We start from the raw sequence: 56,969 nt of genomic DNA on the forward strand, positions 1-56,969 counted from the left end.
CCCCGGACGCTCTGCAGCACCACCGCGTAGCCGCGCGCCGCGTACTGCACCGCGTAGGGGACGCCGGCCGGCGCGCCCCGCCCGTACGGGGAGCGCAGCAGCACGGTCGGGTGCGGCCCGGCGGAGCCCGGCAGGTAGACGTCGGCGCGCAGGACGGCGCCGTCCCGCATCGGGACGCCGACGCCGCGCAGCACCCGCACGGGCCCGGTCTCCGCCGGCAGCCGCCACCGCCGGCCGAGCGCGGTCCCGGCCAGCCGCGCCGCGCGGGGCAGCGGCTGCGCCGGGTCGGTCAGCGGCTGCGCCGGGTCGGGCAGCCGCAGCCCAGCCGGCGGGGTGGGGTCGATCGTGGCCACGGGCGCGTCCTGCTCTGTCCGGGGTGCGGCGGTTCCGGAACCTAGCCCGGGTCACCGACGCCGGCCCTCACCCCGCGGGGAGTAACGACCGCCGCTCCCCGGCAGGTCGGCGCGGCGTCCGCGGAGGTGGGCCGGTCCGGTCCCGTCCTCCCCGGACGAGCCGGCCTCCCCCGGTCATGCGCTGGCGACCGAGCCGGTGCCGGTGGGGACCAGCTCGACCCAGGTGGTCCCGGGTGCCAGCGTCACCGGGGCCCCGTCCGCGCCGGTCAGCGTCACCCGGTCGCCGATCCCCCGCTTGGACCACGTGGCCTCGACGGTGTGCCCGCCGGAGGCGACCAGCGCCTCGCCGGTGCCGGTCAGGATGGTCTCCGGGACGGGGTTGCCGGCCGGGTCGCGGGCGTCGGTCGCGACGACGTCCACCCGCAGGACGACGACGTTGGTGGCGCCGATCCGCCGGCCGTCCGCCTCGAGGGCCGGGGCGCTGCCCTCGCTGCGCAGCCAGCGCCCCTCCGCGTCGCTCCAGGCCCACCCGGGGGAGCTGACCCCGGAGAGCGTGAGCTCCAGCGTGGTGGCCGGCTGCCCCGCGGCGACGGCGGTCGGCTGCTCGCCGGCCGCGGGGTGGTCGAACTGGGCGCCGGGCGGGGTCCGGTGCGCGGCGTCGGCCTGGTCGACGAGGGTCTGCGGCGCCGCGTGGACGTTGTGCGGCGCCGCGCGGGTCGCCGTCCGGGAGAAGCCAGCGGCGCCGGAGTCCTGCCTGATCACCTGCAGGCCCGCGGCCTCCGCGGCGGCGACGTAGGGCGGCACGCCGCCCGAGAAGGCGAGCAGCCCACCCAGGGGCGCGGCGATCGCGGGGTCCATCGGCCGGATCGAGCGCACCGGGCCGATCTCGGGCGGGAGGGTGGAGTGGTAGACGGCGACGAACCGGGTGATCCCGCCCTCGACGACCTGCTCCCACACCACGTCCGCGGCGTTCAGCCCGGTCTGCGGGCGGGCGGCGGCGGAGTTCTCGATCTTCACCGCGAGCGCCGGGCGGTCGGCGACCGCGTCGACCGGGACGCCGGTCAGCGGCCAGGCCGGCGGGGACGGCGGAGTCGTCCGGGCGATGATCTCGCCGAGGACGGGCACGTCGCGCAGGTACTCCTCCGCCTGGTGCCAGGTGACCACGCCGGCGGTGACCAGGGCCACGAGCAGGACCGCGCGGAGACCGCGCCGGGGCCGCGACCTGCGGCGGCCCTTCGCAGTCCGCTTCCTGGCCGGGGCGGGCCGCTTGACCGGGGTGGCCCTCGCGGGCCGGGTGCCCTGCGGGGACCGGGTGCCCGTGGCGGTCGGCGCCCTCTTCGCGGCCGGGGTGCTTCTTCTCGGGGGACCGGACCGAGGCCGGGGCGCGGCGGAGCTGGGCACGTCGGGACCCCCGGATCGGCGAGGCGTTGCCCCCTCTGTATCGGCACGGCCTCGCGGGCTCGGCACCACGTTGCACGATGCTGCCGGACGCGTTCCGGGGCTTCGGCCGGGTATGGCGCCGACCGGGCTCAGAACTCCGGGACGCACCCCCCTCTCTCTCGAGCGTCCCCGATCCCTTGAGGTACCTAGGTGAGGTAGGTACCTTGTGGACGTGGAGACGATCGGCCTCCGGGAGCTGAACCAGAACCCGTCCCGCGCGGTGGCACGGGTACGGGCCGGCGTGACCGTCCTCGTCACCGACCGCGGCCGTCCGATCCTGCGCATGGTGCCCGAGGTCGAGCGGCCGGGCCTGCTCCACGACCTCGTGGCCGCCGGCGAGGCCACCGCACCGGTGGACCAGGGCATGCCGGAGCTCATCCCCGACCTCGCTCCCGAGCTCGACAGCCTGGCCGAGCTCGTGGTGGACGATCGGCGCCGCGAGCGCGGCCGTTGATCTACTTCGACACCAGCGCACTGGTGAAGTTCGTCAGGCGCGAGGCGGAGTCGGAGGCCCTGCGGGCCTGGCGCGGCCGGCTCGCCCCCGGCACCGAGCTGGCGACGAGCGAGCTGGCCGATCTGGAGATCACCCGCGCCCTGCTGCGCGCCGGCGTGGACCACCAGCGCGTGCCGTACGTGGCCGGGCAGGCGCTGCGCGGCCTCTACGTCCTGGACCTCAGCCGGGCGGTCCTCGTGCGGGCGAAAGGCTACCGGCTCCGGCGGCTCGGTTCGCTGGACGCCGTGCACCTGGCCACGGCCGAGCCCTTCGCCTCCGGGATGACCGACTTCGTGACCTACGACGACGAGCTGGCCGCCGCGGCGACCGAGGTGGGCCTCCCCGTGACGTCGCCGTCCTGACCGGACGGCCCCCATCGCCTTGGGCGCCGAGGTCCGGCAGCGGACGCTGCGCCCCGCCGGGTGAGGTGGACCGGGACGGGGCGCCCGGCACCGTTGTCCGACGGCCACGGGACGAGGACGCTCGCTCCTGCGGCGACTCCGCCGGGGCGTCGCCGCCGGCACGAGAGGAGCCGGGAGATGTACGCCCGTTCCACCACCCTGATGACCAATCCCGGATCGATGGACGAGGCCATCGCCTACATGAGCGACGAGGTCTGGCCGGCGATGCGCGACATGGACGGCTGCGTCGGCCTGTCGATGATGTGCGACCGCGAGACCGGCCGGTACATCGTCACCTCCGCCTGGGAGGACCGGCAGGCCATGCGGGCCAGCGACCGGAACGTCCGTCCCATGCGCGAGCAGATGGTCGACCGCTTCGGCGTCGGCGCCGGCGAGCCCGAGATCCAGGAGTGGGAGATCGCCGTCATGCACCGGGAGCAGGCCACGGGCAGCGGCGCCTGGTGCCGGGTCACCTGGGCCCGCACCGACCCGGACCGGGTCGACCGGGTCCTCGAGTTGTACCTCGACGACCTGATGCCGCGGATCCAGCAGATGCCCGGCTTCTGCAGCCTCAGCCTGCTCGTCGACCGCGACAGCGGCCGCGCCGTCGGCACCGTCGTCCTCGAGAGCCGATCGGTCCTCGAACAGACCCGCGAGCGGGCCCGCGAGACCCGCGAGCGCGCCGTGCGGACGATGGACCTCGACATCCTCGACGTCGCGGAGTTCGAGCTCGCCCTCGCCCACCTCCGGGTGCCCGAGACGGCGTAGCGCTCGGCCGGCGCATCCAAGGGCGTTCCCGACCCGTGCATTCCGGGGACGAACTCGACCTGCACGGTCGGGCCGTCCGCTCCGGCGTTCCTGCCGCGCGAAGCGGCCGGACGACGGACATCACCGCGTCGGACCGGCCGTCAGAGCTCCGGGACGCACTCTCCCCGGCCGAGCGCCGCCAGCCCGGTGAGATCGCCCGGGGCGTAGTCGAGCACGGTGCTGCTCGTCGGGTACAGGAGCTGCCCGGGGTCGGCCACATGGTCGAGTCCGACCAGGTGACCGAGCTCGTGCAGGACGACGGCACGCGCCCAGGCGGCCCCGGCCTCGTCGGCGAGCATGCCGCTGAAGGCCGCGGCGTCCAGGTCGACCGCCCCGGTGACGAACACGGCCGGGCTTCCGGGAGGCGACATCGCCGTGCTGCCGGCCTGACCGACGATGCCGGTCACGAACTCGGGGACCTCCGACTCGGTCCCCCAGGAGACGAGCACCGGTGCCCACCGGTCGCCGTAGCGGTCGGGCTGGAAGGGCGCCCGGTCTCCCGATGGCCACTCGTCGGTGGGGCCGTCGAAGACGAACTGCAGCCCGGTCGCGTCCGACAGCCGGGCGAACCCCTCGTGCACGAGTGCGTCGCCACCGGCGGGTGCGTGCTCCGGGCGGATGGCGTAGTGGATCGGCCGGCACGGGTCGTAGGCCACCGGCGAGGTGCCGTCCGCCTGGTGGGCCGCGAAGGCATGGGCTCCGCTCTGGACGGGAACGGGCGGTGGGGTGCCGAGAGGCGCGTCCGCCGCCTCGAACCCGGGAGTCGGCACCGAGGCCGAGGCCGGTGCGGCACCACGGCCGGCCAGGCGGTCGAGCGGATCGACCACTGCGACGGTTCCGACGAGGCCGAGCAGCAGCGTGAGGGTGATCGCCCGGCGGAGCCGACGTGGTCCCCTGGGACGGGTCGGCTGCCCGGAGGGCTCCCAGGCGCGCCACGGGGCCGGGGCGAGCGGCCGGCCGGCGGCCTCGTCGAGGACCCACTGCGGAACCCTGCCGGTGGGCGAGGTCCGCAACCCGCTGGGCACCCCGTGCCCCGCTCCGTCCCTGACCACCGCTGTCCTCTCGCCCCGGGCCCGTCCCGGACGACATGTCAGCGGGCAGGGGATAGGACACGCCAGGCCACGTGCGCGATCGTGCCCCGATCGGAGGACTCAAGGCGCCGTCAGGAGCTCGCGGACGCCCGCGGGCCCGACCGGTTCACGCCGTCCCTGCTCGAGCCGACCTCGTCAGCGCCGAGCGCAGCCGGGTGAGGGCCTGCCGCAGCGGGGTGCGTGGCACCCCGCTCAGGTTGAGCGGCGGGTCCGCACTCCCCAGCAGCTCCGTCTCGCCCGGGCTCACGTCCTCGGGAGCCAGCGGCAGGACGGCGACGCTCAGGTGCGCGTGGATCCAGTCGCTGACCTCCGTCTCGCCGACCGCCCGCCCGGCGGACGCCGAGAGGCAGGCCGCCAGGGTCAGCCGGAAGGTCGAGAACGACCGGTTGCCGCCGAGGTGCATCTCGGCGACCCGCCCCCACAGCGTGTTCGCCGAGGCCGAGCCGTTCGGCCGGATCCCGCCCGCCCGGCCGGCGTAGACCAGCCCGGGTTCGACCAGGTGCCCGAGCCCGGCGGTCAGCTCGTCGGCTCCGGCGGCGTCGACCCACCAGCTGTAGAGCCCGGGACGGTCGGCCGCGGCCCGCCCGGCCGCGAGGAAGGCGGAGGGGATGGCGGCGTTCGCCGGGTCGAGCAGCGGGCTCACGTCCGGCACGAGGCACGAGCCGGGCGTCAGTCGGAGCTCGTGGGAGGGCGGCCGACGCCCGTACCAGGCCAGCCGCTCCCCCTGCGTGAGACCGGCGAGGGGCTCGACGAGCGTGGCCCCGGCCGCGGCCAGCGGCGCCCGCAGCGGATCGCAGTACGCCCGGCCGGCGTGCACCTCGACCTCCGTACCGCAGAGCTCGTGTCGCGACGCGAGCTGGGCGACGACCCAGGCGCCCCACGCCGCCCGGTACGACGCCGGCTGGTCCGGCGGGTAGACGTCGTACGGTGCGACGACCTCCGCAGGGTCGAGAAGGCCGAACTTCGCGCTCACCACGTACCACGGAGCACCGGTGGAGATCGCCAGATCGCGGGCCTTGGTGAACGCGGCCCCGGTGAAGAGTTCGGCCGCCGGCCGGGCCGTCGGCGCCTTGCTGCTGGAGCAGCCGACCAGGACGACGCGAGCCGACGAGAGGGACGCAGTTCTCGAGGGCGGCTGCACCGCACCGGTCGCTGCCCGGCCGGCGGCGCCCCAGTCACTGGTGACGAAGCCGAGACGCCGGAGCTGCCGGAGTGCGGTGTGCGAGGTGAACTCGCCGCGGTCGAGGCCGGTCGCCAGGGCGAACACCTGCTTCGGCGGCCAGCGCACGCCGTCGACGTCCACCCAGTGCTCGCGCCCCTCGTCCGGCGTGCGGCCGCGGACGGCGGTGCGGACGGTCTCGGTGTCCAGTGCGTATCGGATGCCGTTCAGGAGGAAGTCCACGCCGTCGGTCATCTCGTGTCGGCCGCCGTCAGGCGCCGGGCCACGCCCTCGCCGCCGACGCGGCGGATCAGCTCCAGGTCGCCGCAGACGACGAGCAGGTCGCGCGCGCGGGAGAGGCCGACGTAGAGCATCTCCCGGGCGCGGGCCTCGTCGCGGAAGCCGTTGACGGCGAGGACGACGGCCGGCCGCTCGAGGCCCTTGAAGCCGAGCACGTGCCCGTAGAAGAGGTCCTCGTCGTCCCAGAAGGTGGCCCAGTAGGCGTCGGGGCCCGCGGCCTGCCGCTCCTTCTGCACCGGGTGCCGCGAGTACGTGGTCAGCAGGGCCACCGACTCCGGCGGCCAGTCCTCGTCCTCGAGCAGCGCGGCGGCGACGTCGTCGGCCACGTCGACGGCCTCCTCCGAGGTACAGGGCACGAACCGCACCGGGACGCCGGAGAGGCCACGCACCCGCATGCCCGGCGCGAGGCTGGAGAAGGTGCCGGCGATCTGCTTGGTGTTGCGCAGGTTCTCCGTCAGCGGGAAGGACTCCAGCGCGACGGTGGGCCCGCCCTGCCGGGCGAAGATGCGCTGGCCCTCGTCGGAGAAGACGTACAGCGAGCCGGTCGCGGGGTCCCGCAGCGCGGCGAGGACGGCGTCCCACCAGCTTGCGGCGAAGTCCTGCCCCTCGTCGACGACGATCGCGTCGAAGCGCTCGGCCTCGGGCAGGGCCCCGGCCAGCGACACCATCCGCGCGGGCAGGAACTCCTCCCAGTAGCGGCTCTCGTCGTCCGACCCCTCGGGCACGCCCCAGCCGATGCCGAGGTAGTGGAAGGTGCCCGCGTAGTCCGGCCGCTGCCGCTTGGGCAGCTTCTCGACCCGGCGCCGGAGGAACTCGGCGAGGCCGCGCGAGTAGCACATGAGCGCCACGCGCTGCCCGTCTGCGGCCAGGCGGCGGGCCTTCTCCACGGCCAGCCAGGTCTTGCCCGAGCCGGCGCCGCCGGTGATCTCCACCCGGTTCCGGCCGGCCAGCAGGTCGAGCACCCTGGCCTGGTCGCGGGTGAGCAGGTCGCAGGCGGCCTCGCGCTCGGCGAGCCAGGCCACCAGGTGCTGCTGCGGGATCGCGGTGCCGGCCAGGCAGTCGACGAGGTCCTCGACGTCGCGGGCGGTGGGCGGCTCGGGCTCGTCGCGGACCCGCTGCAGCGCCGCGCGGATCCGGGCGGCGGCGTGCGGGAGGTCGGTCCGGTCGAGGGCCATCCACCGGGCGAGCCCCGGCGCCCGGAAGCCGGCGGGCAGCGTGGTCGCCGGCAGCGCGACCAGGTGCGCCGTCCGCGGCCGGCCCGCCGTCCAGCGCGGGTGGTCGGCCAGGTAGTCGCACAGCAGGTGCTTGCAGGCGACGGCCTGGTCGACCGGGTGGATGACGCGGTCCACGCCGTCACCGACCTGGCGCCACTCGCCCCGCTGCAGGGAGACGCTGCCGCCCTTGACCTCGACGACGGCGATGCCGACGCCGGGCCAGGCGACGACCACGTCGGCCTCGCGGTCCTCCCCGCCGTCGCTGAACCGCTGGTTGCAGAAGAGGACGGCGTCGTCCGGCAGCTGCTCCCGCAGGATCTGCACGAAGAGCTGCTCGGCCGCCGAGCCGAACGCGGGGTCGTCCGGGAACAACCGCGCCGTCACGGCCGGGTTCCTCGAAGCCTCGTGTGCACAACGCCGGCGGTCACCGCGTCTGCCTCCGTCCTCGTACTGCCTCTGCGGCAGGTCGACCGGGCGACGGTCGCACACCGGTGCCCGCGCACTCGAGGGTTTCGACCGGGTCGGTCCCGCATCGGCCCCACCCGTCCCTCGGACTCCCTCAGCTACACAGCGGGCCCGTCGGCGTCGCCACCCGGCCTGCAGGGATCGAGTACACGTCGAGCCTCCGGTCCGGAGGAGGTCCGTCGCCCGAGGCGCCATGCGAGGGGGCCGCAGTCAGTCCTCGTCCTCGGCCGCGAGCAGCCGACTGACGGCGTCTCGCAGGTGCGGCAGGTCCTGCGTCACGGTGCTGGCGACGATCGCGTGGGTCGTGTCGAAGTAGCGGTGCGCCAATTGGTCGCGCATCCGTGCGATCTCGGACCAGGGCAGGTCGGGCTCCAGGGCGAGCAGCTCGCTCGGGAGCGCCTTGACCGCCTCACCGATCTCGATCAGTCGCACGCGGACGGCGTCGAACACCATGCCGTCCGACAGGTCGCCGCGTCGCACGTAGGAGTCGATCGCATCGAGAGCAGCCTGCACGTCCAGCAGGCGCTGGCGCCGATAGCGGGTCACAGGTCCACGAGCTCGGCAGCGATGCGCGCCGCGACGTCGGGCTTGAGCCCCTGCGCGGGCACCACGTCCACCGGGGCGTCGAGGAGCTCCTCGAGGTCGCGGCGAAGCCGGCCGAGCGTGAACAAGCCGGTGCCGTCGGGCACGTCGACGACGAGGTCGATGTCGCTACCCGGCCGCTCGGTGCCCCGGGCGACGCTGCCGAAGACCCGCACCCTGCCCACCCCGTACCGAGTCGCGATGGCAGCGATCTCCCGGCGGTGCCGACGCACTCGCCGGCCGAGCACACCGGCGAGCGGCGCCGGATGCCCGGGCTCCCCGGGTACCAGCCGGGCGTCGACCGCGTGGCCGGTCGCGGCGATCAGTCGCAGCAGGACCGGCACGGTGGGCTCCCGCCGTCCGGACTCGTAGGCACTAACCACGCTCTGCGTGGTGCCGGCCCGTGCGGCCAGGTCGGCCTGCGTGATGCCCGCCCGGGCGCGCGCCTCCCGCAGCATCGTGCTGGCGGACTCGATGACCGGCACGGCCGGCAGCATAGCGGATCGTCGATATGGACGATCGAGGGATATAGCCCAAAGCTCACAGGGCGGTTGCCCCGCGCGGTTATCGGGCGTCGGCCTCCGGGTTCTGCCGCGCGGCTGGCGCCGGCCGCTGCGGCCGGTGCCCGTAGTCGAAGCGCTGCTCTTCTCCGGCTCGTCCTCGTCCGCGGCGGCGTGCCGCGCGACCCGGGGCAGGGTGAACTCGGCCGTCTCGTCGAGCAGGTGCTTGCCCACGTTCCCGTCCGTCCGTGGTCGGTTTCGGCCGAGCGTACGGACGGCAAACCGGCCCGCCACGGGTTTCGCCGCGAAGGCCCCGGTGGCCTGGTAACGGCGGGACGACTGTGCCGGACGGGACTTCCGGTGGGACGTCGTCCACCCTGGTGCCCCGCCGCGGCCGCGGACACCCGCCCCGGTCCCGGGCGCAGGCGCCGGTGTCACCGACCCGTGATCCGCGTGATTGAGTCGGTGATCCGGCTGTGCCACCCGTCGGCCCCATGGGCACGGACGACGGTGGTGACGTTCCCCGGAGTGGCGCCTGCGGAGCCGCGGAGGGGCTGCCATCGCGCCCTGCGACACGACATCGTCCACGCCCGGGTGCCCTCGGAGAGGCATTCTTCCCGGGGCGCTACGCGGCCTGTCCGCGGGAGAAGAGGCCGCTCACCCCCAGGTGCGCTGGTCGGGTTTCCACGAGCCATCGTCGACGCGGCCGGACAGGACCGGATCGGTGAAGTCGATGACCGCAGCGAGGAGGTCGCCGAACGCGGTCGGCAGCTCATCCCGGCGGTGCTTGCGCCGCCAGGCCGACCAGCGGGGCTGAGCGAGCAACGCGTAGCCGTCGAGGACGAGCTCGAGCGGTTGCAGCTCCACGCTGCGGTGACGGGCAACCTCCTCATCGCGGCGCGCAGCTCGGTCGCGGTCACCGGGTGCCTGCCGGACAAGACGTACACGTCACCGAAGTCCCGCCAGCGGGTGTTGGCCGCCCCGCGGCTGATCGCGGTGACGATCTTCTCGGCGTGCACCATCGGGACCGGGTAGCCGCCCAGCCGGATGCTGCCACCCAGCAGGCGAGGTACTTCGACCGGTTGCGGCGCCGGCCAGATCGGGTCACCGACGTTGACGTCGACGTGGAAGGCGACCCGTGCTTGGGACAGCCGGGCGGTGAGGCTCACCCGCACGCCGGGGTACTCGTCCTCGTCGCGGATGACCTCGGCGGAGGCGTGCTGCGCGTCGAAGACCAGCCCGTCGTCGCCGTCGGGCGGCGACGTCGCAGCGATGTCGCGGACCAGGTGGAGAAGGGTGGCGGTGTCGTTGGGCAGCGCCTGGGCCTGGAGGTCGACGTCCCGGGTCGGACGGCGGGCGTCGAAGGCGGCGAGCAGGACACCTCCCTTGAGCACCAGCCTGTCGGCGTGAGCGGACGCCGACAGCCGCGCCAGGAAGCCCTCGAGCGCGTACAGCGCTTGCAGCTCGTCGGTGGGTCGCTTCTCCCGCCGGGCCATGTTCTGCAGGTCGAGGTAGGCCCGACCGTGGGCGGTGGCGCGAGTGGGCCTCACAGCAGGATCTGCAGCGAACGGCGCAGCGACGCCTCGGCCCGGGGTAGCTGCGCGGCCATCTTCAGCAGGGCCGCCGGGGCGGAGCCCCGCCGGCGCAGCCAGCGGCGCAGGGCCTCGTTGCCGAGTTCGGGCCCCTCGTGACCGGCGAGCCGGAAGGCGTCGGCGATGCACCGCTCGGCGCTGTACAGGCCGATCGTGCGCCCAGCACCGAGCTCGATCTGCTCGCGGCCGAGGTCGAAGGTTGCCGCGTCGAAGTGGTGCCAGCTGAACGGGGCGTCCAGCGCCGGCGTCCGGGTGCCGCGCGGCAGTGCGATGTCGATGGCCGCGGGGATGTCGTCGATGAGGCCGTGGCGGGCCAGCGCCGAGCGCAGGCACAGCGTGGCCCGCGGCGCCCGGGTCGCGATGGCGAGCAAGTCGTGGTCGCCGTCGGCGAGGTCGGTACGTCCGTAGAGGCCGCGGCCCAGCGGTTCGATGAGGTGGTCGTCGCGCAGCCGGTACAGGGTCCAGTCGCTCAGCCCCAGTTGGCGCGCCTGTGCGTAGGTGAACGTCGCAGGCAGTCGTTCGAGGTAGTTCTGCCGGGCGGTCGTCACGACGGACACGATCCACCTCCTCCCGCAAGAATCGTACACAGATGCCTCTGTCTGTCTACACTTCCCTCGGCAGGTTCACCGCGGACCTGAAGCCCACATGAGGACGCGGCCGAGCGTCACCGTCAGAGCCACTCGACCGCGCCGGCGATCTCGCGCTCCGTTTCCGCGGACGCGTTCCGGGCCGCGAGAAGTGCTCCGAGGGCTTGGACCAGCCGGGGCAGACCGCCTGTCGTGCGCGGCCACCGCCGCGCGTTGACGAGCACCAGGCCGGCGTGCTCGTCCGGTCCGAGCCGCGCGTAGTCGGCGACGTTCTCGGTGACGACGACGCGCCCGTCCTGCTGTCCCCGTCGCGCGACCTGGAGGTCACTGCTGCCGACGAGTTCCGGGATCTCCACGACGGCGACGACGTCGTGGCCCTGTGCGCGCAGCTGCTCGGCCAGGCGCCGCGGGTACATCTCGTCGAGCAGCAGCCTCACCGCGGCGTGCCGGCGACGATCTCCTGCTGCCGGCGCCAGGCCGCCTCCCGCTCGTCGGCGGCCCGCTGGTTGGCCGCGATCCGCTCGTCGACCTCGGCGGTGTGGTCGGCGTAGTAGGCGACGGCTGCCCGCACCTGGGCCGTCGTGAGCGACGCCGCTTCGGCTGCCGCCGTGACGGCGTCCGCGGCCCCCTCCGCCTGCACCGCCCGAAGGGTGCGGATGACCTCGTCGACGTCCGGCCCGGCGACCAGGCCGGCCCGGCGACCGCTGGGCCCGTCCCGGAACGTGATCGCGGGGTGCGCTTCGCGCCGCAGCGCCTCGTCCAGCAGCCGCTCGATGGTGGCGGACACCGAGGCGCCGTTGCGCCGGGCGACGTCTGCCAGCCGGCGCAGGACGTCGTCAGGCAGCCGGACCGACCGCGGACTCGCCATGGCTACACCGTAGTCACCTGAAGTCAGCCGAACCACAGGCGCCAGAGCGTCTGCCTCACCAGGAGCCGGCTCATCGACTCGAGTGTCGCCTCCCGCGGCGGATGCGGGAGGAGTACCTCGGGCTGCCAGAGCGCGTCCGGGCACAGCGCCGCCACCTCGGCGGCGACCCGCAGGGCGTCGTCGTCGGTCTCCGGCGGGCGGGTCACCAGCAGCGTGAGGGTGGCGAAGCCGAGGCCCACGACGATCGCGCCGAGCCGGTCCTCCCAGGACCGGAGCACCGCGGAGACCGTCGCCGGCTGCTGCCACACGTTGAGCGCCCCCAGCCAGCCCGCGACGCCGATGGCGTCGGCGGGACGCCGGCAGCTGACCAGTCCGATACGCGCGCCGCCCGTGGCCGGCACGAAAGTTTGCACTGGTGGCCCCGGCTGTGCCGGCGCGAGCCCGGGGAACGTGGGGTGGAACGGCGCCAGCGGTCCGGTGCCGGGCGCCCAGGGGTCGTTGATCGGCACCAGACTGCCGCGCCACCCGTCCTCGAGCACCTGGCGGACGTCGATCGCCGCGATCTCGCCCTCGGTCGCGGGGTGGAATTCGCCGCTGTCCCACGGCCGCCCCGAGCCGTCGTACAACCCCTGCAGCAGGAGGGGCCACAGCCCGGTCTGCGGGAAATGGCCGGCCAGGGTGGCCCACGCCGCGACCGCGTCGGGCACCTCGGCGTCGGTCACCCACAGCACGGCGGGCGGCGGCTCGTCGTCCGTCGTCCTGCCGACGACCGGCCTGCCGGAGCCCGGCGCGACCGGGCCGAGCCGGAGCGGTCCGACGGGAGGCACGAGGCCGGGTTCATCGGCCCGCGGCGGCTCGACGGGGAGGGCCACGCCGTCGCCGACCGGCCGGTCGCCCCAGGAGCCCGAGGGCGCCGGGGAGTAGCGAAGAGTCACCGCGCCAGGCTGGCAGCGCGCGGCGACCAGTCGCTCTCGTTGTCCACAGGCCGACCATCGCGAACCTCTGGCGACCTCAGGTCCGCAGGCTCGGGTAGCTACACAGTTACGGTCAGCTCATGGGGGACGTGCCGGCCGGTGTCTACGAGCACCTGCTCACCACAAGGTTGACCGATCGACTGCGGCAGATCGACGACCTCCTGGTGCAGCACGAAGGTCTCGACCCGGCGGACGCGCACGAGTCGCTGACGAGGCACATCGCGGAGATCACCCGTCGCGCACTTCGCGGCGTGGGCGGCAGCGACGGGGCCTCGGTCACCCGGCAGGTCGAACTGGCCAACGGCATCGTCCAGGCCATCACCGCGCTCGCGCCCGGCGCGGCCACGGTCGAGGACGACGTCGTCCACCCGGCGCGCACGCTGCTCGCCGTCGCCGCACCCGGCGGCACCCCCGGGCCGCCGTCCTTCCCCGACCGGCCCGGGGTGCCGCTGTCGACCAGCGCCCTGCTGGTCAACGGGCGCGGCCAGCCGCGCATCGGCCACGAGGTCAACCGCGAGCTGGCCTCCGCCGATCGGGTCGACCTGCTGTGCGCGTTCATCAAGTGGCAGGGCCTGCGGGTCCTCGAGAAGGGCCTGGCCGACTTCCTCCGCCGCGGCGGGCGGCTGCGCGTCATCACCACGACCTACCTCGGCGCCACCGACCAGCGGGCCCTCGACCACCTCGTCGGCCTCGGCGCCGAGGTGAAGGTCTCCTACGAGACGCGGACGACGCGGCTGCACGCCAAGGCCTGGCTGTTCCACCGCGCCACAGGTCTGTCGACCGGCTACGTCGGCTCGTCCAACCTCTCCGCACCGGCGCTGACCGACGGGCTGGAGTGGAACGTGCGGCTCTCGCACGTCGAGCAGGCGCACCTGCTGCAGACGTTCGCCGAGACGTTCGACAGCTACTGGGAGGACCCGTCCTTCGAGTCCTACGAGCCGGCCCACGACGGCGACCGGCTGCGGACGGCGCTCAGTGCCGAGCGTGGCGGCCCGCGTGACCTCCCGATCCAGATCTCGACCCTCGACGTCCGCCCGTTCCCCTACCAGCAGGAGATCCTCGACGAGCTCCGCGCTGAGCGGGAGATCCACGGCCGCTGGCGGAACCTCGTCGTGATGGCCACCGGCACCGGCAAGACCGTCGTGTCGGCGCTCGACTACCGGCGCCTGCAGGCCGCCGGGACGGCGGAGACCCTCCTGTTCGTCGCCCACCGCAAGGAGCTACTGACACAGAGCCGGTCGACCTTCCGGCACGTGCTGCGTCGAGGCGACTTCGGCGAGCTCCTCGTCGACGGGGAGAAGCCGCGCGAGTGGCGCCACGTGTTCGCCTCGGTCCAGTCACTGGCCCAGCTGGACCTGACCACACTGCCGCCGGATCACTTCGACCTCGTGGTCGTCGACGAGTTCCACCACGCCATGGCCGCGACCTACCGCCGCCTGCTGGAAAACGTCCAGCCCAATGTGTTGCTCGGGCTCACCGCGACCCCGGAGCGAACCGACGGCGCGGACGTGCGGACCTGGTTCGACGGCCGCACCGCCGTTGACCTGCGGCTGTGGGAGGCGATCGACCGGGGCCTGCTCGCGCCGTTCCAGTACTTCGGCCTCCACGACGACGTCGCCCTCGACCGGCTGCAGTGGAAGCGCGGCCGCGGCTACGACGTCGCCGAGCTGAGCAACGTCTACACCGGGGACGACGCCCGCGTCCGGCTGATCCTGCAGGCGGTCACGGACAAGGTCGACGACGCCGGGCGCATGCGCGCGCTGGGCTTCTGCGTGAGCATCCAGCACGCACAGTTCATGGCCGACCGCTTCAGCCGCGCCGGCATTCCCAGCCTGGCCATCACGTCACTGACCAGCCCGGCCGAGCGCGACGGCGCTCTGGCCGCCCTGCGCGACCGCACGGTCAACGTCCTGTTCACCGTCGACCTGTTCAACGAGGGCATCGACCTGCCCTCGATCGACACGGTGCTGTTCCTGCGGCCGACCGAGAGCGCGACGGTCTTCCTCCAGCAGCTCGGCCGCGGCCTGCGGCTGGCCGAGGACAAGCCGTGCCTGACCGTCCTGGACTTCATCGGCGCCCAGCACCGGGAGTTCCGGTTCGACCTGCGCTTCCGGGCGCTCACCGGGACGTCGCGCCGCGGCTTGCAGCGGGAGGTCGAGCAGGAGTTCCCCACGCTGCCGGCCGGCTGCCACGTCGAGCTCGACCGGGTCGCCCAGCGGATCGTGCTGGACAACATCAGGCAGTCGCTGTCGGTGGCGTGGAAGGGGCTGGTCGCCGAGGCCGCCCAGCAGGACCGGCCAACGCTGGCCCAGTTCCTCGAGGAGACCGGCATCGAACTCGAGGACCTCTACCGCGGCGCCGACCGCAGCTGGCTGGACCTGCGTCGGGCGGCCGGGTGGGACGACGGCGAGCCGGGGCCGGATGACAAGGCGCTGGGCGCGGCGATCAGCCGGATGCTCCACGTCGACGACCTCGAACGCCTGCAGTTCATCCGCGCGGTCACCTCGGCCGGGGTGGAAATCGACGAGACCCCGCGCCTCCGCCGGCTCGCGGCGATGCTGCACTTCTCGCTGTTCGGTGCGCGGACGCCGTTCAGCGCCGTGGAGGCGAGCCTGTCCCGGTTGCTCGCCAACCGGGGCCGCGCCGCGGAACTGCGGGAACTGACCGGCGTCCTGCAGGACCGAATCCACCGGGTGACGCCGGCAGTCGAGGTGGCCGGCGCTCGCCCCCTGCACGTGCACGCCCGGTACAGCCGCGAGGAGGCGCTCGCCGCCTTCGGGCTGGAGGACCTCAACGGCACGTGGGGCTCCGGGGTGCGCTGGGTGCCGGGCGACCGGGCCGACGTCTTCTTCGTGACGCTGGTGAAGACGGAGGCGCACTTTTCCCCCACCACCATGTACGCCGACCACGCGATCTCGCCGACGCTGTTCCAGTGGGAGTCGCAGAACTCGACTGCCGAGAAGTCACCGACCGGCCAGCGGTACGCCCACCACCGCGAGATGGGGACGACGGTGCACCTGTTCCTTCGCGAGACGAAGACCGCCGACGGCAGCCTCGGCACGCCGCCGTACCTCTACGCCGGACCGATGAGCTACGTGTCGCACACCGGGGAGCGCCCGATGCGCATCCTCTGGCGGCTCGAGCACGCCCTGCCCGCGGACGTCTTCACGGCTGCCAAGTGTCAACGACGCTCCAAAGTTGACCCCGTAGCGACGGCCGAAAATTGACCCCCTCGTGGTCATGCGTCTTCGGTGGCGGCCGCCGAGCGGCCGAGGTCTCGGTCCTTGAGCCGGTAGCTGTCGCCCTTGAGGGAGATCACCTCGGCGTGATGAACCAGCCGGTCGATCATGGCGGCGGCGACGACCTCGTCGCCGAAGACCTCGCCCCAGCGGCCGAAGAGCTTGTTGCTGGTCACGATCAGGCTGGCCCGCTCGTAGCGGCTGCTGACGAGCTGGAAGAACAGGTTGGCCGCCTCGGGCTCGAAGGGCACGTAGCCGACTTCGTCGACGACCAGCAGCGGGTAGCGGCCCAGCCGGCGCAGCTCGTCGTGCAGCCGGCCGGCGTGATGGGCCTCGGCCAGCCGGGTGACCCACTCGGTGGCGGTGGCGAACAGGACCCGGTGCCCGGCCTGGCAGGCGCGGATCGCCAGCCCGGTGGCCAGGTGGGTCTTGCCGGTGCCCGGTGGCCCGAGCAGCAGCACGTTCTCCCGCGCGGTGACGAAGTCCAGCGTGCCCAGGTGGGCGATCAGGTCGCGCTTGAGGCCGCGGGCGTGATCGAAGTCGAACTCCTCCAGGCTCTTCCGCGCCGGGAACCGGGCGGCGCGGATGCGGCCCTCACCGCCATGGGACTCCCGCGCGGAGACTTCCCGCTGCAGGCAGGCCACCAGGAACTCCTCGTGCGACCAGCCCTGCTCGCGGGCCCGTTCGGCCAGCCGCGGCACCGCCTCGCGCAAGGTCGGCGCCTTCAGCGCCCGGGTCAGGAACGCCACCTCCGCGACCAGGTCCCGGCTCATGCCACGCCTCCGTCGGTGAGCCCGAGCGCGGTGTCGTAGTCGCTCAGTGGCCGGATCTCCACCTCTCCGGCGGGCGGAGCCGGGCGCAGCAGCCCGATCCGGGCCGCGCGCAGCGCCCGGGCGGCGGCCACGTGCTCCTCGGCGGAGATCGTCTGGTGGCGGGCCCAGGCCCGGTCGTGGTCGGCCACCAGCCGCCCGTCGCCGAGCACGCGCACCCGGGCCAGGTCGGCGACGACCTCGACCCGGCGGCCGATCACCGCCGGATGGACGGAGTAGTCGTTGCCGTCCAGCCGCACGTAGTGGTCCCGAGCCAGGCGCGTGCTGCTGCGCCAGCCGGTGGCCGGAGCGATCGGCGGCAGGGTGAGCATCCGCTCCCGGTCGGCGGCGATCCGGTCGGTCGGGGCGCACCCCAGCGCCCGCCGGGGACGGGTGTTCACCATGGCCAGCCAGGCGCCCAGTTGGGCGTTGAAGTCGGCCGGGCCGGTGAACGTCCGCCCGGGCAGGAACGAGCGCTCGAGGTAGTCGTGCAGCCGCTCGACCAGGCCCTTGGCCTCGGGATCGGCCGGCCGGCAGATCAGCACCTTCGTGGCCAGCGTGCCGCGGAAGCCCTGGCAGTCGGCGGTGAGCTCGCTGCGGCCACCGCGCCAGCGACCGACCGCACCCTCACCGTCCCAGACCAGCACCCGCGGCACCGCCCCGAGGCCGGCGAGCAGCTGCCACCAGCCCGCAAACAGGTCCTCCGCGTTGCGCGAGGGGATCAGCACGCCGGCCGCCCACCGGGAGTAGCCGCAGACCATCGTCAGCACCGGCAACTGCTTGGCGGTGCGGCTCTGGCCGCAGCCGACCGGCAGCGTGATCGGCGGGAACCACAGGTCAAACTGGGCGATCTCGCCGGCCGCGTACTGCGTGCGCGACGCTGGATCGGGCGGCAGGTAGACCGGTCGCAGCTCGGCCACCCGCTTCTTGAGCACGGTCATCGACCGGCTCCAGCCGATCCGCTCGGCGATCACCGTCGCCGGCATCGTCGGGAACGCCTGCAGCAGCTCCCGGATCCGCGGCTCGACCTCATCGACGATCGACCCCTGACCGACCCGCTCGTACTTCGGCGGCCGGTCGGCCCGCAGCGCCGTTCGCACCGTGTTCCGTGAGACGCCCAGCACCCGGGCGATCTGCTTGATCGGGATGCCCTCGGCCCGATGCAGCCGGCGGATCTCCGCCCAGTCCTCCACGGACAACACCTCGTCCCTCCCCGGCTCGGCTCGAGCCAGGGTCTCGGGAGGGGGTCAGTTTTCGAGTGTCGCGAGGGGGTCAGTTTTCAGGCGTCGTCGACACCAAGGTGGCCTGAGCGCCCGTAACGGATCCTGAGCAGCCCAGCCGGGGCTGTCGGCACGCGCTGGTACTCGTGACGACATGCCGGCCGATAGCCCCCGCTTGGACCCCGGCCCTCACCCTGGGGCCACGAGCGCCGAGATCTCCCGCCGCATGAGCCGGCTCAGAAGACGGGACAACCGACCGGAGATGGCTGTCAGGCGGCTGCTCTACGCCCGGGGGCTGCGCTACCGCGTGTGCTTCCGGATCCCGGGGCAGCGGAGACGGACGATCGACATCGTCTTCGTCGGGGCACGTCTGGCGGTCTACATCGACGGGTGCTTCTGGCACGGCTGCCCCGAGCACCAGCACATGCCCAAGGCGAACACCTCGTGGTGGGTCCAGAAGATGGCCATGAACCGGGCTCGCGACGCAGCCGCCACGGCTCAGCTCGAAGGCCTGGGCTGGACGGTCCTGCGATTCTGGGAACACGAGGATCCCAAAGCCGTCGTCACGACGATCGTGGCTCGCCTGAACGACGAGACAGCGATCCAGCGGCTCACCTCCGAAGCGACATCGGAAGTCGCAGCTCACGCGGAGACGCCCGCGTGCGCACGGCGGTGACATGGAGATCCCTCGGCCAGGTCTGCCGTAGGCAACGCGGTTCAAGCGGTCGGGCAGATGGACCTCAATCGAGCCGTGCGACGGCCCCGAGCAACCATCCGCACGCGGCGTTGTGCTCCTCGAGGGCCGCCGGCGACGGTCGGCAAGGAGGCGATGCCGGTCGGCGCACCATCCGCTCGTCGAGCTCCGCGTACAGCGTCCCGTCCAGCTCCGGCGAGATGCGGATGCTCCCGACCGGCAGCACGGTGAGCAGGTGCAGGTCGAACAGCGTGTGGATGTCCGCCCGCAGCAGCAGCCCGTTGGTCACCGTGTTGTGCAGCTGTCCCCGGTACGGGCGGATGTGCGCCGCCTCGAGCACAGCTTCTGCCGCCGTCCCCGTGACCGCGCACGCCCCCTCGTAGGCGGCGAGAAGGCCGTCCCGGAACGCCTTCTGGCCCCGCCGCTGGACGATGGCCCGGTGGGCCTTGTTCCGCTCGTCGTAGCCGGGCGGGATGGCTGGGTCCTCGAACTCCTCGTCGCCGGCCGGACGTCCGGACCCGTCGAGGTTTCGCACCGGCAGCGTGAGACGAGGCGGGGAGCCCGACACCGTGACGCCGGGGAGCGTGGCAAGGACCGCACCGACGAAGGAGCTGCGGTGCCCGAGGGTGGGGACGTCGACGGTCACGGCTCCGTCGCGCCGGATGAGGTCCAGCCCGCGCTGCACCATGGCGATCGGCACCGGCTGCCCCTCGGGTGATCGACCCGTGGCCACCAGGACCCTGGGCGGCTGCACCGCGAGGACCGTGTTCTCCTGACCCGTCGCCGTCGAGAGCGTCCGGCCGATGAGGCTCTCGAGCAAGCTCGTCACATCCGGGCCCGACTCCGGGGCCGCGGGGACGGCCAGCAGCCCGAGCGCCGCCAGGGTCCGGTCACGCGCCTCCGCATCGGCCAGCGCAGCGGCGAGCCTCTCCACCGCGCGCCGCCGGAACTCCGCGTCGCTTCGGACCCGTGCGTGGACCTCACGGGCCAGGCCGGCGACCGGGTCCTCGCGCCGGACGAAGTCCCGGCCACCGCGACCGACCGGGCCCGGCGGCAGCGGGGACAACTGCCACCACGCTGACCGGCGAAGGGCGAACCAAGGCAGTTCGGGATCGGGCTCGCTCTCACCGACGGCGAACGGCCGCAGCAGCGCACGCAGCTCGTTCCGGACCTCGGAGAAAGGCCGCAGCCGCTCGCGGCCACGCACGGCCGCCGAGATCGCCCACAGCAGGACGAGCTGCTGGTAGGGAGCCGGCTTGCCGAGCTGCCGGTCGACCGTGAGGTCGCCCAGGCTCGCGAGCAGCGGGTCGGCTTCAGCATCGCTGCGCCCGGGGGTCGACGTCGTCCTCCGCTCCCCGTCGAGACGGAGGCCGGCGCCGGAGCTCTTCGCGAGCAAGTCAGCCAGGTGCTCCGCACGGCTCGGATCGACGCGCGGGAACCGCGGCAGCTGGATGGTGCCGATCCCGACCGTGTCCTCGATCTCGCCGCCGGACATGTACAGCGGCTCGGCGGGTTCGTCGAGAACCTCGATCGGGATCAGCGCAGTGTACCGCTCCGGCTCCGGCCAGGGGACCTCCTCGACGCCGCGGGGTCGACGCGCGTCAGCCGTCGCGCGGCAGCGCGCGAGCCACCCCCGCCGGGACCCCCAGATGAAGAGCTCATCACCTCGGCGAACGCCGAGCGCGGTGACGGTATTGGAGCCGAACAGCGACTCCCGCTTGCAGATCTCCCAGTTGTCCCGCTGCTCGAAGGAGATCGATCCGACCCAATGCGTCACTCATCCGCGCCGTCCGGTGTTCGCAGCGGGTGAGGGCATGTCCTGGTGGAAGCCCGTTGGGCCGTGCTCGCTACGCCGACGCGGTCCGCGCCGGCCGCCCCACTATGCGAGCGCGTCCGCGACGGCGGGGAGTGACACTCCGGATCGGGGCTCCTACGCCTTGGGAGGCGCCACGCTCCGATGGGCAAACCGGCGGGAAGCGGCGCTCGTTGGCCTCGAGCTTGTCCGCCGCCGCCTGAGCGAGGTCGACGCCGACGACGTCCGCCAGGCGCAGCAGGTACAGCAGGACGTCGGACATCTCCTCGGCCAGGCGACCGTTCAGCGGCTGCTCGCGGACCGCCGTCGCCTGCTCGTCGTGCTGGAGCCACTGCAGGAGCTCGGCCAGCTCCCCCACCTCGCCGACCAACGCGAGCGCCAGGGACTTGGGATCGTGGAACCGCGCCCAGTCGCGGGCCTCGGTGAAGGTGCGCATGCGACGAGTGAGGTCCGCGATGTCCGACACGGGCCGAGTATCGGCACGGGACCGGCCGACCCGCCCCACTACTGTCGGGGGACGCGGCCCGACAGGCTTCCGCTCTCCGGACAGGCCTCCACCCGCACGAGTCGATTCGTGCTGCCCGGAGACTGTCCTTGCCCCTGCTGCGCACCTCGGCGCGAGGCCTCGCCGACCTGGCCCGTGAGGGCCGCGTCGGCGCCGTCCTCGCCGAGCAGATGTCCTTCCAGATGAAGCGCCGGGCCTCGGCCGCGGAGGTGCGCTCCTGGGACGCCAGCCTCCGCGTCCTCGCCGACGACCTCCTCCAGGCCGGGCTCGACCGGGTCGAGGTCCTGCTCGAGTACCAGCTGCCGCTGAGCAGCAAGCGGATCGACGTCGTCCTGGCCGGCCGGCACCCGCGCCGCGACGCACCCTCCTACGTCCTCGTCGAGCTCAAGCAGTGGACCCAGGCGCACGGGTTCGAGGACGACGCCGAGCTCGTCGTCCAGCCGTCGTACGGGCCGCGGCCGATCCTGCACCCTGTGGCCCAGGTGCGGTCCTACGCCGAGTACCTGCTCGACTTCACCGCCGTCCTGCACGGGACGACCGACGTCCTCGCCGGCGCCGCGTACCTGCACAACGCGACCACGGGCGGGGTCGGCGCGCTCTTCAACTACCCGCAGGACGAGCTGGGCCGGCTGTTCACCGGGCAGAACCGCGGTGAGTGGCTCGACTTCCTGCGCGGCCGGCTCGCGCCGAGCGACGGCAGCGTCTCCGCCGACCGGCTGCTGCACTCGGCGATCGCGCCGAGCAAGCAGCTCATGGCGGTCGCCGCGGAGGAGGTCCGCCGGCGGGAGCAGTTCGTCCTGCTCGACGAGCAGCGGGTGGCCTTCGAGCTGGTGATGCACGAGGTCGAGAAGGCCCGCGCCGGGGACCACAAGAGCGTGGTGATCGTGTCCGGCGGCCCGGGGAGCGGGAAGAGCGTCATCGCCCTGTCGCTGCTGGGTGAGCTGAACCGGCGCGGCCGGTCGGCGATCCACGCGACCGGGTCCCGCTCGTTCACCCAGACGCTCCGGAAGGTCGCCGGCCGGGGTTCGCGGCAGGTCCAGTCGCTGTTCAAGTACTTCAACAGCTTCATGGACGCCGACAGCAACGGCTTCGACGTCCTCATCGCCGACGAGGCGCACCGGCTCCGCGAGACGTCGGCGAACCGGTGGACCAAGGCCGAGCACCGCACCGGCAAGGCCCAGGTCGACGAGCTGATCGACGCCGCCCGGGTGCCGGTCTTCCTGCTGGACCAGAACCAGGTCGTACGACCCGGCGAGCTGGGCACCGTCGAGGACATCGAGAAGGCAGCGCGCGAGCGCGGGCTGGCGGTGCACCACGTCGACCTCAGCGCCCAGTACCGCTGCGGTGGATCCGAAGCGTACATCGACTGGGTCGAGCGGCTGCTCGGGCTCAAGCCCGGCGGCCCGGTGCCGTGGGACGGCGACCCCAACTTCGAGGTCCGGGTCGTCGACTCACCGTCGGCCATGGAGGTCGCGCTCGGCGCGAAGCTGGAGGAGCGCTACGGGGCTCGGATGGCCGCCGGCTACTGCTGGCCGTGGAGCGACCCGCGCAAGGACGGCTCGCTGGTGCCCGACGTGCAGATCGGCGACTGGGCGCGGCCGTGGAACCTCAAAGGCGAGCGGTCGGTGGGCGGCGCTCCCCCGTCGGCGCTGTGGGCCAGCGAGCCGGCCGGCTTCAGCCAGGTCGGCTGCGTCTACACCGCGCAGGGCTTCGAGTACGACTGGAACGGCGTGCTCATGGGACCGGACCTGGTGTGGCGCACCGACCGGTGGGTCGCCGTCCGCTCGGCCAACCGCGACCCGGACTTCCGCAACACCAAGCGGGTGAGCGACCAGGAGTTCGACGCCCTGGTACGCAACGTCTACAAGGTCCTGCTCAGCCGCGGCATGCGAGGAACGCTCCTCTACTCGACGGATGCGGAGACGCAGGACTTGCTCCACTCGCTCGTCGGCGGGACTCCTTCGTGGGCTGCAGCAGGTCCCGGCGTTCTGTAGTCCGCGGGCGAGAGGTGTACCGGATCGGCGCCGGTCACCGACCAAGACGGGATAGCCGAGTGAACCGTCCCATCGTCCCCCCGCCTGGTGATGTTGCGGCCGACGTGATCCTGTCGCTCTCCTCCCCCGCCGATGAGCGCGGTGAACCCGAAGCATCACCGAGAGATGGCGAGGAGCTGTAAGAGGAGCGGTCGGTGGGCACATGGACGCCAACCGTGTAGCGGCCAAGGTCGCGAACGCTCCCCCACCAGGGCCTGGCCCCTGAATCTCGTCGCCGGAGGCGGTCAGCGACGACACGTTTCCGTCTGCTGGCGCGCAACGTCTTCTCCTGCGGCTGGCACATCACCCGGGACGGCCGCGACGTCTACCCGCTGCGGCTGCGGGCGTTCGTGGCGGTGTTCGGCCGGCTGGCCCGCCTGGCCCGGGTCGTCGACCTGGACGACCAGGTCGAGGCCTGCCGGCGGGTCTTCGCCAGCGACACCCGGTGGACCGTCGTCCGCGGCAGCGACCTGGAGGACGGCGCGAGCCAGGGCCTGCCGCGCTGGAGCCGCCACGTCGGCGATCCGGTGCTGGCCAGCAACCTCACCCGCCGGGTCGACTTCGCGCTCTTCATGGTCGAGGCGGTCGACGACGACGCGCTCGTGCGGGAGGCCCCCGCCATCGTCGGCCGGCTCACCCCCTCCGCGCTGGCCCACGCCGAGGAGGTGCCGGCATGACCGCGACGCTGACGGACGCCGCCCCGCCCGCGGCACCGCGGGAGCTGTCCCCGCAGCGGCTGGCCCGGCTCACCGGCGTCCTCTACCTGCTCCTCGTCGGCCTCGGGATGGCCGGCCCGCTCACCCTCGAGTCGCTCTCACCCCCGGCGACGCGGCCGGGACCGCCGCCGACGTGGCCGGGTCCGCGACCGCGTTCACCCTCAGCATCGCCGCGTGGGTGGCCGTCGTCGCCGTCGACGTCGCCATCTCGCTGACCCTCTACCTGCTGCTCGAGCCGTTCGGCCGGGGGCTGGCGATGGCCGCGGCCGCCTTCCGGCTGCTGTACTCGGCGACGGTGGCGGCGCTCCTGGTCGAGCTGTTCACCGCCCACCGGCTGCTCGTGCTCCCGAGCGGCGCCGAGGTCGGCCCCGGGTCGGCACAGCGCGGCCTCGACGCCCTGCAGACCTTCAGCGACGGCTTCCTGGTCGCGCTGGTCTTCTTCGGCGTCCACCTGGTCCTGCTCGGCGCCGCGCTGCACCGGTCGGGGTACGTGCCGCGGCTGCTGTGCTGGTTCGTGGTCGCCGCTGGCGCCGGGTACGTCGTCGACAGCCTGGCCGGCCTGCTCGTCGACGGCTACGGCGGCGCGGCCGCCGTCGTCGCGTTGACCCCCACCCTGATCGGGGAGATCGGCCTCACCCTCTGGTTCCTGGTCCGGGGCGTCCGGCGGCCCTCGGCGCCCGTGATCATGAAGCGCGGGAACCGACGTGCCGAGCCGGACCGGCGTGCCGCTTCCCGAACTTCATGATCGCGGCGGAGGTAGAGGGCCGCCCCGGGGCGCGCTGACCCCGCTCGGCGGCTCAGCTCCCGGCGGGTTGGCCGGGCAGGGTGAACAGCGGCTGCCAGGCCTGGTCCGACCGGACCGGGAACAGGGTGCCGGGGGCCTCGCTGCGGCTGGCCCAGCGCGCCTCGTAGGGCAGGCCGTCGAGCAGCACGCGGGCGCCCTTCTGGTAGAGGGTCTCGGGGTTCCAGACCTCGGTCACGCCGGTCACCGTCGGCACCGGCTCGGGGGCGGCCTCCGACGTGGTCACCGGGCCGAGCAGCGCCCACGGCGACGGGGTCGCGGCGGTGGCCGGCACGGAGGGGTCGATCCCCTCCGCGTACCAGCGCGCCTGGTACACCGAGCCGTGCCAGACCACCTTGTAGCCGGCCGGGTACTGCGCCTCGGACCGCCACACCGGGTACGGGCTGGTGGCCGGGTCGTCGACGACGGCCTGCCGGGTGGGGTCCTGGACGACGACGTCGCTGACCCGCGCCGCCGGGCCGTCGCCGAGCTCGGCGAAGGTCTGGACGAAGGCCAGCGGCTCCTGGTCGACGCCGCTGCAGGTGTTCGACAGGACGGCGACGTCGGCGAAGCTCGCGCTGCATGCGGTGTCCCGGTTCAGCGACCACAGCGACATCCGGCCCAGCCCGGTGTCCCGCGCGAATCCGGCCAGCGCCTCGGCGTCGGCCAGGGTGAAGACCTCGCCGTCGACGTCGTTCTGGCCGATCATCGGGGTCGCGCCGATGCGGGCCCAGGTCCGGGCGCCGCCCAGTTCCGTGCCGTGCTCCTCGTAGAGTTCTTCGACCTGCGCGGCCGTCGCCCGCAGGGCCTGCTCGGTGGCCGCCCGCATCGACTGCGTCGCGGCCCGGGCGGCGCCGTAGTTCATGGTCATCACGTTGACGCCGGTCAGCTCGACGCCCCCGGCCAGCGTGGCGCGCACCAGCTCGACCGCCTCGCCGGTCAGCCCGGTGGGGGCTACCGGCAGGGTGAGCCAGACAGCGAGGGGGCTCCCCTCGGCGGCCCGCTCCCGCTGCAGGGCCGCGACGGCCTCGGCGCGCCGGGCGGCGGCGGCCCGGTCGGCGAGGGCCGGGCCCTCGATGTCCAGGTCGATGGTGGCCAGGTCGTAGCGTTCCACCACGTCGCGGTAGGCGTCGGTGAGGTCGCCGGCGTCGGTGCAGGTGACCGCGAGCTCGTCGTTGGCCTGGCCGCCGAAGCTGACCAGGACGTCGCCGCCGGCGGAGCGCAGCTGCGCGATCCGGCGGTCCAGCTCCAGGTCGGTGCCGGCCTGCTCTGGGGAGTAGTACCCGCCCCAGCTCGGCGCGCAGCCGTCCTCGGGGTCGGCGACCACGAAGGCCAGGGCCACGGTGCGGGCCGGGTTCACCTCCGGGTCCTGGAACTGGAAGGTCGGGGTGAGGGTCACGTCGACGTAGGGGACGCTCCACGACGCCACCGGAACCGCTCCTCGCTGGTCGGCCGCCCGGGTCACCGAGGCGAAGCCTCCGCCGCCGACCAGCGCGACGACCAGGACGAGCAGGCCCAGGCGGGTCCAGGAGAGCCGGCGGCGCGGCTGCTCGTCGTCCGCCGGCCCGCCGGGTGCCGCCTCGCCGGGTGCCGCCTCGCCGGGTGCCGCGGCGCGCGATCCGCCCATGGGGAAGTCCTCGCTCTCGTCGACGCGGCGCCCGGGTCGGGGCCGCGGATCTCTCCCGCAGACCGTCGGCCCGCCCCGCACCCGACTTGACCGGAGCCGCCGGACCCGCCGGGACCTCACCCCGCCGGGGGATCCCGGGCCGCGCCGGCTCAGGCCCGGCGGCGGCGCGCCGATGGTCGTCCTCGAGTGCAGGCGGACGCCTGGACCGGACGATCGCGAAGGCGGACCCCTCGATGCGACGCACCACGCCCGATCCGCGCCTGCCGGACGTCCGGCGGCAGTGGGGCAGCGACCGGCGCCGGGAGCCGCTGCCGCTGGTCCCGCCGAAGGTCTCCGAGGGCCGGATGGCGATCGGTCGGCTGGCCATCGTGCTGACCGTCTCCGCGTGGGCGGTCTACGTGGCGTTCACGATCGAGCAGCAGTTCATCGAGGGCAAGGCCGACAGCGCCCGGCTGGTCATCGAGGCGATCGTCTACCTGCTGATGGTGACGGGGCTCGCGACCTCGGCGATGGCCTACCTGATCACCCGGATCGGCTTCTTCTACCGCAGCCGCGCCCACACCCGGGCCTCCCGCGCCGTCCTGGACGCCTTCTTCGACTCCCCCGCTCCCCCGCTGACCGTGCTCGTCCCCTCCTACCAGGAGGACGAGCGGGTCATCCGGACGACGCTGCTGTCCGCCGCCCTGCAGGAGTACCCGGCGCTGCACGTCGTCCTGCTCGTCGACGACCCGCAGCACCCGACGACGGCGCGGGCCCGCGCGCTGCTGGCCGACGCCCGGGCGCTGCCCGGCGCGATCGAGGCCGAGCTGGCGGTCCCCGCGGGCCGCTTCCGCGCCGCCCGGGACGCCTTCGAGCACGAGATCGGCGGCGACGGGGGCGGGCGCGCCCCGACGACCGAGGACGTCCGGGAGCTGGCCGGGCACTACCGCTTCGCCGTCGCCTGGCTGGACGACCTGGCCGCCCGCCACGACGTCGTCGACCACACCGACCTCTTCTTCGTCGACCACGTGGTCGGCGCGCTGGCCCGCGACCTGGCCACGGTCGGCGACGCGCTGGCCGGGGCGGCCGACGCGGGGGCCGTGCTGCCCGCCGAGCGGCTGCGGCAGCTGCACCGCCGGCTGGTCGCCACCTTCGCCGCCCGCGTGACCGGCTTCGAGCGCAAGCGCTACCGCTCGCTGTCGCACGAGCCGAACAAGGCGATGAACCTCAACAGCTACATCGGCCTGATGGGGGGCGCCTACCGCGAGGTGGACACCCCGGTGGGCCTGGCGCTGGTCCCCTCCTCGGCGCGGGCCGCCGACCTCGTCGTCGAGGACCCGGACTTCGTGCTCACCCTCGACGCCGACAGCATGCTGCTGCCGGAGTACGCCGCGCGGATGGTGCACCTGCTCGCGCAGAGCGCGCACTCCCGGGTGGCCGTCGCGCAGACCCCGTACAGCTCGTTCCCCGGGTCGGCGACCCGCCTCGAACGCATCTCCGGCGCCTCCACCGACCTGCAGCACATCGTCCACCAGGGCATGACCCACTACGACGCCACGTTCTGGGTCGGCGCCAACGCGGTGCTGCGCAAGAAGGCGCTCGACGACATCGTCGAGATCGACTACGACGGCGACTTCGAGATCCGCCGCTACATCCAGGACCGCACGGTCATCGAGGACACCGAGTCGACCATCGACCTCGGCACGCGGGGCTGGCAGCTGGTCAACTACCCCGAGCGGCTGGCCTACTCGGCCACCCCGCCGGACTTCGGCTCGCTGTGCATCCAGCGCCAGCGCTGGGCCAACGGCGGGCTGCTGATCCTGTCCAAGCTGCGCGAGCAGGTGAAGGCCCGCCGGGCGCGCGGCGAGCGCAACCGCTTCGGCGAGCTGTTCCTGCGGGTGAACTACATGGCGTCGATCGCCTGGAGCTCCGTCTGCCTGGTGATCATGCTCTGCTACCCGTTCAACTCCGAGCTGCTCAACCCGCTGCTGCTGCTGGTCTCGGTGCCCTACTTCCTGGTGATGGCCGGCGACCTGCGCACCACCGGGTACCGCCGGAGCGACGTGCTGCGGATCTACGGGTTCAACCTGATCCTGCTGCCGGTCAACCTGTCGGGCTCCTTCGCCTCGATCCTCCAGCTGATCACCGGGGAGAAGAGCGCCTTCCGGCGGACGCCGAAGGTCCGCGACCGCACGACCGCCGGGGCGCCGTTCCTCCTCGTCCCGCTGGCCCTGATCGGGCTGTGCGTCTACACCATCGTGGTCGACGTCCAGGAGCAGCGGTGGGTGAACCTGTTCTTCGCCGCGCTCAACGCCTCCCTGGCCACGTACGCGATGGTCGCGTTCGTCGGCATCGGCAACAGCCTCACCGACCTGTGGGTGCACCTGCGCGACTGGCTGTACCGCCCGGTGGAGCCGCGGCGGCCGGCCGGCGGCCGACGGACGGCGGCCCCCCGCCCGGCGGCCGACCGCCGCCCGGCCCCGGCCGCGCCGACCCCCGACTGGGCGTCGGTGCTGCACTACGGCCTCCCGCGCGCCGCCGACGACGCGGCCGTGGCGGCCGCCGGCGGGCGGCACTCCCTGCCCGCCCCGCGGCCGGCAGCGGAGCTCGAGACCGCCGAGGACGGCGCCGTCGTGGCCGCCTTCCGCGACTTCATCTTCTTCACCGTCTTCCAGCCGATCGTCGACCTGGCGACCGGCGAGCCGGTGGGCTACGAGGCGCTGTGCCGCTTCGCCGACGGCCGGCCGCCGGAGGAGCGGCTCACCGCCGCCACCGACCGCGGCGTCGGCGTGGACCTCGACAGCGCGATGATGCGCGCCTCGCTGGCCGCCGCCGCCGGGCTGCCGGACGGCGCCTGGGTGTCGGTCAACGTGTCGGCCGCGATGTGGGACGCGCGGCGCGAGCTGTTCTCCGTCGCGGCCCGGTCGCGCTGCCCGGTGGTCCTCGAGTCCGGGGCGCTGGCCGGCAGCCGTGAGCTGGACACCGCCGACCTGCCGGTGGGCATCCGGGTGGCGCTGGAGGACCCGCTGGTCGGGTACGACACCTTCAGCCGGGTCGAGCGGCACCGCCCGGCGTTCCTCAAGCTGGGCCGGGAGACCACGGCCGGCATCGAGCACGACCCGGCGCGGCAGGCCCTGCTCGCCGCCCTCGCCCCCTTCGCGGACGAGCGCGGCTGCCAGGTGATCGCCTCCGGCGTGGAGACCGCCGCGGAGCGGGACGCCTTGCGGTCCTGCGGGGTGCACCTGGGCCAGGGCTTCTTCCTCGGCCTGCCCGCTCCCGCCGGCCGCGGACCGGGCCGGCCCGCCGCCCCGACGGCCGCGGGTGCGGGCGTGGGCTGAGCCCGCCCGCGACCGCACCGGGCGCCCTACGCTGCCCGGCGTGGTGGCTGACCGGCGGGCGCGGGTGGCGGACGTGCACGAGATCGCGCTCGGCCTGCCGCACGTCACCGTCGTCCGCGGGCGCAGCGGCAACCCGGTCTACCAGGTGGGCGGGAAGTCCTTCGTCTTCTTCCGCACCCCGCGGCCGGACGCCGTCGACCCCGCCACCGGGAAGAAGCTGCCCGACGTGATCGTCCTCTGGGTCGAGTCGGACGCCGACAAGCAGGCGCTGGTGCAGGACCCGGCGACGCCGTTCTTCACCACCCCGCACTTCGACGGGCACGACTCGGTGCTCGTGCAGGCCAGCCGGCTCGGCGAGCTCGGCCGGCAGGAGCTGGCCGAGGTGGTGCAGGACGCCTGGCTCGCCCGGGCCTCCGCCCGCCGGCGGGCCGCCTGGCTCGCGGCGCACGGCAGCACCGCCCGAGCCTGAGCCGGGAGGACCGGGCGCCGCGGGAGCCCCGGCGGCGCCACCGCCCTCCGGAGCGAGCCCTGGGCGTCGACCACGGTCACCGTCCGGCTCGACCATCGATCGGCCTGCTGGCGGAGGCGGCGGGGGCGTCGCCGGCCAGCAGGGTGGATGCCATGACCGCAGACACCGCCGCGGCCCCCACGCACGTGTCTGATCGGGCGCACGCGCGTGCTAGATTCTCCGCATGCGGACGACGGTGGAGTTCGACGACGACACCGCCCGGGCCATCGCTGCCCTGCGCCGCGACCGTGGCCTGGGCGTCTCCGAGGCGGTGAACGAGCTGATCCGCCGGGGCCTGCTCGCCCGGTCGGCCCGGCCGCCGTTCCGGCAGCGCACCGCCCCGCTCGGGGTGACCATCGACGTCTCCAGCGTCGCCGACGCCCTGGAGGTGCTCGACGGCGCGGCGACCCGCTGATGCTCGTCGACGCCAACGTCCTGCTCCACGCGGTCGACGAGCGGTCCCGCGCGCACGCCGCCGCCCGGAGCTGGCTCGAGGAGGCGCTGAACGGCTCGCGCCGGGTCGGGCTGCCCTGGCAGTCGCTCCTGGCCTTCGTGCGCATCGCCACCCACCCGCGGGCCATGTCGGCTCCGCTGCTCCCCGCCGACGCCTGGTCGTTCGTCACCGACTGGCTCGACGCCCCCGCGGCGTGGGTACCGCAACCGGGCCGCGGGTACGGCGACATCCTCGGCAGGCTGGTGCGCGACCTCGACCTGCGCGGCAACCTGGTCAGTGACGCGGCGCTCGCTGCCCTCGCCCTCGAGCACGGGTCGGCCGTCGTCAGCGCCGACTCTGATTTCGCCCGGTTCCCCGGGCTCACCTGGCTCAACCCCGTCGCGCCCTGACCAGGCACCGGATCGCGCCTCCGTCGTCCGCGTCCGGTCACGAGGGCTGCCTCTCACCGTTTCCCCGCCGGCAGCGCGGAGCGCGGCTCACCGTCCCCCGCCGAGGAGGGCCGACAGCCGCTCGCCCACCGGGGCGACGGTGGGCAGCGGAGCCCGCGCGACGTGGTCCGGCTTGAGCGAGCGCAGCAGCTCCTCCCCGTCGCGGGCCCAGTCGAACCGCGGTCGCTTCATCAGCCGGCGGACGACGGTGCTCGCGGTCTCCGGGTCCCGGGCGGCCAGCCGGCGCAGCACCGTCGGCGCAACGGTGTCGTCGTGCAGGTAGCCCAGCACCGTCTCCCGGTGCCGCCGGCGACGCAGCAGGTCGGGGTTCGCGAACGCGTCGGCGACCAGCCCGAACTCGGCGAGGAAGTCCATCCCGTCGTCCTCGTCGTAGATGAACGCCACGGTCTCGCACTCGACCAGGTCCGGCGGGAGCTCGATGACCGGGGCGGGCGCCCCACCCGGCCGGCGCGCCACCTCCGGGTGCTCCCGCAGGATCTCCTCCTGTCGAGCCCGGTAGAACTCGTCGAGCCGCTGCTGCGCCTGCTCCCCGGGCACGACCACCAGGTCGGTGCCGAAGAACCGGATGAACCGCTGCCGCTCCTCCCGCTGCACCTCCCACGCCCGGGCCAGCTTCTCCGGGTTGCGGAACGCCGCCTCCGGTGAGCGCAGCGACACGTCCAGCGCCACCTGGGCGGCCAGCGCACGCTCGGCGGGCCGCAGCACGCTCACCGGCCCGCTGAACACCCACTCGTCACCGACCGCGACCAGGCGGGCGAGCAGGAACGACCGCTTCGGCGTCCGGCGGAACACCGACCCGCCGCTGGTCGAGCGCACCCGGTAGGTCAGGTCGTCGACGAGGTTGAGCACGGTCAGCGCGTCCCGGTCGCGGCGCTCCACCTCGAACACGCCCGTGACGACGTCGCGCCAGCCGAGCAGCATCTGCCGTTCCTCCGAAAGGAGGTCGGGGTGGGCGTCGACGAAGTGCTCGACGACGGTGCGGCCATCCTTGAGCCGGTGCTCGAGCAGGAAGGAGTCCCACAGCAGCACGAGGCCGTTGTCGTCCACGGCCACGTCGGCCTCGTCCTGGTCGGCGAGCATGGCGCTGAACGCCCGGGCGTAGCGCGGCTGCTCCGAGAACTCCACCAGCTGCCGCTTGAGCTCACCGGCCCGCTCGACGAGGTCCTCTCCCACCATGAGCAGCCTCCGCGCCGGGGACGTCCGCGGTCGCGCCCACCGTAGGCCCGACCGCCCCCGCTTCCCCGCCTCCCTTCCGCGCGATCATGAAGTCCGGGAACCGACATCCCGAGCGGGCCCGGCGTGTCGCCTCCCGGAGTTCATGATCGAAGCGCGGTCGTGTTGCGACGTCGGCCAGGCGTGACGCGAAGTGGTCCTCCCCCGACCGGTGACCTGACGGCCTCTCCCGACCGCCTCCCGTGCCGGGAGGTTCAGCGCAGCAGCTCACGGACCCTGGCGCGCAAGGATGCCGGATCACCCCAGCGGTACCGCTCGTCTGCGTCGTAGAGCCGCCGATCACCTTCGGCGGCCAACTGTTCGAGCTTCTCGAGCAGTGCATCGAGCTCGAGCAGCGTCCGTCGCTCGGGCCGGATCGGGCCCGTCACAAGGAACGAGCGTTGAGCAGGTCAGCGGAGACGTTCGGCTTGCTCAGCACGGCATCGGACAGCAGCGACACCTCGGCGCCGAGCAGGTGCCCGGCCGCGACCGCGAACTCGGCCATGTCCAGGGCGTCGCGGTCGGGATCGACCCGGCCGAGCAGGCGACCGGGCGAGGCGAACCGCAGGTCGTGGATGCCGTGCTCGGCGGCCAGGGCGACGAGCTCCTGAGCGTGAGCGCGCACCAGTTGCTCATCGGCGCCGACCGGCTCGGGCGCAGGGATGCCCGTGGGGGGACCGTACGTGTCACCTCAGCGGGAGAAGGGGGAGAACCTCGCCGACTCCCCCGGCTGACGCCCGCGGCGCCGCGTGGTTGCACCACCCGGAGATCAGGCCGAGTCGAGCCGGTACAGCGCGGTGTGGTGGACCTGCAGCACCGGCTGGTCGCCGGCCAGCACCAGCGCGTCGTACCGGACCTCGTCATGGCGGCCGCGGCGACCGACGGCGGTGACCCGCCCGTGCGCGGTCAGCTCGGCCGGCAGCCGGGCGAGGCCGAGGAAGCGGCAGTCGCTGGACGTGTGGATCCACGGCCCCAGGGCGACGTTCTGCATGAGCAGCTCGTTGACCAGCCGCAGGAGCAGGCCGGGGTGGGCCAGCGCCTCCTCCCGGTACAGGTCCAGGGGCTCGCCGATCGCCGCCAGGTACCACTCGTTGCGCTCGACGGTGCCGGCCTCGCGGACGCCACCCAGCGGGCCGACGACCGGGTCGGCCACGAGCTCCGACGGCGCGGGCACCGGCCGGTAGCCGCTGAGGTCGGGACGGTCGGCCTCGGGATCGGCCGACCCGACGCAGCGCACCTCGCCGGACGGGGCGCTGACGGTCAGCCCACCGTCCTCCAGCTCGACCAGCAGCTCGTCGCCGTCGTAGGTGGGCCGCCGGAAGCGCAGGTCGATCCGGCCCCGGGAGAGCCAGTCGGCTCCCCAGGCCGCCACCAGCGGCGTGGTCGTCCGGGCGAACAGCTCGACGCCGGGGACCAGCGCCCCCGAGAAGCCGTACCGCCGGGCGACGTCGTCCTCGTGGATCTTGTTGGGTGACTCGTCGACGACGTGCGCGACGAAGCGATGGGGCTCGGGAGCGGTCACGTCGCCGGATGCTGCCGTGCCGCTCCCCCGCTGTCGACGCCGGCCCGACTGCGGGTCGCCGGCCGGTCCCCCGCCGACCGGGATGGGCGGCGAGCGCCGGCGGTCCGACCACTCCACGAGCTGCACCGATCCGGCCGGACCGGTCCAGCCCGGTCGGCACAGGCCGTCCGGTCATGGCCGGGACCCGCGGAATTCGGTGCCGGCACCTCAGTCGCAGAATTCCTCCTGCTCGGGACCGACCACGATCGTGGGAAAGGCCAGCGGACCGGACGTCGCCGCAGAGGACGCCGTCGCGCCGAAGTCGCCACCGAGGGACGTCGCGAGGGAAGCGACGTGCGCGCCGAACGCCTGGCACCCCCCGGGAGGCGGGGGTGCCGGCGCGGCCGACGCCGTCGCGGCCGGAGCCAGGACGAGACCGGTAGCAGCCAGGAGGACGACCAGTGCTCGTCGACGGTCCATGACATCTCCCCACGTTCGCAGTCCGGGCGGTGGCGACGATCGTCGCGTCGCGGCCGTTCCCCGTCGATGACCCGGCCTCGCATCTGCGGCGCGACAGGCCGGGCGTCACGGCAGGTGACCGGGCGGATCCCGGTTCACCGGCGCCCGGGCCTCGCCCCGCCCCTGGGGAGGGACAGCTCGGCCGGGAAACGGCATCAACGGTTGACCGGTCGCACGGGCCATCGCCGAGGAGAAGCAGCCGGCCGACGTCCAGCCGAGCCGGGTCGTCCACCCCCCTGCCGACGGGCTCGGTCGGTCCACCCAGCGCCTCGATGTACCGGTTGGCGTCTCACCGCGGCAGCCCGGCCTCGTCGTGGAGCAGGTCAGCGTGGTCGGCGCTGCGGTGGGGCTCGACCCACCGGCCCGCCGCGTCCCGTGCGATCGCCCGGAGCCGGGCTGCGCCCTCGGCCGCGACGACGTCCCCGCGATCCCGGACCCGGTCGAGCCGCTCCCGCGCGGCGATCGTCACCGCGCGGGTGACGCTCTCGCCCGTGGCGGCCGCGAGCTCGCGGGCGAGCGCCTCGAACTCCGCGTCCTGGATGGCGAGGCTCACGGCACAACCCTGCCCCTGCCCGCGCCCGGACCCGTTGACCACCCCGCGGCCGACGACGAACCTGCCGACGTGGACGCCGATCCACGGACGACGATCGCCGGGCAGGCCCGGTCCATCGCGGCGGCCTGGTCCCCGCCGGACGCGCCGCCGAGCTGGTGGCTGACCGCCGCCACCTTCACCGCGATCGCCGAGGACGACGCCCTGCTCGACCTCGCCGCGACCATCCCCTTCGACCGGCTGCCGCCGCTGCTGCTCAGCGCCGCGATCCGGTACCACCTCGACGACCGCGGCCCGCCGGAGCTGCGCAGGTACTACCCGAGCCCCGGCGGCAGCCAGCGCCCGCCGGACGGCGGCTTCCGCCCCGCGCTGCGCGGATTCGCGAGCAGCGAGGCGAAGGCCCTGACAGACCTCTGCCGGCAGCACCGCTACCAGATGACCGAGGTCGCCCGCTGCCTCGACCTGCTCCCCGCTCTGGCCACGATCGCGGCCGAGGACCCGCGGACGATCGCCCTCGTCGACCTCGGCACCGGCGCCGGACTCGGCCTGCACCCCGACCGCTACCACTGCACCTACCGCCTCCCCGACGGCACCGCGCTCACCGCCGGCGACGAGCACTCCCCCGTCCACCTCTCCTGCGACGTGCGCGGCGCGCTGCCCCCACCCCGGGTCCCCGCGATCGCCGCCCGGCTCGGCGTCGACGTCGAGCCGCTCGACCTCGCCGACGAGCGCACCGCCCGGTGGCTGGCCGCCTGCGTCCCGCCCGAGGTGGACGCCGTCACCCGGTTCTCCGCCGCCGTCGACGTCGCCCGGCAGCACCCCGCCCCCACCCTGCGCGGCGACCTCGTCGACGTCCTGCCCGCCGTGGTGGAGCGCACCCCGCCCGGCGCGCTGCTCGTCCTGGTCGACACCTACGTGCACGTCTTCCTGCCGCCCGGCCGCCTCGCCGCCTTCCGCGCCGGGGTCGACCGCCTCGGCCGGCGCACAGACCTCGAGTGGGTCTCGGTCGACCCGCTCGTCCCCCTCGGTCCGGCCCCCACCGGCACCGTGCAGGGCCTCGACGTCCCGCCGGGCTGGCTCGAGGAGGACCGCGTCTTCGGCGTCATCGGCCGGGTCGGGTACCGCGGCGGCGAGCGCCACGAGCAGCTGCTGGGCCGCGCCCACCCCGGCGCGGCCTGGCTCGAGTGGACCCCCGACGGGAGGCAGCGATGACCGAGGCCCGCGAAGCGGTGGAGCGCTTCAACGAGGCGTTCGCCCGGCACGACGTGGACGCGGTCATGGCCGCCATGACCGAGGACTGCGTTTTCGAGTCCACCTCGCCACCCGACGGCGAGCGCCACGAGGGCCAGGCGGCGGTCCGCACGGCCTGGGAGGAGCTGTTCACCTCCACCCCCGGCGGCCGGATCGACGCCGAGGAGGTGGTGCCGCTCGGCGACCGCGTCGTCGTCCGCTGGGTCTACCGGTGGCCGGCCGGCGACGGCGGGGAGGGGCACGTGCGCGGCATCGACCTGTTCCGCGTCCGCGACGGCCGCGTCGCCGAGAAGCTTTCCTACGTCAAGGGCTGACCCGGCCGGGCCGGCGTGCTCACCGCAGGGTCGGCGCGTCGGTCGTCCACCAGCGGTACATGACCGACGGCGACCAGGTCGCGTCCTGCGCCAGCGCCAGCACCGCGTTCGCCGCCGAGCCCCAGAGGATCGTCGTGTCCCCGGCGCTGGACTCGTAGCAGCCCAGCGGCCCCTGCGTCACGCCCTCCAGCACCCAGGTGTTGCGGGCGTTCCCGATCGCGCAGTCCCCGGCCGGCAGGTCGCCGACGAACGCCTCGAAGGCGTCGCCCATCGCGGGCGCGCTCTCGAAGGCGAACAGCGTCAACCCGTCGGGCCGGTTCCCGCCGAGGGGGCACTCGATGGAGGCGACCAGCCCGGCCGCCGGGTCGGCGCCACCGGCGGCGCAGCCGGCCCGCAGGTCCGGCGGCAGGAGGGCCAGCAGGAGCTCCTCCTCGGTCGGCACCGGAGCACCGCCGCCGGTGCCCTCACCACCGCCGTCCTCCCCGGCCTCGACGGCCTCGACGATGCCCCGGGCGACCGCGGAGTCGCGGAACACCGCACCCAGCACCAGCCCACCGACGAGCGCGGCCCCGGCGAGCGCGATCCCGACCAGCACCACCGCCGGGTGGGCCCGCCGCCGCGCGAGCGCGGTGAGGACGCGCTCGGCCTCGGGGTCGGCGCCGGCCAGCGGCGGCCGGTGGGCGGCGAACGCCGCGGGGGTCCACAGCCGCACGAAGGACAGCAGCTCCAGGTAGCGGGACGTGGCGTGCGGCGTCGGCCGGAGCAGCTGCGCGAACCGCAGCAGCGGCCGGCGGCGCGCCTGGAGCGCCTGGGCGGTGAGGCCGTCGGCGCGGAGGTGCGGAGCGACGGTGGTGCCCACCAGCGCCCGGTACACCGCCTGCAGGCTGACCTCGAGGTCCCCGCAGCAGGCATAGGCGATGCGGTCACCGGAGAACACCGTCGCCCGGTGGTACGGCAGCACGAACGGCGCCACGAACACCGTCAGCCCCGTCATCTGGAAGGCGGTGAAGATCGGCGACCACCACTGCCCGTACCGGGCCTTCAGCGCCCCGACGTACGTGGCCAGGGTGAAGAGCAGCTGCTCCCGCTCGTCCGGGTCGCCCGGATCGCCCAGCGCGTCCCCCTCGGCCACGAGGACGTGCACGCCGAAGTAGGTCGTGAGGCTGATCGGCGCGTCGTCGGCGGACAGCACGCGGCTGATCTTGTCGACGACGAAGAGGTCGACCCGGCGCGAGTACGACAGCCGCCCCCGGACCACGTCGACGACCGCCTGGACCTCGGGCAGCGTCCGCTCCGACACCAGGACGGCGTCCCCCAGCAACCGGATCCGCCAGATCTGCACGAGGACCCAGATCAGCAGGACGGCGCCGGCGATGCCGAGCACGATCGCGAGCAGGACCGTCGCCTGCCCCAGCGACACCAGGACGAAGACCGCGACCGCGGCCGCGACGGCCAGCGCCACGAGGGCCAGGGCGAACCGGGACGGCTCCGCCGGGTGGCGCAGCAGCGCGATCGGCGCGCCGGTCAGCGGCCCCGGGACGGGTGGCCAGACCCGCGTCGCGCCGGCCCCTGCGGCACCGGCCCCCACGGCACCGGCACCCGGCGGTGCCGGCCGGGGCGGCACGGGAACCGTGCGGGGGTCGTAGGGGGAACGGGTGGAGGCCACGGGATCCCTCCGTCCGGGGAACGGGTCAGCCAGCGCATGGTCGGGCGGGGACGGACAGCCCCACTCGACCGAGCCGTCACCCGGCTCCCTGATACCGGCCCGACCCGATCCGGCCCGGCCGTTGTCCTCCGGGGGCCACCCGAGGAGTCTGGACGGTGCGGCGAGGCCGCCCGGGCGTCGCCGCCGACAGGAGAGGAGCGGTGGCATGTACGCCCGATCCACCACCATCCGGGGCAACCCGTCGGCCATGGACGACGGCATCGCCTACATGCGCGACGAGGCCATGCCCGCCATCCAGGAGATGGACGGCTGCATCGGCCTGTCCATGCTCGTCGACCGCCGCGCCGGCCACTGCATCGCCACGTCGGCCTGGCGTGACGAGGAGGCCATGCGCGCCAGCGCCGAGCGCATCCACCCGATGCGCGAGCGCCTGGTGCAGACCTTCGGCGGCGAGCCGGAGGTGCAGGAGTGGGAGATCGCCGTCCTGCACCGGATGCACCCCACGGGGGACGGCGGCGGCGCGCGGCTCACCTGGGTGATCATGGACCCGTCGCGGATGGACGAGCTGGTCGACGGCTTCCGGATGAGCCTGATGCCGCGGCTCGAGGAGATGCCCGGCTTCCGCGGGACCAGCCTGATGGTCGACCGGCGCAACGGCCAGGCGGTCGGCACCGTCGCGTTCGAGAGCCCGGCGGCCATGGAGGCGACCCGTGAGCGGGCCCGCGGCCTGCGCGGGGAGTTCACCGCGGCGATGCGCGCGGAGGTCACCGACGTCGCGGAGATGGAGGTGGCGCTGGCCCACCTGCGGGTCCCGGAAACGGTCTGACGGACGGCGGCGGCCCGTCCGGTGCCCGATCCGGGACCGGACGGGCCGGACCTCCTGCGCCCGGACGCCGGCGTGGCCGCCGAGGCGGTAGCTGCCGAGCGCCGCGGCACCGGCGCGGATCGACGCGGAGACGCGGGCCCGGGGGCATTGATCCTCCGGCCGGGGGCGAGGACGCTTCGGGTCGGCCGGGCGACGTCGCCCGACGCCGCAGGGCTTCCCGCCGTCCGGGGGCGTGGTCCGGTCGTCTCAGGTCACCGATGCCGCACGAGGGAGGACCAGGCGATGGCCAGCATCGAGCGCAAGAACGTGGACCGTCCCGACGAGTCCCGCACCCCGGAGAAGACCCGGATGGACGTCGTCCAGCTGGGCGACGCCACCGTCGCCCGCATCACCCTGCAGCCCGGCTGGACCTGGTCGGACTGCATCCAGCCGATCGTGGGCACGGCGAGCTGCCAGGCCGCCCACCTGGGGTTCGTCGTGTCGGGCCGGATCCACATCAGGGCCGACGACGGCGCCGAGACCGACCTGGGCCCCGGTGACGTCTACCGGCTCGAGCCCGGCCACGACGCCTGGGTCGCCGGCGACGAGCCGGCCGTGGCGCTGGAGTTCGAGAGCAAGACGGCCGAGACCTACGCCCGGGCCTGACGCCACACCCCGGCCGGCCGCGGCCGGCGCCGGGCCGGGGCGGCGGGCCCCGGCCCGGACGGCGTCAGCCCTGCGCCGACCGGCGCATCGACCACATCTGCGCCGGGCGCTCGAACTGGGAGGCGACCTCCCAGCTCACCGCGCCGTTCACCGTCTCCCGGCGGAAGTTGCCCACCGCGACCCGGGCCAGCTCCGGGTCCGCGGCGGCCCGGGCGGCCAGCTCCAGCGCGCGGTCCTCGACGGCGTCGTCGTCCACGGCCTCCCAGGCCAGCCCCAGCTCGGCGGCGCGCGTCCCGTCGACCTCCTCGCCGAAGATCGCCATCGCCGCCGCGGCCTCCCGGCCGATCAGCCGGGAGAGGATCACGAAGTGCCCGCCGCCGGGGTGCATGCCGCGCTTGAGGAACCCGCACAGCAGCCGGGCGTCCCGCGCCACGATCCGCAGGTCGGTCGCCAGCAGCATGTTCATCCCGGCGCCGACCGCCGAGCCGCGGACCGCCGCGACCGTCGGCACCCGCACCTGCCCCAGCCGGTAGAAGGAGTCGTAGATCGACGACATCCCCTCGTAGGCGGCCGGCTCGGCCGGGTCCTTGCCGGCGGAGGTGAGCGTCCCGATGTCGCCGCCGGCGCAGAACGACCGCCCGACCGCCTTCACCACCAGGGCCCCGACGTCGGACCGGGCGTCGACCTCGTCGAAGAGCCCGATGAGCTCGCGGGCCATCCCCGGCGTCAGCGCGTTGCGGCGGTCGGGCGCGTTGAGCGTCACCACCGCGACGCCGCCGTCCACCTCGAGCAGCACCTCACCGGAACCGGAGCCAGCAGCCACGCGCCCACCTCTCGTCGAGCGGCCGGCGCCGTCGCCGGCCGGCCGGGAACCATCCGCAGGCATCACACCACGCCCGCCGGAGCCGCGACCCACCGGCAGCCCGTTCCCCAGCCGTTCCGGTTCCGTTTGCCGGGGGTTCGGATGGGGGACAGTGGTCGCGTGTTCCGCGGGCTGCGCCGCACCGCCCGGGACGCCGTGCACCTCGGGCTCGGCGCCGCGGCCCTCGCGGCCGCTCCCGCCCTGGTCGGCGCCGGCCTGCTGACCGGCGGCACCGCCCGGGCGGCGCGGGGCACGCTCGACACCGCCCACCGCGCCGCCGTCGCCGGCACCCGCGCCGTCGGCACCCTCGTCACCGGCGCCGACCCGCTGCCGAACGGCCACCTGCACGACCTGCTCGACGCGGCCCGGGGCATGGTCGAGTCCCCGACGACCCGCCACACCCGCCGGGTCTGGGCCGACCGCGACCGCGTCCAGGTCGAGATCGAGGAGCCCGCCGACGAGCAGCCGGACCAGGCCCGCCGCACGCTGCGCCGGCAGCTCGAGCGGCTCGACGGCGTCCAGTGGGCCACCGTCAACGGCGTCGTCGGCCGGGTCCTGGTCGCCGTCGACACCCGGCGGGTCGGCGTCGAGGACGTCATCGGTGTGATCACCGAGATCGAGCAGGCCCGCGGCGGCACGCACGTCTTCCCGCAGCGCCCCGACCACCCCGCCGACCTCGAGCCGCTGCTGGCCGCGCTCGTCGCCGCCGGCATCGACCTCGCCTCCGTCGGCGTCTCCCTGGCCGGCCGCTACCTGCCGATCCCGCCGCTGCCCCGGCACGTCACCCTGCTCACCGCGCTGCTCGACACCCAGCAGTGGCTCAAGCGGGGGCTGACCCAGCGCATCGGCCCGATCGGCACCGACCTCGTCTTCGCCGGCACCAGCGCCCTGCTGCACGCGCTCACCCAGAGCCCCACCGTGCCGGCGCTCAACGCCGTGTCGGCGGTCCAGCAGGCCCTCGAGGTGCGCGAGCGGCGCCGGGTCTGGCGCCGCCGCGAGCGCGAGCTGTGCCTGCCCGAGCCGGACGAGGACGCCGCCGAGCCGCTCCCGCCGCCCCGGTCGCGGCCGGTCCCGATGTCCCCGGGGCCCATCGAGCGCTACCGCGACCGCCTCGACCCCACCGAGCTCGCCGCGGCCCTGGCCCTGCTGCCGCTGACCCGCAGCCCCGGCCGCGCGGCCGACCTGCTCCGGGCGCTCACCCCGCGGGCCGCCGTCCAGGGCCGGGAGTCCTTCGCGGCCACGCTGGACCTGCTGCTCTCCCGCCGGGGCGTGCTGCCCATGGAGGGCTCGGCCTACCGCCGGCTCGACCGCGTCGACGCCGTCGTCGTCGACGCCGCCGCGCTGTGCACCGGCCCGCCGGCGGTCGTCGAGGCCACCGCCGGGGCCGACGGGTGGGACGACGCCGCCGTCTGGACCGCCGCCACCTCCCTCCTGGCCGGCGACGACCGGGAGGGTGGCGGCGGGGGTGGCGGGCGGGGCGGCCGCCTCCGGCTCGGCCCGCCCCGGACGTCGGACGACGCACCCGGCGCCGAGGTCCGCTCGCTGCTGCAGGGCCGCCGCCGGGTCGGCACCGCGACCGTCGCCCCGGGGCTCGACCCGCACGCCGAGGCGCTGCTCACCACCGCGGCGGACGCCGGCGCCCGCGTGGTGCTCACCCGGCACGCCGGCGCGGCCGACCTCGCGGGGCTGGCCGACGAGGTCACCGGCGACCCGCTCGTCGACACCGTCCGGCGGCTGCAGGCCGAGGGCCGCGGGGTCCTGCTGGTCTCGGCCACCGACGGGCCGGCGCTGATGGCCGCCGACGTCGCCGTCGCCCCGGTCGTCGAGGGCCGCGCGCCGGCCTGGGGCGCCGACCTGGTCACCGCGCCGGGCCTGGCCGACGCCTGCCGGATCGTGGCCGCGACCACCGACGCGCGGGCGATCAGCCGGCGCGCGGTCGCCACCGCGCTGACCGGCAACGTGCTCGGCGGCCTGCTCGCCGCCGTCGGCAGCGCCACCTACGGCCAGGAGCGGGCGACCACACCAGGCAAGTGGGCGACGGTCACCACGATGGTCACCGGGACGTGGGCGGGTGTGCAGGCCGGCCGGCGCCCCGCTCCCCCGCCGACCGTGCACACCCCGTGGCACGCGCTCGACCCCGACGAGGTGCTGCGCCGGCTGCCCGCGGCATCGGAACCCGACCACCGCGACGCGCGCCTCCGGCACGCCGGGGCCCGGGTGGCCGCGCTGCCCGTCGTCCGCCTGCCGGTCCGCTTCGGCCGGACCGTCGCCGCCGAGCTCGCCGACCCGCTCACCCCCGTGCTCGGCACCGGCGCGGCGGCGACCGCGGTGCTCGGCGAGGGCGTCGACGCGCTGCTGGTCGGCGGCGTCACGGTGGTCAACGCCGTGGTCAGCGGCCTGCAGCGGCTGCGCGCGGAGACCTCGCTGGAGGCGCTGCTGCTCGAGCAGGACCGCTGCGTGCGCCGCGAGGTCCGCGGCGGCGCGCGGGACGGCGGGGTCGAGGAGGTGCCCGCGACCGCGCTGCGGGTCGGCGACGTCGTCCGCCTGGAGCCCGGGGACGTCGTGGCCGCCGACGCCCGCCTGCTGGAGGCCGGCGACCTGGAGGTCGACGAGTCCGGGCTGACCGGGGAGTCGCTGGCGGTGGCCAAGTCGGTGCCGCCGACGCCGGGGGCCGCGGTGGCCGACCGCACCTGCATGGTCTTCGACGGGACGACCGTGGTGGCCGGCTCCGGCCGGGCGGTCGTCGTCGCGGTCGGCGACGCCACCCAGGCCGGGCGGGCGGCCCGCGCCGCCGGGGGCGCCGCCCCGCCGGCCGGCGTGCAGGCGCGGCTGGCCGAGCTGACCCGCTCGGTCCTGCCGCTCTCCCTCGCCGGCGGCGGGGTGGTCGCCGGGCTCGGCGTGCTGTGGGGCCGCCCGCTGCGGGAGGCGGTCGCCTCCGGGGTCGCCGTCGCCGTCGCCGCGGTGCCCGAAGGGCTGCCGCTGGTCGCCACCGTCGCCCAGCAGGCCGCGGCCCGGCGGCTGTCCCGGCACGGCGCGGTGGTGCGCAGCGCGCGGGTGCTGGAGGCGCTCGGCCGGGTCGACACCGTCTGCTTCGACAAGACCGGCACGCTGACCGAGAACCGGCTGCGGGTGACCCGGCTGGTGCCGCTGGGCGACGGCGGCGAGGAGGACCTGCTCCGGCTGGCCGCCGCCGGCATGGGCAACGGCCACGACGCCGCGCACGAGACCGACCGCGCCGTGCTCGAGGCCGCCGGGGAGGCCTGGGCCGGCCCGCCCGAGGCCGGCCTGGCCTTCGCCGCGGGGCGGGGCTTCTCCGCGGCGGTGCGGGACGGCCGGCTGATGGTCAAGGGGGCGCCCGAGGTCGTGCTGCGTCGCTGCGAAGGGGCCCCGGACGACGTCCGCGACCGGGTGCGGGAGCTGGCCGCCGACGGGCTGCGGGTGCTCGCCGTCGCCGACCGGGCGGTGGACGGCGTGCCCGAGGACCTGGAGGAGGCCGCCGGCGGGCTGACCCTGCGCGGGCTGGTCGGGCTGTCGGACCCGCTGCGGGAGTCCTCGGTGCGGGCGATCGAGCAGCTGCGCGCCGCCGGGGTCCGCGTGGTCGTGGCGACCGGCGACCACCCCGGGACAGCCTGCGCGATCGCGGCGGGGGCCGGGATGCCGGACGCCGACCGGGTGGTCACCGGCGCGCAGCTGGCCCGGGCCTCGGAGTCCGAGCGGGCCGGGATGGTCCGGGACGCCGCCGTCTTCGCCCGGCTCTCCCCCGAGCAGAAGGTCACGCTGGTCGCCGCGCTGCGCCGGGCCGGCGCGACGCTGGCGATGACCGGCGACGGGGTCAACGACGCCGCCGCGATCCGGCTGGCCGACGTCGGGGTCGGCGTCGAGGGCGCCGAGTCCCCGGCCGCGCGGACCGCCGCCGACCTGGTGCTCACCGACCTGGACCTCACCCGGCTGGTCGACGCGGTCGCCGAGGGCCGGGCCATGTGGTCGCGGGTCCGCGACGCGGTGTCGGTGCTGGTCGGGGGCAACGCCGGCGAGGTGGCGTTCACCGTGCTCGGCGCGGCGGTCGGCGGCCGGGCGCCGCTGAACACCCGCCAGCTGCTGCTGGTCAACCTGCTCACCGACATGTTCCCGGCGCTGGCCGTTGCCGTCGCCGCCCCGCGCCGGGCCGCCGACGGCAACGGCCGCGGCGGCAACGGGCACGACGGCAACGGGCACGACGGCCCGCTCGCCGGCCACCCGCTGGCCGCCGTGCTGCGCGCCGGGCCGCACCGCGGGTTCGCGGCGGAGGTCCGGCGCATGGTGCTCGTGCGTGGCGCCGCGACCGCGTTCGGCGCGACCGGGGCCTGGGTGGTCGGCCGGGCGACCGGGCTGGTGCTGCCCCGGCGGGCGAGCACGATGGGGCTGGCCGCGCTGATCACCACCCAGCTGGCGCAGACGGCGTGGTCGGGGCGCCGCAGCCCGCTGGTGCTGGCCACGGTCGCCGGGTCGCTGGCCGTGCTGGGGGTCGTCGTCCAGACCCCGGGGCTGAGCCGGTTCTTCGGCTGCACCCCGCTGGACCCGGTGTCGTGGGGGGTCGTGCTGGCCTTCGCGCTGGCCGGCGCCGCCGGCGCCGAGCTGCTGCCCCGGCTGACCGCCCGCTGGACGTCCCCGGCCGCGGTGTCCTGACCCGCCGGGCGGCGGCTGCAGGCGGCGGAACCGGACGACCGGCCACCCGCTGTTGCGCTACAGATGTGCTACGTTTGTAGCCGTGAAGGTCGCCTCCCGGGAGCTGCGCAACGACACCGCCGGTGTGCTGCGCCGCGCGGCCGCGGGCGAGTCCGTGCAAATCACGGTCAACGGCGAGCCGGTCGCAGAGCTCGGCCCGCTCCGCACCCACCGTCCGCACTGGACGAGGAGTTCCCTCCTCGTCGAACGGCTCGGTGCCATCCAGGCCGATCCGGCTCTCGGCGACGAGTTGCGCGCGCTCTCCGGCGGAACGGACGAGCTCGGGCCCATCGGGTGACCCGCGGCCTGCTGGACACCAGCGTCTTCATCGCCCGTGAAGGCCGGGGCCTCGACGTCGCACGACTGCCCGACGAGGTAGCCGTCTCCGTGATCACCTACGGGGAACTGCGCGCGGGCGTCCTGGCCGCTGCTGACCTGTCGGTGCGGTCGCGCCGGCTCACCACCCTGCAGACCGTCGCCGACCTGAACCCCTTGCCGATCGACGCACCCGTTGCCGACGCTTGGGCGGAGCTCCGTCTGCGCCTCGCCCGGTCGGGCCGACGGATGAACGTCAACGACACGTGGATCGCCGCCACCGCACTCGCCCACGACGTGCCGGTCGTCAGCCAGGACGCCGACTTCGATGTGCTCGCCGACCTCAGCGGACTCCACGTCGTCCGGGTCTGAGGCGCACTCCCCTGCCCCGTGTCTCGCGAGCCCGGTGCCGCCACCTGCGGGGCGCCGCCGACCGGGCTCAGGTGAAGAGGCCTCGGATGTCCTCGGCGGTGAGCGCACCGGACATCGCCCCGTCCTCGTCGTCCATCACCCGGGTGAACAGGTCGCGCTTGCGCTCCTGCAGCGCCAGCACCTTCTGCTCGATGGTGTCCGCGGCCACCAGCCGGTAGACCATCACCGTCTTGTCCTGGCCGATCCGGTGCGTGCGGTCGACCGCCTGCGCCTCGGCCGCCGGGTTCCACCACGGGTCGAGCACGAACACGTAGTCGGCCTCGGTGAGGTTCAGCCCGAACCCCCCGGCCTTGAGGCTGATGAGGAAGACGGGGGCGCGCCCGTCGCGGAACCCGTCGACCACCCGCTGCCGGTCGCGGGTGCGCCCGTCGAGGTAGGCGTAGGGCAGCCCCGCCGCGTCCAGCCGGCCGCGCACCGTGCCCAGGAAACCGGTGAAGGAGCTGAACACCAGCGCGCGGTGCCCCTCGGCGACCACCTCCTGCAGGTGCTCGAGGAACGCGTCGGCCTTGCTCGACCGGATCCCGGCGTAGGCCTCGTCGACCAGGGACGCGTCGAGGGCGAGCTGCCGCAGCAGGGTGAGCGACCGGAAGATGGTGAACCGGTTGCGGTCGAGGTCGTCGACGAGGCCGAGCACCTTGCGCCGCTCCCGCTGCAGGTGGGTGTCGTAGACCTTGCGGTGCTTCGGGTCGAGCACCACCTCGAGCACCTGCTCCTGCTTGGGCGGCAGCTCGGCGGCGACCTGCTCCTTGGTGCGGCGGCGCATCAGCGGCCGGACGCGGCGGCGCAGCGCGGCCAGCCGCTCCTGGTCGCCGCCCCGCTCGATCGGCGTCCGGTAGTGCTCGGTGAACCGCTGCGGGCTCGGGAACAGCCCGGGCGCGACGATGGAGAGCATCGACCACAGGTCCATCAGGCTGTTCTCGACCGGCGTGCCGGTGATGGCCAGCTTGAACCGGGCCGGCAGCCGGCGGGCGGCGGCGTAGGTCTTCGCCTGGTGGTTCTTCACGAACTGCGCCTCGTCGAGCACCAGCCCGCGCCAGGGCAGCGCGCGGTGGTCGGCCTCGCCGAGCCGCAGCAGCGTGTACGAGGTGACCACCAGGTCGGCGCCCTCCACCGCCTCGGCCAGGGGCACGCCCAGCTTGCGGCCCGTGGCCTCGACGGTCCGCACCCGCAGGTCCGGTGCGAAGCGGGCGGCCTCCCGCGCCCAGTTCGACACCACGCTGGTGGGCGCCACCACCAGCACCGGGGCGGTCAGCTCGCCGGCCTCCTGGGCCCGGCACACCACGGCCAGGGTCTGCAGGGTCTTGCCCAGGCCCATGTCGTCGGCGAGCACGCCGCCGAGCCCGGTGTCCCACAGCACGGACAGCCACTGGTAGCCCGCCAGCTGGTAGGGCCGCAGCCGGGCGACCAGGCCGGCGGGTGCCGCGGGCGGCGCCGCGCCGGCCACGTCGAGCAGCGCCCGGACGTCGCGCGCCCACCGCTCGCTCTGCTCGGCGACCACGCCCAGCTGCACGAGCTCCTCCCAGAGCCCGGCCTGGTAGCGGCTGATCCGCAGCCCCGGCCGGTCGACGTCCTGCAGCGCCCGCGCCTCGTCGATCAGCGCCCGCAGCCGCTCGAACTCGGGCCGGCGGACGTCGAACCACGTGCCGCTGGGCAGCAGCAGGTGCTCCTCCCCGGCCGCGAGCGCCGCGAACAGCAGGACGAACGGGATGTCCTCGCCGTCCACGGTGACCGTGACGCCGAGGTCGAACCAGTCGCCGTCCCCGCCGTCGGTGCCGGCCTCACCGCCGGTCGCCGACACCGCCACGACCGGGTCGGCCTCGGCGCGCCGGAACTCCGGCGGCTCGCCGGTCACCTCGACCAGCACCCCGGCCTCCGCGAGCCGGGGCAGCAGCTCGGTCGTGAGGACGACGGTGTCCATGCCGGCCAGCTCGGCGCTCTCCTCCGGCCGCCGGCCGGGCCCGTCCGGCCACAGCCGCGCCAGCCGGGCCGGTGGCGCGGGCAGGGCCCGCAGCAGCCGCTCCTCCGCGGGGGCGTCGCGCCCGGCGTCCGCACCGGGGGCCAGCGGCAGCCGGCGGGCCTGGTCCCCCGCCCGGTACTCCACCGTCCAGGTCAGCCGGGCACGGTGGCCGGGCGCGTGCTCGACGGTCAGGCACAGCCGCGGCGGCAGCACCTCCGGGAGCTCCACCGAACCGTCGGAGGAGAAGACCGGCAGCGCGCGGTGCAGCGCAGGGTAGAACCCGCCCAGGAAGCGGGCGCGGTCGGCCGCCGGCACGCGCACCGGCCCGCCGGTGACCACCTTCTCGGCGCTCCGGGGCACCCGCTGCAGGGGCACCAGCAGCAGCCCACCCTCCGGGACGAGGCCGGCCGGCAGCCCCTCGGCGCCGTCGACGAGGGCGGCGCCGTGCGGCGGGCTGCCGAGCAGCAGCGCCGACGCCGCCGGCAGGACGTCGTCCCCCAGTTCGACGACCGCCTGCAGCCGCAGGCCGGCGTCCGCCTCCTGGCGCACGTCCACGGCGAGCGCGCCCGGGTGCCCGGCGACGCGGACCGGCCGGCCCCGGGCGGTCATGAACGGCACGCCGTCGTCCACCGCCTGCTGCAGGGCCGGCCAGAGCGTGGGGCCGAATTCCTCCAGCCGCACGTGCGCGTCACCGGAGGCGTAGTAGTAGGCGCGCACGGCGCCGGCCGCGTGGTGTGCCCGGTACACGGCCAGGAGCGCGGCGGCGTGCGCGGGGTTGCGCCGCCCCGACCAGTCGTACTCGAGGTCACGCCACGACACCCCGGTGCGGATCCAGCGGCCCTTGGCGCCCGGCACGACCGGGCGCAGCCGCACCGACACCCCGGACGCGGCGCCGCGGCGGCCCTCCTCGACGTCGAACTGCAACCCCAGCGGGGTGCCCGTGCCGGACGCCCCGCCCGGCACGAGGTCGCCCAGCACGCGCTCCCACGCCGGCGGGCCGGGTGCCACCGGCGCGGCGGGGAGAGCGGCCCGGGCGGCCACGAGCAGTGCGGCGACGTGCTTGCAGTCGACGCCGACCGGGCAGCTGCACTCCCCCCACCAGCAGTCCTGGGCGCCGTCGTACTCCGCCACGGTCGTGTACCGCTGCCCCTGGCTGCCGGTCACCACGGCGGCGAGCTGGCCGGTCGCGGTGACGCAGGAGAGCTGCGACACCCGGCCCTCACGGGCGTACGCGGAGCCACGACGCCACGCGCCCTCGTCGACCGAGCGGCGGATCACGGGGTCGGCGAGCGCCGGCTGCATCTCCTCGAGCACGCCTCCGAGGCTAGGGCCACGGGCACGCCTTCGAACACTTGTCCACAGCCGGCGGCTGGGGTCGGGTGGTTCTCCGGCCGGTCCCCGCACGGTGACGGTGGGATGAGGCAGCCGACGTGCGGTCAGCGGTCAGGCTCGGTGTCCAGCGGCTTCAACGGCACGACCGACCCCGGCCGTACGTACCCGGGTTCCCGTAGCCGCCAGCCCCCACCGACCGGCTCGCGCTCCTCGGTCGGGCAGTCGGGGGAAGGCGTCAGGTAGCCGAGGCCACGCTGGACCAGGCGCGGGTAGGCGTACCGGTCGATGAACGGCGTGTGGAACCACAGGCGCAGCCACCAGGGTGCGGCGGCTACGTCGACATCCGCGCCGTAGCCGAGGGGGATGTGATCCCAACCTTCCAACGCCATACGCACAGGGTGGCTGCCACCGGTTCGCCGGACCAGCGGTCATGCGGTTCCCACCGTTCCCTCACACGGCGGTACGAGGCCGGTGGGTCGGCGGGGTCGGGGGGTCCGCGGGCGGCAGCAGCGTCCGCCCGGCGCCTTTCGCGCGGTCGCGCGCGGGGGACGAGATCCGACCTCCCTACCCACGCTGACCTGCGCAGAACTGTCGGTGGTGCTGGTTGGCGTGCGGGCATGGAGGACGGAGGGCTGCCGCGGCCGCCGGTGGAGGGTGAACCGGTGCCCGTCCTGCCCGCGGACGTGGTGTCGCGGGATTCGGGCGAGCTGGAGCTGGTCTGCGACATCTGGTCCGCCGACGCCCACGTGGCGCGCGAGCACGCCCGGCAGGCGGCAGCGATCGCGGAGCTGGCGCGCCGGCGCTCGGTCGAGCGCGACACCGCCCTCGGCCTGCGGGGCGGGCCGGGACCGGACTCCCGGGCGATGCGCCCGGCCGCGCTCACCGACGTCTCCGACGACGTCGTCACCGAGCTGGCCCTCATCCGCAACTGCTCGGAAGCCGAGGCCGGCCGGCTCGCCGCCGAGTCGCTGCTGCTCACCACCACACTCGCCGCGACCTGGTCGGAGCTGTACGCGGGGCGGTTGACCGTGCGCAAGGCGCGCATCCTTCTCGACCTCCTGGAGGACGCCGACGACGCGGTCGCCGCCGGGGTCCACGCCCGGGTGCTGCCCGGCGCCGAGCAGTGCCCGCCGGGCCGGCTGGCCGACCGGGCCCGCTACCACCTGTACCGGCTGGACGCCGAGGCCAAGGAGCGCCGCCGGAAGGAGGCCGAGCGCCGGGCCGACGTGCACGTCGAGCGCACCGCCGACGACCTCGGGCGGCTGGTGGTCGAGGGTCCGCTGCCCGCCGTGCACGCGGCCCGCGACGCGGTCGACCAGTACGCCCGGTGGATGCGCGCCGACGGGGACGACCGGCCGATGGGCGTGCTGCGCTCGGCAGCCGCGCTGGACCTCATCCTCCGCCCCTGGGACGCCAGCCGCCCGTCCGTGACCGCACAGCTGCACATCCACGCCGCGCTGCCCTCGCTGCGGGCCGACGCGCCGGTCGGCGCGGCCCCGGCGGAGCTGGACGGGCAGTGGATCTCGGCCGCCCAGTGCCGCGAGCTGCTGGCCCAGCTGGCCGTGCTCGGCCTCGGCTCCGTCCCGACCGGCGGGGCCGTGCACGTCGCGATCGACGACCCGGCCACCGGGGAGACGCTCGCGGTGGCCACCCGCGCCGCGCTCCGCCGCGCCGCCGGCCGCGGTCGCCGCATCCGCCGCCGGGACCGGCGGAGCAGCGGGGGCTGCCCGGGCCGGGGTCAGGAGGAGCGCACCCACCTGGAGGGGACGGGCGGGAAAGGCGGGAACCGACGACGGGATGGGCGGGAAGACGGGCACAGCGGGCAGAGCGGGCGAAGCAGGCAGAGCGGGCGAAGCAGGCAGAGCGGGTGAAGCAGGCAGAGCAGGCACCGCACACGGCGCGGGCGACGGGCCCGGCCTGCGGCGTCCGCCGCCGACGCGTCGCTACCGGCCCACCGCCGCCCAGCGCCGCCTCGTCACCGCCCGCGACCGGCACTGCCGCATGCCCGGCTGCCGACGTCGACCCGGCCGCCACGACCTCGACCACGGTCAGGCCCACTCCGCCGACGGGCCGACCGACTGCTGGAACCTCTGCTGCCTCTGCCGTCGGCACCACCGGATCAAGACCTTCGCGCGCGGCTGGTCCTTCACCCTGCTGCCGGACGGCCGGCTCGTCGTCCGCACACCGTCGGGGGTCTCCCGGACCACCCGCCCGCCCGGCTGGTGCCACGACGCCGAACCCGACCCGCCCTGGCTCGACGAGCTCGCGCCACCCGACCCGCTGCCCATCTGAGGACTCGTCCACCGGTCCGGCCGGCAGGTCGGCGGTGTGCCTTCACGGCGTGCCGCCGGAAACGCGCCGCAGCGCGCCGACGGGCCGCCGTCACAGCAAGGGGCTACCGTCCGGTAGGTGACCTAGGTCACTGGACAGATCCGACTCCGCGACAGGCAGGACGATGCTCTACACCGCCTACGAGATGAACCGCCGCGCCGGCGCACCCGTCGTCGCCGCGTCCGAACTGACCTCGCGGGCGCTGCACGCCCTGCCCGGGCCGCTGGCCCGCACCCCGGCCGTGCGGCACGTGCGGGCGGCGTGCGACATCCTCGCCAAGGCGCGCCCCACCCACGACCGCCCGGCGTTCGGCATCCCGACCGTGCCGGTGGCCGGCCGCGACGCCGAGGTCGTCGAGCGCCCGACGCGGACGACGCCGTTCAGCACGCTGCTGCACTTCGCCAAGCCGTCGGTCGTCGGCCAGCCCCGCGTGCTCGTCGTCGGCCCCATGTCGGGCCACTTCACCACGCTGATCCGGCCGACGATCCGCACGCTGCTCTCCGAGCACGACGTGCACGTCATCGACTGGCACAACGCCCGCGACGTCCCCGCCCACCACGGGCCCTTCGGCCTGGACGAGTACGTCGAGCACGTCGTGGACGCGCTGCGCCACCTCGGCCCCGGCACCCACGTCGTGGCCGTGTGCCAGCCCGCCGTCCCGGTGCTGGCCGCGGTCGCGCTGCTCGCCGCGGCGGGCGACCCGGCCGAGCCGGCCAGCGTCACCCTCATGGCCGGCCCGGTCGACACCCGGGTCAACCCCAACCGGGTCAACGCCTCGGCCGCCGGCAAGCCGCTGACCTGGTTCGAGCGCCGGGTCGTCGACACCGTGCCGCGCCGGTACCCCGGCGCCGGCCGGCGGGTCTACCCCGGCGTCGTGCAGCTGACCGCCTTCATGTCGATGAACCCGAAGCGGCACGTGGGCGCGCACGCGCGCATGTACCGCGACCTGGTCACCGGCAACGAGGCCGCGGCGGCGACCACCCGGGCCTTCTACGACGAGTACGGCGCGGTCATGGACGTCCCCGCCGAGTTCTACCTGGAGACGGTCGGCCGCATCTTCCAGGAGCACCACTTCGCCACCGGGCGCTTCACCTGGCGGGGCCGGCCGGTGGACCCCGGAGCGATCCGCAACGCCGCGCTGCTCACCGTCGAGGGCGCCAACGACGACATCTGCTCCCCCGGCCAGACCGAGGCCGCCCATGCGCTGTGCACCGGGATCCCCGACGAGCGCAAGCGGCACCACCTGCAGCACGGCGTGGGCCACTACGGGGTCTTCAGCGGTTCCCGGTGGGAGGCCGAGGTCTACCCCGTCGTCCGGGCCCACATCGCGCAGGCGGCCGCGGCCGAGCGGACGGCGTAGCCAGCGCATCCCCTCCGCCCGTCCGGCCCTCGACCGAGGTCGAGGGCCGGACGACCCTGGCGCCCCGCAGCGCCCCGAGGACCATCGGGGACGCCACGGGCACCCGAGGTGAGGAGGCGCGCCATGACCGGGACCACCAGCGCAGCGATCACGAAGGACCGGGCCCGCCAGGCGATGACCCGCTTCGTCGCCGCCTGGGAGCAGGGCGACCTGGCGGCGGTGGACGAGCTCTTCGCCGAGGACGTCGTCTACCACGCGCCCCCGTTCCCCGACATGGGCCGCGCCGAGCTGCGGGAGTTCATCGCCGCCTTCCGGACCGGCTTCTCGGGGATGCACGTCCAGGTGCAGGAGGACCTCGTCGACGGGACGACCTCGGTGCACCGGTGGACGGTCGAGGCGGTCCTCTCCGGGACGACGGACCTGCTGCCCGGCGTGGAGCCGACGGGCAACGCCACCACCGCCCAGGGAAATCACGTCCTGCACTGGTCCGGCGACCGGGTCTCCGAGGCCTGGCACTTCGGGGACTGGCTGGGCTGGCTGACGAAGGCCGGCGCCCTGCCCCCCATGCCGGGTACCGGCGCCTGAGGGCCGCGGCGGAGGGCGCACCCGGGCGCTACCGTCCGCCGCATGCCCCCCGAGGCCGCCGGCCGCCCGTCCCGCAGCCGGATCGCCCGCACCGCCCGGCTGGCCGTGCTCCCGGCCAGCTTCGCCGGCCGCACCGCCGTCGGCCTCGGCCGGCGGATCGGCGGCCGACCCGCCGAGGCCGTCGCGGCCCAGGTGCAGCAGCGCACCGCCCAGCAGCTGTTCGCCACCCTCGGCGAACTCAAGGGCGGCGCGATGAAGGTCGGCCAGGCGATGTCGGCGATGGAGGCCGCCCTGCCCGAGGCGCTGGCCGGCCCGTACCGCGAGGCGCTCGTGCAGCTGCAGGAGGCCGCACCCCCGATGCCGGCGGCGCTGGTGCACCAGCAGCTCGCGGCCGCCCTCGGCGGGGACTGGCGGACGCGGTTCCGCGAGTTCGGCGACCGGCCGGTCGCCGCGGCCAGCGTCGGCCAGGTGCACCGGGCGGTGTGGGACGACGGCACCGCCGCGGGCACCCCGGTCGCGGTCAAGGTCCAGTACCCCGGCGCCGGGGACGCGCTGGTCGCCGACCTCGGCGTGCTGCAGACGGTGGTGCCGCTCATGCGGGCGGCCGCGCCCGGCATGGACGCCCGCGCGCTGGTCGCCGAGCTCCGGGCGCGGGTGGTCGAGGAGGTCGACTACCCGCACGAGGCCGCCGCCCAGACCGCCTTCGCCGACGCCTACGCGGGCGACCCGGACATCGCCGTCCCGGAGGTGCTGGCCGTCGAGCCCGGAGTGCTGGTGACGCGGTGGGTCGGCGGGACGCCGCTGTCCCGGGTCATCGCCGAGGGCGGCACCGCCGACCGCGACCGCGCCGGGCTGCTGCTGCTGCGGCTGTTCGCCTCCGCCCCCGTGCGCGCGGGCAAGCTGCACGGCGACCCGCACCCGGGCAACTTCCGGCTGCTGGACGACGGCCGGCTCGCCGTCCTCGACTTCGGCGCCACCGAGGACCTGCCCGCCGGCTGGCCGACGCGGCTCGGCCCGTTGCTCGCCGCCGGGCGGGACGGCGACGCCGCCACGATGCACCACCTGGCCGGGGCGGCGGGGCTCCTCCAGCCGGGCGCCGTCTCCCCCGGCGCGCTGGCGGCCCTGCTCGACCCCTACCTCGAGCCGCTGCGGACGCCGTCCTACCGCTTCACGCGGGGCTGGATGCAGGAGCAGACCCGCCGGGCCTCCGACCCGCTGGGCGCGGCGTCCCGCACCCAGCGGCGCATGTCGATCCCGCCGCGGCACCTGCTGCTGCAGCGGGTGGCCGTCGGGCTGGTCGGCGTCCTCTGCTCGCTGGGCGCCACCGTGGCCGTGGACGCCGAGGTCCGGCGCTGGCTGCCGGGCTACCGCTGACGGCCGTGCGGCCCGGCTCACGGAGGGTCAGGGAACGCGGGGCGCCGCCGTCCGGGCCCCGCACCGTCTTCAGCGACGGTCCGCGCCCCCGCGCCGCTCACTACCGTCGCCCTCCTTCCCCAATCCCGGAGGAGGTCGCCATGACGCAGACCGTCAGCAGCAACGTCGAGGTGATGAAGGACCTCTACGAGGCCTTCGCCCGCGGGGACATCGAAACGGTGCTCGCCCGGATGGCCGACGACATCGAGTGGTACGAGGCCGAGGGCAACCCCTGGCATCCGGGCCGCGCGTTCCGCGGCCGGCAGGAGGTCGTCGACGGGGTGATCCAGCGGATCGCCGAAGAGTACGAGGGCTTCCAGGTCCTGCCGCACCGCTTCATCGCCGGAGGGGACACCGTGGTCGTCGAGGCCCGCTACGCCGCGCCACGGTGCCGGGCGACCGGCAAGGCGTTGGACGCCCAGGTCGCGCATGTGTGGGACCTCCGGGACGGCAAGGTGGTCCGCTTCCAGCAGTACGTCGACACCCGCCACCTCGCCGACGTGCTCGGCGCCTGAGAACGCCACCGGCCCGGCCGGGGTGCTCGGTTGCACCCCGGCCGGGCCGGTGGCCCGCAGGGACGGCTCAGACCGCGACGCGGCCGGGCGGCCGGCGGCGGACGGTCCGCACGGTGCGGACGGCGGCGTTGCGGGCGGCGGTGAGGATCGGGCCGGTGTCCCAGGGCTGCCGCGGCTCGGGCACCTCCGGGTCGCCCGGGGCCGGCGGGACCACGGGGGCCGCCGCCGCAGCGGGCGCCGGAGCCGGGGCGGGGGCGGGACGGCGGCGGGCCAGGATGGCCTCCTTGCGCCGCTCGATGCGGTCCTTCTCGGCCAGCACCAGCAGCTCCTCGTTCGCGCGGGCCACCTCCAGCCGGGACTCCTTCTGCAGCTCCTCGATCTCCACGTCCCCGGAGTCGCGCAGCGCGGCCAGCCGGTCGTAGGTGCTCGGCGGGCCGAAGTTGAGCAGCAGCTTCATGAGGACCGGCAGGATCTCCACGCACATGAACAGCAGCGAGAGCATCGTCTTGGCCGCCCACAGGGTGGTGTTGCGGTCGCTGAGCCGGTCCAGCGCCTCCAGCCGCATGAGGATCCCACCGGACCCCTCGTTGGTGGCGTCGAAGGCCGCCTGCAGCCGGTCCTGCTCGGCGGTCAGCCGGGCCAGCTCGGCCTGGTCGGTCTCCAGCGAGGAGGCGGCCTGGCCGGCGCTGCGCGCCTCGGCGGCCGAGGCGGCGGCGAGCGCGGCGTCGAGCTCGGTGCGGGCGCCGGTGACGGCCGCGGCGGCGGCGTCCGCGGCCGCGCGGGCCTGCTGGTAGGCCGCCCCGGTGCCGGCGTCGCCGGTGCCGCAGGTGCCGTCCAGCTCGCACTGGGCCCTGGCCTCGAGCTCGCGGGCGGAGGCGACGGCGGCGTCGTGGGCGGCCTGCGCGGCGGAGGCCTGGGCGTGCACGGCGGCCAGGCCCTCGTCGCTGCGCCCGCCCGAGGCCACGACCTCCTGGTCGGTGGCGATCCGCGCCCGCAGCTCGGGGAGGCCGGCGAAGCGGGCGTCGGACTCCAGCGAGGTCCGGTAGGCGTCGGCGGCCTCGGCCTGCATCGTGACGATCTCGGTGTCGATCTCCTTGTGGAACACCTGCAGCGTCAGCGGCGTCGCCACCACCACGCCCAGGACCAGCGCCAGCCCGACCCGCGGCACGGCCATGGCCAGGTTCCGCTGCCACGAGCCGTCGTGCGCCATCCCGACCAGCAGCATCCGGTCGAGGTTGACGATCACCGCGCCCCAGAACAGGCCGACCAGCAGCGCGAACGGCCACCACATCCCGATCGCCATGTGCACGGCGAACGCCGCCGACAGCACCGCGAGCCCGCCGGTGCTCAGCAGCACCCCGCCGAGCGCGACGAACTTCGGCCGGGCCCCGGGCGCGGCCGCCAGCAGGTCGGGACGCGCCCCGCCGAGCACGGCCAGGCCGTCCCCGATCCGCTCTCGAGCCATGTCGCACGCACCCCCGGGCGACGGGGGTCGTGGGTCTCCGCCGCCTCGCCCCCTCTCATCGGCAGTCCCGGCGGGTCACGGCACGGTCTCGGGCGTGATCGGCGTCGCGTCCCCCGCTTGCCCGCTCCGGCCGGACGGCGGGAGGCTCGGGTTCCCCTGCCCCGGAGCCGACATGCCCACCGCCCGCCGCACCGCCGCGGCCCTGCTCGCCGCCGTGCCGCTC

General features: G+C 75.0%; 53 protein-coding genes and 1 pseudogene (2 of these 54 only partly in view). 26 read left to right on the plus strand and 28 right to left on the minus strand.

Annotation, left to right across the window (positions count from 1 at the left end):
- Positions 1–353: the 5' portion of a CocE/NonD family hydrolase gene (locus tag D0Z06_RS12135; protein ID WP_158579966.1), read on the minus strand. Its footprint begins 1,552 nt before the window's first position; the window shows 353 of its 1,905 coding nt (coding positions 1–353); its start codon is at positions 351–353; its stop codon lies beyond the left edge, outside the window.
- A gap of 174 nt (positions 354–527) precedes the next feature.
- Positions 528–1,538: a DUF3048 domain-containing protein gene (locus D0Z06_RS12140; RefSeq protein ID WP_233517626.1), complete on the minus strand. Its 1,011-nt coding sequence runs from the start codon at positions 1,536–1,538 to the stop codon at positions 528–530.
- A 427-nt stretch (positions 1,539–1,965) separates the two neighbouring features.
- Between D0Z06_RS12140 and D0Z06_RS12145 the strand changes: the two genes are divergently transcribed.
- The 3 genes from D0Z06_RS12145 (at position 1,966) to D0Z06_RS12155 (ending at position 3,455) form a co-directional block, all read left to right on the plus strand.
- On the plus strand, positions 1,966–2,247 hold the full coding sequence (locus D0Z06_RS12145; protein ID WP_117377802.1) for a type II toxin-antitoxin system Phd/YefM family antitoxin: 282 nt from the start codon (positions 1,966–1,968) through the stop codon (positions 2,245–2,247).
- Entirely contained in the window at positions 2,244–2,648 is a 405-nt protein-coding gene (locus D0Z06_RS12150) for a type II toxin-antitoxin system VapC family toxin (protein WP_117377668.1), read from the plus strand. Before D0Z06_RS12145 ends, D0Z06_RS12150 begins: the two co-directional genes overlap by 4 nt.
- Positions 2,649–2,825: 177 nt before the next feature.
- Positions 2,826–3,455: an antibiotic biosynthesis monooxygenase gene (locus tag D0Z06_RS12155; protein ID WP_117377669.1), complete on the plus strand. Its 630-nt coding sequence runs from the start codon at positions 2,826–2,828 to the stop codon at positions 3,453–3,455.
- Between the two features lie 140 nt (positions 3,456–3,595).
- Here the strand turns inward: D0Z06_RS12155 and D0Z06_RS26315 are convergent, their stop codons facing one another.
- The 10 genes from D0Z06_RS26315 to D0Z06_RS12205 all read right to left on the minus strand — a co-directional run bounded on the left by D0Z06_RS26315 (position 3,596) and on the right by D0Z06_RS12205 (position 12,787).
- Positions 3,596–4,150, minus strand: a complete 555-nt coding sequence (locus D0Z06_RS26315; RefSeq protein WP_233517627.1) for a matrixin family metalloprotease — start codon at positions 4,148–4,150, stop codon at positions 3,596–3,598.
- A gap of 541 nt (positions 4,151–4,691) precedes the next feature.
- Positions 4,692–5,987 (minus strand): DUF6884 domain-containing protein, encoded by a 1,296-nt coding sequence (locus tag D0Z06_RS12165; protein WP_147332037.1) that lies wholly within the window; start codon positions 5,985–5,987, stop codon positions 4,692–4,694.
- 8 nt (positions 5,988–5,995) lie between these two features.
- Complete coding sequence (locus tag D0Z06_RS12170; protein ID WP_117377674.1) at positions 5,996–7,642, minus strand: nuclease-related domain-containing DEAD/DEAH box helicase; 1,647 nt, start codon at positions 7,640–7,642, stop codon at positions 5,996–5,998.
- Between the two features lie 291 nt (positions 7,643–7,933).
- A complete protein-coding gene (locus tag D0Z06_RS12175; protein ID WP_117377676.1) occupies positions 7,934–8,269 on the minus strand; it encodes a HepT-like ribonuclease domain-containing protein in 336 nt (111 codons plus the stop codon).
- Complete coding sequence (locus tag D0Z06_RS25805; protein ID WP_199522275.1) at positions 8,266–9,039, minus strand: nucleotidyltransferase domain-containing protein; 774 nt, start codon at positions 9,037–9,039, stop codon at positions 8,266–8,268. Before D0Z06_RS25805 ends, D0Z06_RS12175 begins: the two co-directional genes overlap by 4 nt.
- A gap of 200 nt (positions 9,040–9,239) precedes the next feature.
- A complete protein-coding gene (locus tag D0Z06_RS12185) occupies positions 9,240–10,301 on the minus strand; it encodes a nucleotidyl transferase AbiEii/AbiGii toxin family protein (protein WP_199522276.1) in 1,062 nt (353 codons plus the stop codon).
- A 50-nt stretch (positions 10,302–10,351) separates the two neighbouring features.
- A complete protein-coding gene (locus D0Z06_RS12190) occupies positions 10,352–10,954 on the minus strand; it encodes a type IV toxin-antitoxin system AbiEi family antitoxin domain-containing protein (RefSeq protein WP_199522277.1) in 603 nt (200 codons plus the stop codon).
- 113 nt (positions 10,955–11,067) lie between these two features.
- A complete protein-coding gene (locus D0Z06_RS12195; RefSeq protein ID WP_117377677.1) occupies positions 11,068–11,421 on the minus strand; it encodes a DUF5615 family PIN-like protein in 354 nt (117 codons plus the stop codon).
- Positions 11,418–11,852 carry a ribbon-helix-helix protein, CopG family gene (locus D0Z06_RS12200; RefSeq protein ID WP_117377679.1) on the minus strand — a complete coding sequence of 145 codons (435 nt, stop codon included), beginning with the start codon at positions 11,850–11,852 and terminating at the stop codon, positions 11,418–11,420. Before D0Z06_RS12200 ends, D0Z06_RS12195 begins: the two co-directional genes overlap by 4 nt.
- Positions 11,853–11,875: 23 nt before the next feature.
- Positions 11,876–12,787, minus strand: coding sequence for a DUF4253 domain-containing protein (locus D0Z06_RS12205; protein ID WP_147332038.1), 912 nt, complete (start codon positions 12,785–12,787; stop codon positions 11,876–11,878).
- Between the two features lie 119 nt (positions 12,788–12,906).
- Here D0Z06_RS12205 and D0Z06_RS12210 point away from each other — a divergent pair, with 119 nt between their 5' ends.
- The gene (locus tag D0Z06_RS12210; RefSeq protein WP_117377683.1) at positions 12,907–16,053 is read left to right on the plus strand and encodes a DUF3427 domain-containing protein; all 3,147 of its coding nucleotides are present in this window, start codon (positions 12,907–12,909) and stop codon (positions 16,051–16,053) included.
- A gap of 11 nt (positions 16,054–16,064) precedes the next feature.
- Here the strand turns inward: D0Z06_RS12210 and istB are convergent, their stop codons facing one another.
- Together istB and istA are read right to left on the minus strand one after the other, a co-directional pair.
- Entirely contained in the window at positions 16,065–16,838 is a 774-nt protein-coding gene (gene istB, locus D0Z06_RS12215; protein ID WP_117377684.1) for an IS21-like element helper ATPase IstB, read from the minus strand.
- Positions 16,835–18,076, minus strand: coding sequence for an IS21 family transposase (istA, locus tag D0Z06_RS12220; RefSeq protein ID WP_117377686.1), 1,242 nt, complete (start codon positions 18,074–18,076; stop codon positions 16,835–16,837). Before istA ends, istB begins: the two co-directional genes overlap by 4 nt.
- A 172-nt stretch (positions 18,077–18,248) precedes the next feature.
- Here istA and D0Z06_RS12225 point away from each other — a divergent pair, with 172 nt between their 5' ends.
- A complete protein-coding gene (locus tag D0Z06_RS12225) occupies positions 18,249–18,770 on the plus strand; it encodes a very short patch repair endonuclease (protein WP_117377687.1) in 522 nt (173 codons plus the stop codon).
- A 64-nt stretch (positions 18,771–18,834) separates the two neighbouring features.
- Here the strand turns inward: D0Z06_RS12225 and D0Z06_RS25810 are convergent, their stop codons facing one another.
- Both D0Z06_RS25810 and D0Z06_RS12235 read right to left on the minus strand, forming a co-directional pair.
- Positions 18,835–20,565, minus strand: coding sequence for an HNH endonuclease signature motif containing protein (locus D0Z06_RS25810; protein ID WP_199522278.1), 1,731 nt, complete (start codon positions 20,563–20,565; stop codon positions 18,835–18,837).
- Between the two features lie 70 nt (positions 20,566–20,635).
- Positions 20,636–21,067: a nucleotide pyrophosphohydrolase gene (locus D0Z06_RS12235; RefSeq protein WP_233517629.1), complete on the minus strand. Its 432-nt coding sequence runs from the start codon at positions 21,065–21,067 to the stop codon at positions 20,636–20,638.
- Between the two features lie 128 nt (positions 21,068–21,195).
- Here D0Z06_RS12235 and D0Z06_RS12240 point away from each other — a divergent pair, with 128 nt between their 5' ends.
- From D0Z06_RS12240 to D0Z06_RS12250, 3 genes and pseudogenes are all read left to right on the plus strand, one after another.
- Positions 21,196–23,100, plus strand: coding sequence for a DUF2075 domain-containing protein (locus D0Z06_RS12240; protein ID WP_199522279.1), 1,905 nt, complete (start codon positions 21,196–21,198; stop codon positions 23,098–23,100).
- 389 nt (positions 23,101–23,489) lie between these two features.
- A complete protein-coding gene (locus D0Z06_RS12245) occupies positions 23,490–23,816 on the plus strand; it encodes an NAD(P)-dependent oxidoreductase (protein WP_199522280.1) in 327 nt (108 codons plus the stop codon).
- A gap of 145 nt (positions 23,817–23,961) precedes the next feature.
- A pseudogene (locus tag D0Z06_RS12250) lies at positions 23,962–24,600 on the plus strand (DUF4386 domain-containing protein); the annotation flags it as partial.
- Positions 24,601–24,652: 52 nt separating this feature from the next.
- Here the strand turns inward: D0Z06_RS12250 and D0Z06_RS12255 are convergent.
- Positions 24,653–26,263, minus strand: coding sequence for a chitinase (locus D0Z06_RS12255; RefSeq protein ID WP_117377691.1), 1,611 nt, complete (start codon positions 26,261–26,263; stop codon positions 24,653–24,655).
- A 233-nt stretch (positions 26,264–26,496) separates the two neighbouring features.
- Here D0Z06_RS12255 and D0Z06_RS26925 point away from each other — a divergent pair, with 233 nt between their 5' ends.
- The 4 genes from D0Z06_RS26925 to D0Z06_RS12275 all read left to right on the plus strand — a co-directional run bounded on the left by D0Z06_RS26925 (position 26,497) and on the right by D0Z06_RS12275 (position 30,931).
- Positions 26,497–29,580: a glycosyltransferase family 2 protein gene (locus tag D0Z06_RS26925; protein WP_117377693.1), complete on the plus strand. Its 3,084-nt coding sequence runs from the start codon at positions 26,497–26,499 to the stop codon at positions 29,578–29,580.
- Between the two features lie 40 nt (positions 29,581–29,620).
- Complete coding sequence (locus D0Z06_RS12265; protein WP_304999758.1) at positions 29,621–30,049, plus strand: MmcQ/YjbR family DNA-binding protein; 429 nt, start codon at positions 29,621–29,623, stop codon at positions 30,047–30,049.
- 223 nt (positions 30,050–30,272) lie between these two features.
- Entirely contained in the window at positions 30,273–30,503 is a 231-nt protein-coding gene (locus D0Z06_RS12270) for a ribbon-helix-helix protein, CopG family (RefSeq protein ID WP_117377694.1), read from the plus strand.
- Positions 30,503–30,931 carry a TA system VapC family ribonuclease toxin gene (locus tag D0Z06_RS12275; RefSeq protein WP_117377696.1) on the plus strand — a complete coding sequence of 143 codons (429 nt, stop codon included), beginning with the start codon at positions 30,503–30,505 and terminating at the stop codon, positions 30,929–30,931. The genes D0Z06_RS12270 and D0Z06_RS12275 overlap by 1 nt, the downstream gene beginning before the upstream one ends.
- An 87-nt stretch (positions 30,932–31,018) precedes the next feature.
- Here D0Z06_RS12275 and D0Z06_RS12280 read toward each other — a convergent pair whose 3' ends face one another.
- The 6 genes from D0Z06_RS12280 to D0Z06_RS25355 all read right to left on the minus strand — a co-directional run bounded on the left by D0Z06_RS12280 (position 31,019) and on the right by D0Z06_RS25355 (position 34,776).
- Positions 31,019–32,167: a hypothetical protein gene (locus D0Z06_RS12280; RefSeq protein WP_117377697.1), complete on the minus strand. Its 1,149-nt coding sequence runs from the start codon at positions 32,165–32,167 to the stop codon at positions 31,019–31,021.
- A 251-nt stretch (positions 32,168–32,418) separates the two neighbouring features.
- Entirely contained in the window at positions 32,419–32,592 is a 174-nt protein-coding gene (locus D0Z06_RS25350; RefSeq protein ID WP_158579967.1) for a hypothetical protein, read from the minus strand.
- Positions 32,589–32,828: a hypothetical protein gene (locus D0Z06_RS12285; RefSeq protein WP_117377699.1), complete on the minus strand. Its 240-nt coding sequence runs from the start codon at positions 32,826–32,828 to the stop codon at positions 32,589–32,591. The genes D0Z06_RS25350 and D0Z06_RS12285 overlap by 4 nt, the downstream gene beginning before the upstream one ends.
- A gap of 144 nt (positions 32,829–32,972) precedes the next feature.
- Positions 32,973–33,725, minus strand: coding sequence for a hotdog family protein (locus D0Z06_RS12290; protein WP_117377701.1), 753 nt, complete (start codon positions 33,723–33,725; stop codon positions 32,973–32,975).
- 207 nt (positions 33,726–33,932) lie between these two features.
- Positions 33,933–34,184, minus strand: a complete 252-nt coding sequence (locus D0Z06_RS12295) for a hypothetical protein (protein WP_117377703.1) — start codon at positions 34,182–34,184, stop codon at positions 33,933–33,935.
- A 328-nt stretch (positions 34,185–34,512) separates the two neighbouring features.
- A complete protein-coding gene (locus D0Z06_RS25355) occupies positions 34,513–34,776 on the minus strand; it encodes a type II toxin-antitoxin system VapB family antitoxin (protein WP_158579968.1) in 264 nt (87 codons plus the stop codon).
- A 69-nt stretch (positions 34,777–34,845) separates the two neighbouring features.
- Here D0Z06_RS25355 and D0Z06_RS12300 point away from each other — a divergent pair, with 69 nt between their 5' ends.
- Both D0Z06_RS12300 and D0Z06_RS12305 read left to right on the plus strand, forming a co-directional pair.
- Positions 34,846–35,985 (plus strand): DUF2332 domain-containing protein, encoded by a 1,140-nt coding sequence (locus D0Z06_RS12300; protein ID WP_158579969.1) that lies wholly within the window; start codon positions 34,846–34,848, stop codon positions 35,983–35,985.
- Positions 35,982–36,338 (plus strand): nuclear transport factor 2 family protein, encoded by a 357-nt coding sequence (locus D0Z06_RS12305; RefSeq protein ID WP_117377706.1) that lies wholly within the window; start codon positions 35,982–35,984, stop codon positions 36,336–36,338. Before D0Z06_RS12300 ends, D0Z06_RS12305 begins: the two co-directional genes overlap by 4 nt.
- Before the next feature lie 19 nt (positions 36,339–36,357).
- Here D0Z06_RS12305 and D0Z06_RS12310 read toward each other — a convergent pair whose 3' ends face one another.
- Positions 36,358–38,004 (minus strand): M48 family metalloprotease, encoded by a 1,647-nt coding sequence (locus D0Z06_RS12310; protein ID WP_158579970.1) that lies wholly within the window; start codon positions 38,002–38,004, stop codon positions 36,358–36,360.
- Between the two features lie 205 nt (positions 38,005–38,209).
- Between D0Z06_RS12310 and D0Z06_RS12315 the strand changes: the two genes are divergently transcribed.
- Complete coding sequence (locus D0Z06_RS12315; protein WP_117377710.1) at positions 38,210–38,830, plus strand: RNA-binding protein; 621 nt, start codon at positions 38,210–38,212, stop codon at positions 38,828–38,830.
- Between the two features lie 282 nt (positions 38,831–39,112).
- Positions 39,113–39,475, plus strand: coding sequence for a cupin domain-containing protein (locus D0Z06_RS12320; protein ID WP_117377712.1), 363 nt, complete (start codon positions 39,113–39,115; stop codon positions 39,473–39,475).
- A gap of 64 nt (positions 39,476–39,539) precedes the next feature.
- On the opposite strand, the gene D0Z06_RS12325 is transcribed toward D0Z06_RS12320, so the two are convergent.
- A complete protein-coding gene (locus D0Z06_RS12325; RefSeq protein WP_233517630.1) occupies positions 39,540–40,298 on the minus strand; it encodes an enoyl-CoA hydratase/isomerase family protein in 759 nt (252 codons plus the stop codon).
- Between the two features lie 159 nt (positions 40,299–40,457).
- Here D0Z06_RS12325 and D0Z06_RS12330 point away from each other — a divergent pair, with 159 nt between their 5' ends.
- The 3 genes from D0Z06_RS12330 (at position 40,458) to D0Z06_RS12340 (ending at position 45,728) form a co-directional block, all read left to right on the plus strand.
- Positions 40,458–45,002: a cation-translocating P-type ATPase gene (locus tag D0Z06_RS12330; protein WP_233517631.1), complete on the plus strand. Its 4,545-nt coding sequence runs from the start codon at positions 40,458–40,460 to the stop codon at positions 45,000–45,002.
- Positions 45,003–45,084: 82 nt separating this feature from the next.
- Positions 45,085–45,339: a type II toxin-antitoxin system Phd/YefM family antitoxin gene (locus tag D0Z06_RS12335; RefSeq protein ID WP_117377717.1), complete on the plus strand. Its 255-nt coding sequence runs from the start codon at positions 45,085–45,087 to the stop codon at positions 45,337–45,339.
- Positions 45,336–45,728 carry a type II toxin-antitoxin system VapC family toxin gene (locus D0Z06_RS12340; protein ID WP_199522281.1) on the plus strand — a complete coding sequence of 131 codons (393 nt, stop codon included), beginning with the start codon at positions 45,336–45,338 and terminating at the stop codon, positions 45,726–45,728. The genes D0Z06_RS12335 and D0Z06_RS12340 overlap by 4 nt, the downstream gene beginning before the upstream one ends.
- Positions 45,729–45,795: 67 nt before the next feature.
- Here D0Z06_RS12340 and D0Z06_RS12345 read toward each other — a convergent pair whose 3' ends face one another.
- Together D0Z06_RS12345 and D0Z06_RS12350 are read right to left on the minus strand one after the other, a co-directional pair.
- Positions 45,796–49,059: a DEAD/DEAH box helicase gene (locus D0Z06_RS12345; RefSeq protein ID WP_117377720.1), complete on the minus strand. Its 3,264-nt coding sequence runs from the start codon at positions 49,057–49,059 to the stop codon at positions 45,796–45,798.
- Between the two features lie 122 nt (positions 49,060–49,181).
- Positions 49,182–49,466, minus strand: a complete 285-nt coding sequence (locus tag D0Z06_RS12350; protein ID WP_147332040.1) for a hypothetical protein — start codon at positions 49,464–49,466, stop codon at positions 49,182–49,184.
- A 273-nt stretch (positions 49,467–49,739) separates the two neighbouring features.
- On the opposite strand from D0Z06_RS12350, the gene D0Z06_RS12355 reads away from it, so the two are divergent.
- The 6 genes from D0Z06_RS12355 to D0Z06_RS12380 all read left to right on the plus strand — a co-directional run bounded on the left by D0Z06_RS12355 (position 49,740) and on the right by D0Z06_RS12380 (position 55,281).
- The gene (locus tag D0Z06_RS12355) at positions 49,740–50,948 is read left to right on the plus strand and encodes a DUF222 domain-containing protein (RefSeq protein ID WP_147332041.1); all 1,209 of its coding nucleotides are present in this window, start codon (positions 49,740–49,742) and stop codon (positions 50,946–50,948) included.
- 130 nt (positions 50,949–51,078) lie between these two features.
- Positions 51,079–51,369: an HNH endonuclease signature motif containing protein gene (locus D0Z06_RS12360; protein WP_117377726.1), complete on the plus strand. Its 291-nt coding sequence runs from the start codon at positions 51,079–51,081 to the stop codon at positions 51,367–51,369.
- Positions 51,370–51,532: 163 nt separating this feature from the next.
- Positions 51,533–52,768 (plus strand): polyhydroxyalkanoate depolymerase, encoded by a 1,236-nt coding sequence (gene phaZ, locus D0Z06_RS12365; protein ID WP_117377728.1) that lies wholly within the window; start codon positions 51,533–51,535, stop codon positions 52,766–52,768.
- 123 nt (positions 52,769–52,891) lie between these two features.
- Positions 52,892–53,353 carry an ester cyclase gene (locus tag D0Z06_RS12370; RefSeq protein ID WP_117377730.1) on the plus strand — a complete coding sequence of 154 codons (462 nt, stop codon included), beginning with the start codon at positions 52,892–52,894 and terminating at the stop codon, positions 53,351–53,353.
- A gap of 42 nt (positions 53,354–53,395) precedes the next feature.
- Positions 53,396–54,727 (plus strand): ABC1 kinase family protein, encoded by a 1,332-nt coding sequence (locus D0Z06_RS26930; RefSeq protein ID WP_117377732.1) that lies wholly within the window; start codon positions 53,396–53,398, stop codon positions 54,725–54,727.
- A 140-nt stretch (positions 54,728–54,867) separates the two neighbouring features.
- Positions 54,868–55,281, plus strand: coding sequence for a nuclear transport factor 2 family protein (locus tag D0Z06_RS12380; protein WP_117377734.1), 414 nt, complete (start codon positions 54,868–54,870; stop codon positions 55,279–55,281).
- A gap of 67 nt (positions 55,282–55,348) precedes the next feature.
- Here D0Z06_RS12380 and D0Z06_RS12385 read toward each other — a convergent pair whose 3' ends face one another.
- A complete protein-coding gene (locus tag D0Z06_RS12385; protein ID WP_117377736.1) occupies positions 55,349–56,746 on the minus strand; it encodes a DUF4407 domain-containing protein in 1,398 nt (465 codons plus the stop codon).
- Positions 56,747–56,918: 172 nt separating this feature from the next.
- On the opposite strand from D0Z06_RS12385, the gene D0Z06_RS12390 reads away from it, so the two are divergent.
- Positions 56,919–56,969, plus strand: the 5' portion of a protein-coding gene (locus D0Z06_RS12390) for a hypothetical protein (RefSeq protein ID WP_117377738.1). The gene runs 1,023 nt beyond the window's last position; 51 of the gene's 1,074 nt are visible here — the first part of the coding sequence; the start codon lies at positions 56,919–56,921; its stop codon lies beyond the right edge, outside the window.

It is taken from the genome of Geodermatophilus marinus (assembly GCF_003428645.1).
Classification (GTDB): domain Bacteria; phylum Actinomycetota; class Actinomycetes; order Mycobacteriales; family Geodermatophilaceae; genus Geodermatophilus.

Bases quoted from the DNA above. Each gene is read 5' to 3' on its own strand.
- D0Z06_RS12155 (WP_117377669.1), top strand. From the start codon at position 2,826: ATGTACGCCCGTTCCACCACCCTGATGACCAATCCCGGATCGATGGAC.
- D0Z06_RS12185 (WP_199522276.1), bottom strand. From the start codon at position 10,301: ATGGCCCGGCGGGAGAAGCGACCCACCGACGAGCTGCAAGCGCTGTAC.
- D0Z06_RS12200 (WP_117377679.1), bottom strand. From the start codon at position 11,852: ATGGCGAGTCCGCGGTCGGTCCGGCTGCCTGACGACGTCCTGCGCCGG.
- D0Z06_RS12210 (WP_117377683.1), top strand. From the start codon at position 12,907: ATGGGGGACGTGCCGGCCGGTGTCTACGAGCACCTGCTCACCACAAGG.
- istB (WP_117377684.1), bottom strand. From the start codon at position 16,838: ATGAGCCGGGACCTGGTCGCGGAGGTGGCGTTCCTGACCCGGGCGCTG.
- D0Z06_RS12225 (WP_117377687.1), top strand. From the start codon at position 18,249: ATGCCGGCCGATAGCCCCCGCTTGGACCCCGGCCCTCACCCTGGGGCC.
- D0Z06_RS12255 (WP_117377691.1), bottom strand. From the start codon at position 26,263: ATGGGCGGATCGCGCGCCGCGGCACCCGGCGAGGCGGCACCCGGCGAG.
- D0Z06_RS26925 (WP_117377693.1), top strand. From the start codon at position 26,497: ATGCGACGCACCACGCCCGATCCGCGCCTGCCGGACGTCCGGCGGCAG.
- D0Z06_RS12270 (WP_117377694.1), top strand. From the start codon at position 30,273: ATGCGGACGACGGTGGAGTTCGACGACGACACCGCCCGGGCCATCGCT.
- D0Z06_RS12275 (WP_117377696.1), top strand. From the start codon at position 30,503: ATGCTCGTCGACGCCAACGTCCTGCTCCACGCGGTCGACGAGCGGTCC.
- D0Z06_RS12280 (WP_117377697.1), bottom strand. From the start codon at position 32,167: ATGGTGGGAGAGGACCTCGTCGAGCGGGCCGGTGAGCTCAAGCGGCAG.
- D0Z06_RS12295 (WP_117377703.1), bottom strand. From the start codon at position 34,184: ATGGACCGTCGACGAGCACTGGTCGTCCTCCTGGCTGCTACCGGTCTC.
- D0Z06_RS12305 (WP_117377706.1), top strand. From the start codon at position 35,982: ATGACCGAGGCCCGCGAAGCGGTGGAGCGCTTCAACGAGGCGTTCGCC.
- D0Z06_RS12315 (WP_117377710.1), top strand. From the start codon at position 38,210: ATGTACGCCCGATCCACCACCATCCGGGGCAACCCGTCGGCCATGGAC.
- D0Z06_RS12320 (WP_117377712.1), top strand. From the start codon at position 39,113: ATGGCCAGCATCGAGCGCAAGAACGTGGACCGTCCCGACGAGTCCCGC.
- D0Z06_RS12350 (WP_147332040.1), bottom strand. From the start codon at position 49,466: ATGGCGTTGGAAGGTTGGGATCACATCCCCCTCGGCTACGGCGCGGAT.
- D0Z06_RS12360 (WP_117377726.1), top strand. From the start codon at position 51,079: ATGCCCGGCTGCCGACGTCGACCCGGCCGCCACGACCTCGACCACGGT.
- phaZ (WP_117377728.1), top strand. From the start codon at position 51,533: ATGCTCTACACCGCCTACGAGATGAACCGCCGCGCCGGCGCACCCGTC.
- D0Z06_RS12370 (WP_117377730.1), top strand. From the start codon at position 52,892: ATGACCGGGACCACCAGCGCAGCGATCACGAAGGACCGGGCCCGCCAG.
- D0Z06_RS26930 (WP_117377732.1), top strand. From the start codon at position 53,396: ATGCCCCCCGAGGCCGCCGGCCGCCCGTCCCGCAGCCGGATCGCCCGC.
- D0Z06_RS12380 (WP_117377734.1), top strand. From the start codon at position 54,868: ATGACGCAGACCGTCAGCAGCAACGTCGAGGTGATGAAGGACCTCTAC.
- D0Z06_RS12385 (WP_117377736.1), bottom strand. From the start codon at position 56,746: ATGGCTCGAGAGCGGATCGGGGACGGCCTGGCCGTGCTCGGCGGGGCG.